Source organism: Streptomyces sp. NBC_00178, assembly GCF_036206005.1.
Classification (GTDB): Bacteria; Actinomycetota; Actinomycetes; order Streptomycetales; family Streptomycetaceae; genus Streptomyces.
Window position 1 is genome coordinate 7,061,839 of sequence record NZ_CP108143.1, and the last position, 57,671, is coordinate 7,119,509.

At 71.5% G+C, this 57,671-nt stretch carries 45 protein-coding genes (2 of these 45 only partly in view); 22 read left to right on the forward strand and 23 right to left on the reverse strand.

Annotated features, from left to right (window positions below):
* The 4 genes from OHT61_RS31105 to OHT61_RS31120 form a co-directional block, all read left to right on the forward strand.
* Positions 1–1,115 carry the 3' portion of a ricin-type beta-trefoil lectin domain protein gene (locus OHT61_RS31105; RefSeq protein WP_329042785.1) on the forward strand. The gene continues 277 nt to the left of window position 1, outside the view, so the window shows 1,115 of its 1,392 coding nt (coding positions 278–1,392); the start codon falls outside the window, past its left edge; the stop codon is at positions 1,113–1,115.
* A gap of 91 nt (positions 1,116–1,206) precedes the next feature.
* On the forward strand, positions 1,207–2,487 hold the full coding sequence (locus OHT61_RS31110; RefSeq protein ID WP_443049644.1) for a ThuA domain-containing protein: 1,281 nt from the start codon (positions 1,207–1,209) through the stop codon (positions 2,485–2,487).
* Positions 2,488–2,709: 222 nt separating this feature from the next.
* Positions 2,710–3,501 carry an oxidoreductase gene (locus OHT61_RS31115; protein ID WP_329042787.1) on the forward strand — a complete coding sequence of 264 codons (792 nt, stop codon included), beginning with the start codon at positions 2,710–2,712 and terminating at the stop codon, positions 3,499–3,501.
* A gap of 63 nt (positions 3,502–3,564) precedes the next feature.
* Positions 3,565–4,500 (forward strand): NADP-dependent oxidoreductase, encoded by a 936-nt coding sequence (locus tag OHT61_RS31120; protein WP_329042788.1) that lies wholly within the window; start codon positions 3,565–3,567, stop codon positions 4,498–4,500.
* 66 nt (positions 4,501–4,566) lie between these two features.
* Here OHT61_RS31120 and OHT61_RS31125 read toward each other — a convergent pair whose 3' ends face one another.
* Together OHT61_RS31125 and OHT61_RS31130 are read right to left on the reverse strand one after the other, a co-directional pair.
* Positions 4,567–5,430 (reverse strand): class I SAM-dependent methyltransferase, encoded by an 864-nt coding sequence (locus tag OHT61_RS31125; RefSeq protein ID WP_329042789.1) that lies wholly within the window; start codon positions 5,428–5,430, stop codon positions 4,567–4,569.
* A 160-nt stretch (positions 5,431–5,590) separates the two neighbouring features.
* Positions 5,591–6,178 carry a helix-turn-helix domain-containing protein gene (locus tag OHT61_RS31130; RefSeq protein ID WP_329042790.1) on the reverse strand — a complete coding sequence of 196 codons (588 nt, stop codon included), beginning with the start codon at positions 6,176–6,178 and terminating at the stop codon, positions 5,591–5,593.
* 233 nt (positions 6,179–6,411) lie between these two features.
* Here OHT61_RS31130 and OHT61_RS31135 point away from each other — a divergent pair, with 233 nt between their 5' ends.
* Positions 6,412–6,681, forward strand: coding sequence for a hypothetical protein (locus OHT61_RS31135; RefSeq protein WP_329042791.1), 270 nt, complete (start codon positions 6,412–6,414; stop codon positions 6,679–6,681).
* Positions 6,682–6,786: 105 nt separating this feature from the next.
* On the opposite strand, the gene OHT61_RS31140 is transcribed toward OHT61_RS31135, so the two are convergent.
* The 3 genes from OHT61_RS31140 to OHT61_RS31150 all read right to left on the reverse strand — a co-directional run bounded on the left by OHT61_RS31140 (position 6,787) and on the right by OHT61_RS31150 (position 9,362).
* A complete protein-coding gene (locus OHT61_RS31140; RefSeq protein WP_329042792.1) occupies positions 6,787–7,947 on the reverse strand; it encodes an oxygenase MpaB family protein in 1,161 nt (386 codons plus the stop codon).
* A 91-nt stretch (positions 7,948–8,038) separates the two neighbouring features.
* Positions 8,039–9,094, reverse strand: coding sequence for a polyprenyl synthetase family protein (locus OHT61_RS31145; protein WP_329042793.1), 1,056 nt, complete (start codon positions 9,092–9,094; stop codon positions 8,039–8,041).
* Positions 9,084–9,362 carry a polyprenyl synthetase gene (locus OHT61_RS31150; RefSeq protein ID WP_329042794.1) on the reverse strand — a complete coding sequence of 93 codons (279 nt, stop codon included), beginning with the start codon at positions 9,360–9,362 and terminating at the stop codon, positions 9,084–9,086. The genes OHT61_RS31145 and OHT61_RS31150 overlap by 11 nt, the downstream gene beginning before the upstream one ends.
* A 259-nt stretch (positions 9,363–9,621) precedes the next feature.
* Here OHT61_RS31150 and OHT61_RS31155 point away from each other — a divergent pair, with 259 nt between their 5' ends.
* Positions 9,622–10,314, forward strand: coding sequence for a TetR/AcrR family transcriptional regulator (locus tag OHT61_RS31155; protein ID WP_329042795.1), 693 nt, complete (start codon positions 9,622–9,624; stop codon positions 10,312–10,314).
* Positions 10,315–10,586: 272 nt separating this feature from the next.
* Positions 10,587–11,729, forward strand: coding sequence for an FAD-dependent oxidoreductase (locus OHT61_RS31160; protein WP_329042796.1), 1,143 nt, complete (start codon positions 10,587–10,589; stop codon positions 11,727–11,729).
* A 65-nt stretch (positions 11,730–11,794) separates the two neighbouring features.
* On the opposite strand, the gene OHT61_RS31165 is transcribed toward OHT61_RS31160, so the two are convergent.
* Positions 11,795–13,075, reverse strand: coding sequence for a hypothetical protein (locus OHT61_RS31165; protein WP_329042797.1), 1,281 nt, complete (start codon positions 13,073–13,075; stop codon positions 11,795–11,797).
* Positions 13,076–13,119: 44 nt separating this feature from the next.
* Positions 13,120–14,490, reverse strand: a complete 1,371-nt coding sequence (locus tag OHT61_RS31170) for a hypothetical protein (RefSeq protein WP_329042798.1) — start codon at positions 14,488–14,490, stop codon at positions 13,120–13,122.
* 227 nt (positions 14,491–14,717) lie between these two features.
* Between OHT61_RS31170 and OHT61_RS31175 the strand changes: the two genes are divergently transcribed.
* Positions 14,718–15,518 carry a M23 family metallopeptidase gene (locus OHT61_RS31175; protein ID WP_329042799.1) on the forward strand — a complete coding sequence of 267 codons (801 nt, stop codon included), beginning with the start codon at positions 14,718–14,720 and terminating at the stop codon, positions 15,516–15,518.
* 189 nt (positions 15,519–15,707) lie between these two features.
* Complete coding sequence (locus tag OHT61_RS31180) at positions 15,708–16,697, forward strand: helix-turn-helix domain-containing protein (RefSeq protein ID WP_329042801.1); 990 nt, start codon at positions 15,708–15,710, stop codon at positions 16,695–16,697.
* Between the two features lie 74 nt (positions 16,698–16,771).
* Here the strand turns inward: OHT61_RS31180 and OHT61_RS31185 are convergent, their stop codons facing one another.
* Positions 16,772–17,806, reverse strand: a complete 1,035-nt coding sequence (locus tag OHT61_RS31185; protein WP_329042802.1) for a zinc-binding alcohol dehydrogenase family protein — start codon at positions 17,804–17,806, stop codon at positions 16,772–16,774.
* A 213-nt stretch (positions 17,807–18,019) separates the two neighbouring features.
* On the opposite strand from OHT61_RS31185, the gene OHT61_RS31190 reads away from it, so the two are divergent.
* The gene (locus OHT61_RS31190) at positions 18,020–18,388 is read left to right on the forward strand and encodes a winged helix-turn-helix transcriptional regulator (protein ID WP_329042804.1); all 369 of its coding nucleotides are present in this window, start codon (positions 18,020–18,022) and stop codon (positions 18,386–18,388) included.
* A 31-nt stretch (positions 18,389–18,419) separates the two neighbouring features.
* Here OHT61_RS31190 and OHT61_RS31195 read toward each other — a convergent pair whose 3' ends face one another.
* On the reverse strand, positions 18,420–19,295 hold the full coding sequence (locus OHT61_RS31195) for a class I SAM-dependent methyltransferase (protein ID WP_329042807.1): 876 nt from the start codon (positions 19,293–19,295) through the stop codon (positions 18,420–18,422).
* A 402-nt stretch (positions 19,296–19,697) separates the two neighbouring features.
* On the opposite strand from OHT61_RS31195, the gene OHT61_RS31200 reads away from it, so the two are divergent.
* Complete coding sequence (locus tag OHT61_RS31200) at positions 19,698–19,874, forward strand: hypothetical protein (protein WP_329042809.1); 177 nt, start codon at positions 19,698–19,700, stop codon at positions 19,872–19,874.
* A 155-nt stretch (positions 19,875–20,029) separates the two neighbouring features.
* Here the strand turns inward: OHT61_RS31200 and OHT61_RS31205 are convergent, their stop codons facing one another.
* Entirely contained in the window at positions 20,030–20,788 is a 759-nt protein-coding gene (locus OHT61_RS31205; RefSeq protein ID WP_329042810.1) for an ATP-grasp domain-containing protein, read from the reverse strand.
* A gap of 466 nt (positions 20,789–21,254) precedes the next feature.
* Between OHT61_RS31205 and OHT61_RS31210 the strand changes: the two genes are divergently transcribed.
* Together OHT61_RS31210 and OHT61_RS31215 are read left to right on the forward strand one after the other, a co-directional pair.
* Positions 21,255–21,893, forward strand: coding sequence for an ATP-dependent Clp protease proteolytic subunit (locus OHT61_RS31210; protein WP_329042811.1), 639 nt, complete (start codon positions 21,255–21,257; stop codon positions 21,891–21,893).
* 1 nt (position 21,894) lies between these two features.
* Entirely contained in the window at positions 21,895–22,500 is a 606-nt protein-coding gene (locus tag OHT61_RS31215) for a ClpP family protease (RefSeq protein ID WP_329042812.1), read from the forward strand.
* A gap of 234 nt (positions 22,501–22,734) precedes the next feature.
* Here the strand turns inward: OHT61_RS31215 and OHT61_RS31220 are convergent, their stop codons facing one another.
* Positions 22,735–23,505 (reverse strand): ribonuclease BN, encoded by a 771-nt coding sequence (locus tag OHT61_RS31220; protein ID WP_329042814.1) that lies wholly within the window; start codon positions 23,503–23,505, stop codon positions 22,735–22,737.
* Between the two features lie 268 nt (positions 23,506–23,773).
* Between OHT61_RS31220 and OHT61_RS31225 the strand changes: the two genes are divergently transcribed.
* The 3 genes from OHT61_RS31225 (at position 23,774) to OHT61_RS31235 (ending at position 27,322) form a co-directional block, all read left to right on the forward strand.
* Positions 23,774–24,583 carry an enoyl-CoA hydratase/isomerase family protein gene (locus OHT61_RS31225; RefSeq protein ID WP_329042815.1) on the forward strand — a complete coding sequence of 270 codons (810 nt, stop codon included), beginning with the start codon at positions 23,774–23,776 and terminating at the stop codon, positions 24,581–24,583.
* 335 nt (positions 24,584–24,918) lie between these two features.
* The gene (locus tag OHT61_RS31230) at positions 24,919–25,998 is read left to right on the forward strand and encodes an FUSC family protein (protein WP_329042816.1); all 1,080 of its coding nucleotides are present in this window, start codon (positions 24,919–24,921) and stop codon (positions 25,996–25,998) included.
* A gap of 220 nt (positions 25,999–26,218) precedes the next feature.
* The gene (locus tag OHT61_RS31235; RefSeq protein WP_329042818.1) at positions 26,219–27,322 is read left to right on the forward strand and encodes an FAD-dependent monooxygenase; all 1,104 of its coding nucleotides are present in this window, start codon (positions 26,219–26,221) and stop codon (positions 27,320–27,322) included.
* Positions 27,323–27,350: 28 nt separating this feature from the next.
* Here OHT61_RS31235 and OHT61_RS31240 read toward each other — a convergent pair whose 3' ends face one another.
* Positions 27,351–28,199, reverse strand: coding sequence for an SDR family NAD(P)-dependent oxidoreductase (locus OHT61_RS31240; protein ID WP_329042819.1), 849 nt, complete (start codon positions 28,197–28,199; stop codon positions 27,351–27,353).
* 236 nt (positions 28,200–28,435) lie between these two features.
* On the opposite strand from OHT61_RS31240, the gene OHT61_RS31245 reads away from it, so the two are divergent.
* Positions 28,436–28,942, forward strand: coding sequence for a TspO/MBR family protein (locus OHT61_RS31245; protein WP_329042821.1), 507 nt, complete (start codon positions 28,436–28,438; stop codon positions 28,940–28,942).
* Positions 28,943–29,231: 289 nt separating this feature from the next.
* Here OHT61_RS31245 and OHT61_RS31250 read toward each other — a convergent pair whose 3' ends face one another.
* The 6 genes from OHT61_RS31250 to OHT61_RS31275 all read right to left on the reverse strand — a co-directional run bounded on the left by OHT61_RS31250 (position 29,232) and on the right by OHT61_RS31275 (position 40,094).
* Positions 29,232–30,131, reverse strand: a complete 900-nt coding sequence (locus tag OHT61_RS31250; RefSeq protein WP_329042822.1) for a hypothetical protein — start codon at positions 30,129–30,131, stop codon at positions 29,232–29,234.
* Between the two features lie 400 nt (positions 30,132–30,531).
* The gene (locus OHT61_RS31255) at positions 30,532–31,533 is read right to left on the reverse strand and encodes a helix-turn-helix domain-containing protein (RefSeq protein WP_329042823.1); all 1,002 of its coding nucleotides are present in this window, start codon (positions 31,531–31,533) and stop codon (positions 30,532–30,534) included.
* 1,497 nt (positions 31,534–33,030) lie between these two features.
* The gene (locus tag OHT61_RS31260; protein ID WP_329042824.1) at positions 33,031–33,381 is read right to left on the reverse strand and encodes a hypothetical protein; all 351 of its coding nucleotides are present in this window, start codon (positions 33,379–33,381) and stop codon (positions 33,031–33,033) included.
* A gap of 193 nt (positions 33,382–33,574) precedes the next feature.
* Positions 33,575–37,342, reverse strand: a complete 3,768-nt coding sequence (locus OHT61_RS31265; protein ID WP_329042825.1) for a S8 family serine peptidase — start codon at positions 37,340–37,342, stop codon at positions 33,575–33,577.
* Between the two features lie 446 nt (positions 37,343–37,788).
* A complete protein-coding gene (locus OHT61_RS31270; protein ID WP_329042827.1) occupies positions 37,789–38,688 on the reverse strand; it encodes an SGNH/GDSL hydrolase family protein in 900 nt (299 codons plus the stop codon).
* A gap of 419 nt (positions 38,689–39,107) precedes the next feature.
* On the reverse strand, positions 39,108–40,094 hold the full coding sequence (locus OHT61_RS31275; RefSeq protein ID WP_443049592.1) for a 2-hydroxyacid dehydrogenase: 987 nt from the start codon (positions 40,092–40,094) through the stop codon (positions 39,108–39,110).
* 385 nt (positions 40,095–40,479) lie between these two features.
* On the opposite strand from OHT61_RS31275, the gene OHT61_RS31280 reads away from it, so the two are divergent.
* Entirely contained in the window at positions 40,480–41,460 is a 981-nt protein-coding gene (locus tag OHT61_RS31280) for a hypothetical protein (RefSeq protein ID WP_329042829.1), read from the forward strand.
* A complete protein-coding gene (locus tag OHT61_RS31285) occupies positions 41,435–42,280 on the forward strand; it encodes a prephenate dehydratase (protein ID WP_329042830.1) in 846 nt (281 codons plus the stop codon). Before OHT61_RS31280 ends, OHT61_RS31285 begins: the two co-directional genes overlap by 26 nt.
* A 96-nt stretch (positions 42,281–42,376) precedes the next feature.
* On the opposite strand, the gene OHT61_RS31290 is transcribed toward OHT61_RS31285, so the two are convergent.
* The 3 genes from OHT61_RS31290 to OHT61_RS31300 all read right to left on the reverse strand — a co-directional run bounded on the left by OHT61_RS31290 (position 42,377) and on the right by OHT61_RS31300 (position 45,385).
* Positions 42,377–42,991, reverse strand: a complete 615-nt coding sequence (locus OHT61_RS31290) for an FMN reductase (RefSeq protein ID WP_329042832.1) — start codon at positions 42,989–42,991, stop codon at positions 42,377–42,379.
* A complete protein-coding gene (locus tag OHT61_RS31295) occupies positions 42,988–44,088 on the reverse strand; it encodes a CE1758 family FMN-dependent luciferase-like monooxygenase (protein WP_329042834.1) in 1,101 nt (366 codons plus the stop codon). The genes OHT61_RS31290 and OHT61_RS31295 overlap by 4 nt, the downstream gene beginning before the upstream one ends.
* Before the next feature lie 439 nt (positions 44,089–44,527).
* Positions 44,528–45,385, reverse strand: coding sequence for an arylamine N-acetyltransferase family protein (locus tag OHT61_RS31300; RefSeq protein WP_329042836.1), 858 nt, complete (start codon positions 45,383–45,385; stop codon positions 44,528–44,530).
* 555 nt (positions 45,386–45,940) lie between these two features.
* On the opposite strand from OHT61_RS31300, the gene OHT61_RS31305 reads away from it, so the two are divergent.
* The gene (locus OHT61_RS31305) at positions 45,941–46,870 is read left to right on the forward strand and encodes a VOC family protein (protein ID WP_329042838.1); all 930 of its coding nucleotides are present in this window, start codon (positions 45,941–45,943) and stop codon (positions 46,868–46,870) included.
* Positions 46,871–46,995: 125 nt separating this feature from the next.
* Here OHT61_RS31305 and OHT61_RS31310 read toward each other — a convergent pair whose 3' ends face one another.
* The gene (locus OHT61_RS31310; RefSeq protein WP_329042839.1) at positions 46,996–47,742 is read right to left on the reverse strand and encodes a hypothetical protein; all 747 of its coding nucleotides are present in this window, start codon (positions 47,740–47,742) and stop codon (positions 46,996–46,998) included.
* Positions 47,743–48,460: 718 nt separating this feature from the next.
* Here OHT61_RS31310 and OHT61_RS31315 point away from each other — a divergent pair.
* Both OHT61_RS31315 and OHT61_RS31320 read left to right on the forward strand, forming a co-directional pair.
* Positions 48,461–49,288, forward strand: coding sequence for an RICIN domain-containing protein (locus OHT61_RS31315; RefSeq protein ID WP_329042840.1), 828 nt, complete (start codon positions 48,461–48,463; stop codon positions 49,286–49,288).
* 145 nt (positions 49,289–49,433) lie between these two features.
* Positions 49,434–49,772, forward strand: a complete 339-nt coding sequence (locus OHT61_RS31320; protein WP_329042841.1) for a YbaB/EbfC family nucleoid-associated protein — start codon at positions 49,434–49,436, stop codon at positions 49,770–49,772.
* 80 nt (positions 49,773–49,852) lie between these two features.
* On the opposite strand, the gene OHT61_RS31325 is transcribed toward OHT61_RS31320, so the two are convergent.
* Positions 49,853–57,671: the 3' portion of a hypothetical protein gene (locus OHT61_RS31325; RefSeq protein ID WP_329042842.1), read on the reverse strand. 1,739 nt of this gene lie beyond the right edge of the window; 7,819 of the gene's 9,558 nt are visible here — the last part of the coding sequence; the start codon falls outside the window, past its right edge; its stop codon occupies positions 49,853–49,855.

Genomic DNA, 57,671 nt, shown 5'->3' on the forward strand with positions numbered 1-57,671 from the left:
TGGACATCGTCGACAGGTCCACCACGAACGGCGCCACCCTCCAGCTGTGGGACTGCACGGGCGGGGCGAACCAGAAGTGGACGGTCACCGCCGCGGGGGCCATCGTCAACCCGCAGTCGAACAAGTGCGTGGACGTCACCGGCAGTTCGTCGGCGAACGCCACCCGGCTCCAGATCTGGAGCTGTACCGGCGCGGCCAACCAGACGTGGAACACATCGGGCGGCGGCGAAGTCCCCGGCGGTGACGCGCCGATGGCCGTCGCGCCCTACCTGTACAACGGGTGGGGGAATCCGCCGAGCCCGACCACCGTCACCAACGCGACGGGCGTCAAGTGGTACACACTCGCCTTCGTCCTCAGCAACGGCTACTGCAACCCCCAGTGGGACGGTAGCCGCCCCCTGACCGGGGGCGTCGACCAGCAGACGGTGAACACCGTGCGGGCCAACGGAGGCGACGTCATCCCGTCCTTCGGGGGCTGGAGCGGCAACAAGCTGGAGAGCTCCTGCTCCAGCGCCGGTGAACTGGCGGCGGCGTACCAGAAGGTCATCAACGCCTACGGGCTCAAGGCCATCGACATCGACATCGAGGCAGCGGCCTACGACAGCCCCACGGTCCAGCAGCGCACGGTGGACGCGCTGAAGACGGTGAAGGCCAACAACCCCGGCATCAAGACCTACGTCACCTTCGGCACGGGACAGAACGGGCCGGACACCAGCCTGATCAACCGCGCGGCTTCGGCGGGCCTGACCGTGGACAGCTGGACCATCATGCCGTTCAACTTCGGCGGCAACGGCCAGAACATGGGAACCCTCACCACGCGCGCTGCCGAGGGCCTGAAGACCGCGGTGAAGAACGCGTACGGATACAGCGACGACCAGGCCTACCGGCACACGGGAATCTCGTCGATGAACGGGGTCACCGACGTGGGCGAGACCATCACCGTCGCCGACTTCCGCACCATCCTCGCCTACGCGCAGCAGCGCCACATCGCCCGGCTGACCTTCTGGTCCGTCAACCGCGACCGGCCCTGCACCGGGGGAGGAGCGGACACCTGCTCCGAGGTGAGCCAGCAGCCCTGGGACTTCACCCGGGTCCTGGCGCAGTACCGCGGCTGATCGCGTGTCGCGACCCCCGATCGCTCCCGAACCCGGACGTGCAGGAGACCTCGTGCCCACGACACCCGTACACCGCCCACCGCACCGCTTACTGCGGTCGCTGCTGACAGCCCTGACCCTGCTGGCCGCACTGCTCTCCCTGACGGCCACCCCTTCCACCGCCGGAACAGCCGGACGGCAGGCCGCCGCTGCGCCGTTCAAGGTGCTGGGGCTCTACAGCGGGACCTTCGACCAGGCCCACATCAGCTTCGCCCGTGAGGCCAACACCTGGTTCCCGCAGGCCGGCGCGTCCAACGGCTTCACCTACACCGCGAGCACCGACTGGAACCTGCTCGCCAACGGAGGTGTGGACGCCTACGACGTGGTCCTTTTCCTCGACGACGGTCCGCAGAGTGCCGCGCAGCGTTCGGGCTTCGAGCGGTACATGCGGGCGGGCGGCGGCTGGCTGGGCTTCCACGTGTCGGCCTTCACGACCGAGGCCCAGAACTGGCCCTGGTACTACAACCAGTTCCTCGGCAGCGGCAACTTCAAGTCCAACACCTGGGGGCCGACCACCGCCGTACTGCGGGTCGAGGACCGGGCCCACCCGTCGACGGCAGCCCTGCCGCAGACCTTCACCTCATCGGTCAGCGAGTGGTACAGCTGGTCCAACGACCTCCGCAACAACCCCGACATCGACATCCTCGCCTCGGTCGACCCCAGCAGCTTCCCCCTCGGGACGAACGCCGGTGAGATCTGGTACAGCGGCTACTACCCCATCCTCTGGACCAACCGCCAGTACAAGATGCTCTACGCCAACTTCGGCCACAACGCCATGAACTACGACACGAACACCCCGACGTCGTCCACGTTCGCCAGCGCCACCCAGAACCGGTTCCTCCTGGACGGACTCAAGTGGCTCGCGGGAGCCGGTTCCACCGAGCCGCCCGTCGAGGGCATCCCGGAGACGACGTGGTACGCGATGGTGTCCGGCGCCAACGGGAAGTGCGCTGACGCCAGGGCGGCGAGCACGGCCAACGGGACGGCCGTCCAGCAGTACACGTGCAACAACACCGTCGCCCAGCAGTTCCAGTTCAGGCCCACCGACGGCGGGTACGTACGCATCGCGGCCCGCGGCAACCCGCAGCAGACCGTGGACGTCACCGACCGGTCCACCGCACAGGGCGCGCCCCTGCAGTTGTGGTCCTACTCCGGCGGCCTCAACCAGCAGTGGCAGCCGGTTCGGGAATCCTCCGGCCGCTACCACTTCTCGGCCAGGCACAGCGGCCAGTGCCTCACGTCCTCCACGGCGGCGACCGACTCCGTGCAGCTGACCCAGCGTCCCTGCGACGGCTCCGCGGCACAGAGCTTCGCCCTCACCGCCCAGCCGTGAGCCGATCCCGTCACTGAAACCGGCCGTGCGGCCGGGTACGCACCGGACACCACCGGCGCGTACCCGGCCGTCGGCACGAAGGGCCGCGGCCGCCGAGGCGATAGGAACCCGTCACAGCGCGCCGGAGGCCGGCACGCCGCAGAATGGTCTGAGGACAGCGGGCTCCCGTGCGGGGGTCCCACGGCCGGGCGACAGCCGCCTCCTCTTCCGTCTGGAGCAGGAATGAACGACCAGCAGCCAGAACTCGACGGCCGGCTCGCCGTCGTCACAGGGGCCAGCAAAGGCATCGGCCTCGCGGTCACGACGGCCCTGGCCGAGGCCGGAGCGCATGTCCTGGCCGTGGCCCGGACCTCCACCCCCGAGCTGCGGGCGCTGGTCGAGCGTGGAGCCGTCACCTGGGTGCAGGCGGATCTGACCTCGCCCGACGGAGCGCAGCAGGTGGTCGCCGCGGCCGACGGCCGGCCGGTGGGCGTACTGGTCAACAACGTCGGATCCGCCCCGGCGCGCCCCGGCGGATTCCTCGGCGTCACCGATGCCCAGTGGCGGCAGACCATCGAGCTGAACCTGATGACGGCCGTGTCCGTCACCCGTGCCGTACTTCCCGGAATGATCGAGGCGGGGGACGGCTCGGTCATCAACATCGCCTCGGTCAACGCACGCCTGCCCGAGTCCGTGGTCGTCGACTACAGCGCGTCCAAGGCCGCCGTGGCCAGTCTGTCCAAGGCACTGTCGAAGGAGTTCGGCGGCCAGGGGATCCGGGTGAACAGTGTCAGTCCCGGTCCGGTCGAGACCGAGCTCTGGACGGGTGAGGGCGGTGTGGCCGCCACGGTGTCCCAGGCTGCCGGAGTGCCGGCGGACGACGTGAAGGCGCAGGCGGCCTCATCCACCGCGTCGGGGCGTTTCTCCCGGCCGTCGGAGATCGCCGACCTGGTCGTCTACCTCGCCGGGGACCGGGCCCGCAACATCATGGGCAGCGACTTCATCATCGACGGCGGGTACGTGCCGACGCTGTGAGCCCCACTCCTGTCCGCCCGTGGGACCGGCCGTCCGTCACACACCCCCCATGAAGGGCACGGCATGCGAGCCATCACCGTACGTGACCGCGAAGCCGGGACCGCCGGGCTGTCGCTCACGGAGATCCCCTATCCGCATGCCGCGGAGAACGACGTGATCGTGCAGGTGCACGCCGCCGGTTTCACACCGGGAGAGCTCGCCTGGCCGGCCACCTGGGCGGACCGGTCGGGCCGTGACCGCACACCCAGCGTGCCCGGGCACGAACTGTCGGGCGTCGTCGTGGAACTGGGCTACGGGACCACCGGCCTGAGTGTCGGTCAGCGCGTGTTCGGTATGGCGGACTGGGCGCGCGACGGATCCCTCGCGGAGTACACCGCCGTGGAGGCCCGCAACCTCGCTCCTCTGCCGGCCGGCATCGACCACACCACCGCCGCGGCCGTCCCCATCTCCGGACTGACGGCGTGGCAAGGCCTGTTCGACCACGGCCGCCTTGCCACGGGTGAGACGGTGCTGATCCACGGCTCGGCCGGTGGGGTCGGGTCGCTCGCCGTGCAGCTCGCCCGCGAAGTCGGAGCGCGGGTCATCGGAACAGGCCGCTCCGCGGACCGCGAGCGTGCTGCCGGCATCGGAGTCGACACCTTCGTGGACCTGGAGACCGAGGTGCTGGAGGACGTCGGCGAAGTCGACGTCGTCCTCGACGTGATCGGAGGCGAGATCCTCGACCGCTCGGCCGCCCTCGTACGGGACGGTGGCACGCTGGTCACCATCGCCCACCCCGTGAACGCCAGGCCGCGGAACGGGCGCGCGGTGTTCTTCGTCGTCGAACCCGACCGCGCCACGCTCGCCCGCCTCGCCGCACGGCTGAGGGACGGGCGGCTCGCACCGGTGGTGGGCTCGGTCCGCTCCCTGGACGAGGCGCCGGAGGCGTTCGCCCCGGGAGCGCGGCGTGTCCACGGGAAGACGGTCATCCGTGTCGACCACGGCGTGAGCCGGCCGTAGGCGCGGCCCCGCGCATCCGGCGACCACCGGCGGGCCGGGGCGGGCGGACTCCCGCCCCGGCAGGGTTCAGTTCCCGCGCCGTGCGGCCCAGACACTGCGCTCCGTACGGACCGAGAGGTCGCCGCGCCGCAGGATGCACTGAGGGCCGTCCACCTCCAGCAGCCGGTCGAGCGCGGCGAGGTCACCGGACGAGAGCGAGTCCACGGCACTGTGGCGCAGGCGCTGGAGGCTGCCGAGCGCGTAGCGGCCGATGGCCGGGTCCTGGGAACCCTCGATGTTCACCGTGATGGTGCGTTCGCCCTCGATCGCGAAACCGGCGGCGGTCAGCATGGGCCCCCAGTCGGCTCCGCGGTGCGACACGTGTGCGGCGTGGTGGCGCTCGCTCGCGGCGTGGCATCGGTCCTCCAGGCCGGGCTGCTCCTCCGGGGCGTTCTCCGGGAGGAAGCGGGGGAAGCCGGCCAGTTCGACGACGGCGAACAGGCCACCGGGTGCGAGGAGGCCGTGGACCGAGCGCAGTGTGCGTCCGGGCTCGTGCATGTGGTGCATCGACGCCGAGGCCCATACGAGGTCCGGAGTGCCCAGGTCGGGCCAGTCTGCGGCGTCGAGGTCGGCCTGGACCGTGTGCACACGGTCCCGTACGCCCGCGTCGCACGCCTTGTCCCGCAGACGCCGAAGGTGCTCGGCCGACATGTCGACGGCGGTGACGTGGGCTTCGGGGAAGCGCTCGAGAAGGGCGAAGGTGCCGGTCCCCGTACCGCAGCCCAGATCCACGATCTCGCGGGGCGCCCTCGCGACGGGGAGCCAGGCGGTGATCGCGGCGATGTGCTCGGCCAGCACTTCGGCGTCGAGGTCGAGAATCTCCGCCTGGCCGTCCGGGTCGGTGTCGTGCCGGGAGCTGTGTGGGGAAGCGTGCGGGTGTGCGTGAGTCATGTCGCCACGCTAACGGGGCCTTGCGCCTGAAGCGGATCCGCTTCCCGACCGCGCAAGAAGACGGCCCGCAACCATGCCGAGCGCGCAACGCCCCTCCCGTCGTCCCGGGCGAGGGCCCCGTGTCGTACCCCGCGTCACGGGGCCAGGCGGGGCAGCCCCTTCATACCTGGTCCGAACCGTCGCGGCGGCCGTCCGGCCGGTGGCCGCGACGGGCGTCGCGGTCGAAGATCCCCAGGATCTCGCAGGGGCCGCCGTCCGCGCCGATGGCATGGGGGAGCATGGTGGGGAACTCCGCGGCCTGGTTCGTCTCCACGCGCACACGGCGATGGCCGAGCATGAGCACCGCGGTGCCTGAGAGCACCACGAGCCACTCGTGGCCCGGGTGTGCGCGCATGCGGGAGGGGTTGTCGGGCGGTGGCTCGGTCAGGCGCTGACGCACGACGCTCAGGCCCGGCTCCGCCCGCACCGGCCAGCGCATCTGCCCACGGGTCCCGTCGATCACCGGATTGATCACGACGTCGTCCGCGGCCGTCTCGACGAGCTGGTCCAGCGACGTGTCCAGGGCCCTGGCGAGGGTGACCAGCTGATCGAGGGCGAGGCGACGCTGCCCGTTCTCGATGCGGGAGAGCGTGGACTGGCTGACGTGGGCCCGCCCCGCCAGCTCTTCCAGAGACAGGCCCTGTGCCAGCCGCAGCGCCCTGATGCGTGCCCGTACGAGGCTGTCCAGTTCGCCGTCCTCATGCGTCATGAGCAACAGTATATGCCTTCAGCGCAACACCGTAGGGAGGGACGGTGAGAGGCTCCCGAGCTGCCTCCGCGGGACGCACGCCGGTGAACCCACCCCAGGGGCATCCGTCACAGCCGCTGCGTGCCACTGGCGCGGAGGTCTCAAGTCGCTGCGTTCTCGGTGGACTTGTGGGTACCCGGGGGATGAGCCGATCCGTCTGGGCGGCTCCGGGAGATCGCCCGAAGGAGTGGCAGATGACGACTCAGTACGGCAACCAACCGACCGGGCAGCAGCCTCACGGCGCACCGCAGGGTGCGACGGCCGGCAACGTGCTCAGCATCATCGCGATGGTGCTGGGCGTGATCTCGCTCATCTTCCTGCCGATCGTGTTCGGTGTGATCGGTCTGGTGCTGGCCGTCATCGCGAAGACGGTCAGACACGAGCGGCTCGCGGTTCCCGCCATCGTGGTCAGCGCCGTCGGCCTGATCGGCGGGATGGTGCTCGGGGTCTTGCTGGCCGGCTGACCGGCCGAGCCGGAGGGACAACACCTCGGCCGGCTGCCGCGCCCCACGCCTGGACGGGGGTGCGGCAGCCGGCCGAGGTGCCCCGCGCGACGGGCTGCGCCGGGGTCAGGAGACCGTCGAGGGCGGAGGGCTCCACCTGCTGTTCCTGGGCAGCGCGTCCGACACGTCGTAGTCCTTGCGGAGCTGCTCAGGAATGGCGTAGTGCATGACCCGGCCGCGCGTCAGCGAGGACAGCTCCAGATGGGTGGTCAGATGGCCGAGGCGGTCCAGCGCCCAGGCGCCGAGCGGTGAGCTGTCCTCGATGGACTCCAGGACGCCGAGGACGTGGGGCATGGCCTTGACGACCGAATCCCACGAAGTCCTGGGCACCTCCAGCCAGTCGGCGCAGGTGTCGCCGACGAGGTAGCGGATGAGCGAGGACACGACCGGGTCGAACAAGGTGCCCGGCACGACCTCCTCGTAGAGGTCGATGAGCTGGCGCGTGAGGTGGGCGCCCTCCGCGGACGGTCCCATGTGCCGCACCATGTAGAGGTCGAGGAATCGGCGGGCCTCCAGCGTGTTCGCGGGTACGGCGTCCTGGTCGATGCCGAGCATCGCGCCGACCACGCGCCAGGCGTAGTAGTACGACTCGGCGCCCTCGGCGGACATGTGGACGCCCAGGCGGTGCAGGCTGTCCAGGACCAGCAGACTGAAGAACATCTGCCCGCCGATCATGTCCTCCTGGCAGATCGGAGTTCCGAGCGCACCGGTGTCCCACCGGCCTTCACGCGCCAGATGGTGCCGGATGGACGCGTGCAGGAGCCGGACCTTCTGCGCCGCCGGGATGAAGCGGCTGCCGGCCTCGAAGGCACCCGGCTGCATCAGGTAGACGGTGAACTGACCCGTCTCCGCCATCCGCTTGGAGGGGTACTTGAGGCCGTGGGTGGCCGACAGCAGTCGGGCGACGTGCGGGACCACGTAGCAGGCGGGCATGGAGGCGAAGGACAGGGCGGTCGAGATGTGCACGTTGTTGTCCATGAAGAACAGGCGCGCCTTCTCCATCTCCTCCCAGTCCACCCAGTCCGGCGGCGCGCTCGTGGCCGCGAGGTACTCCCGGGCGACGTCGGGCAGCCCGTCCGGCAGTGGGGCGCCGGTGGTGGAGACGTAACGCATGAGCGTGTTGAACTTCCCGACCTCCCCCCGTTCGAACAGCGTGGCGACGGTGGCGTCGGCGAGTTCGTCCCCCGCCAGGCGCAGCGAGTCCAGGGATTCTTCGGTACAGGTCATGGCCGAGCTCCTTGCGCGAGGGGTGCGCCCGCGACGGGCGAAGGTCCGGTGCCGGGCCGCAGGACTCCGGGGCGGCGCCGGTCCGTGGAGGTCAGGACAGGCGGGTCGTCACCGAGTGGGCCAGTGCGGTGAGGGCCGTGGCGGCGGGGCGTGGCACGTCGAGTTCGTGCAGGGCGGCGAGGGCTTGGCCGATCCGTACCCCGATCATCTCCTCGACGCGTTCGGGCGCGTCGAGGCGACGCATCAGGGCGCGTACCGTGTGCACCCCCTCCTCGTCGAGATCCCGCCGTCCCAGGAGTGAGCGGAGCTGCCGGCGCTCGTCCTCGCCGGCGGCCTTCCAGGTCTCCGCCAGCAGGGCCGTCGGCCGGTGACCGCGCAGGTCGTCGGCGCAGGCCTTGCCGGTGTGCGCGGGACTGCCGAACACACCGAGCAGGTCGTCCCGCAGCTGGAAGGCCTCGCCCAGGGGGAGCCCGTACGCCGAGTAGCCCTCGCGCAGTCGCTCGCCCGCTCCGGCCAGCACGCCGCCGATCAACAGGGGTTGTTCGACGGTGTACTTGGCGGTCTTGTACCGGATCACCTTGAGCGAGTCCCGGGTGTCCGGGTCCGAACCGGTGCGCAGGATCTCCAGGCACTCACCCGCGATCAGTTCCCGGGCCAGCGCCGACCACAGCGGACGGGCACGGCCGAGGTAGGCGGCGGGCAGGCCGCTGGTGGTGAACAACTGCCCGGCGAGCTCCATCAGCAGGTCTCCCACCAGCATCGCGAGCGACCTGGCTGCTGCGGCGGTACGCCGGCGGCCGCGTACGGCCCCGCGCAGGGCGATGTGCGCGGTCGGCCGGCCGTGGCGCAACGGGCTCTCGTCGATGAGGTCGTCGTGGACGACCGCCGCGGCGTGCACCAGCTCCATCGAAGCCGCCGCCCGCACCAGCGCGTCGTCGTCGGGCTGCCCCACCGCCCGCCAGCCCCAGTAGCAGAACGCCGCCCGCAGCCGCTTTCCCTGCGCCACGGTCGCCTCCAGCTGTTCGGCCACCGGGTGCAGGGCCGGATCGATCGAGGCGAACCTGTCCGCCTCGCCCGCGACGAACCGGTGCAGTACGTCGTCCACACGGACTTTGAACGCCGCCGGATCCCACAGGTCACCTGCCATCGGCGGCCTGCCGCGCCAGGGCTGCCCGGGCCAGGACCTCCAGGTGTGCCGGCGGTACGGCGGTGTGCCGCTCCAGCAGCAGCCGGCCCCGGGCCAGCAGTTCGTGCTCGGCCTCCCTGGCGAGTTCCGGGGCGTCCGAGCGGCGGAGCAGCCCTCTCACCGAGCCCAGGGCAGACCCCAGCGTGGTCACCGCCAGATCCGCCAGCCCCGCCACCAGAAGTACCGCCTGCCTGTCGGGTCCCAGGTGTCTTCTCGCGTCCTGTGTCATCGCCGTCTCCCCACGACCTGGCCGATGCGGTGCGGCGCCGGTCGTGCGCCGCCCTCACAGGGTCACGCCGGACGGGACGCCCGCGCGGGCGAACTCACCATCGAGTGAGCACCTCGCCCGGTCGTGCGGATCGGGGCCGTGGCCCTCCGCCGCTGGTCAAACGTCGCGCCGACGGATTCCGGGTTCGTTCCCACGGCGCGTGGAAGGGAGACGGATCCGCTCCGGCCGCCGGTACGAACGCGTTCGTTACGATCGCGGAGTGACTGTGAGAAGAGAGCCGATGAGCCGCCGGGAGCGCCCTGCCAAGCCCGCCCTGTCCCGCCCCGGCATCGTGGACACCGCCGTACGGATCATGCGTGCCGAGGGGCTGGACAAGGTCACCATGCGCCGGCTCGCGCAGGAGCTGGACACGGGCCCGGCATCGCTCTACGTCTACGTGTCCAACACCGCCGAACTCCACGCGGCCGTGCTCGACGCGTTGCTGGGCGAGGTCGACCTGGCCGCCGAGGGGGGCGAGGAGAACTGGCGCGAGCAGCTGATGGCCGTGCTGACCTCCTACACCATGGTGCTGTTCCAGCACCCGCAGCTCGCCCGCTCCGCGCTCGTGGCCCGGCCCAGCGGCGAGAACTACCTCCGGCTGCTGAACCGCATCCTGGACCTGCTCTCCCGCAGCGGGGCCGCCGTGGAACAGGTCGCGTGGGGGGTCGACAAGCTGCTCCAGACGGCCACCGCAACCGCCGCCGAGCACTCGGCCAGGAAGGGGGATCCCGCCGCCCAGGAGGACTGGGACGCGCTCACGGGCGTCCTGCACAGCGTGGACGAAAACACCCACCCGGCTGTGCGGGCCCACATGCCCGCTCTCATCGGCGGAGCCGGTGAGCGGTTGAGGTGGGGTTTCGAGGTCCTGATCAACGGCATCACCAGCACTCCCGTGCCCCGCGGCGACTCCTGACCGCGCCCCCGCGGAGCCCGCCCTGGACGGCTCCGCGGGGGCCCACCTCGGTCACCTCGGCCACCGTGGCTCCACCGACCCGGACCGTGTTCCGGAGGCGGGCGGGCCCGGCCGGACATGCGGCGAACTTGTTCGTGACGAACATGTTCGTTACGGTGGAGCGGTCCGACCCGGCGCGGGGGAGCGGCGGTGCCGTCCGCGGGGGAAGGGCGAGCGACCCCGCCGCCCGCCCGGTGGCATCGGCGCGCGGACACCGACAACAGGAGGTCCTGATGAACACCCACGTTCCCCTTGCGATCATCGGTGCGGGCCTGGGCGGGCTGACCGCCGCCCGGGTCCTGCACGCCAACGGCATCGAGGCGGCCGTCTTCGACCTGGAGGCGTCGGCCGATGCGCGCACCCAGGGCGGCATGCTCGACATCCACGAGGAGAACGGTCAGAAGGCACTGCGGGCCGCCGGACTCATCGAGGGCTTCCGCGAGATCATCCACGAGGGCGGCGAGGCGATGCGCGTCCTCGGCCCGGACGGCACCGTCCACATCGACGAGGGCGGTGAGGAGAGCCGCGGACGGCCCGAGGTGGACCGGGGGGATCTGCGTGAACTGCTGCTGAACTCCCTCCCGGACGGCATGATCCGCTGGGGCCGGAAGGTGACCGGAACCCGTGCCCTGGGCGGCGCCCGGCACGAGGTGACCTTCGCCGACGGCTCGTCCGTCACCACCGGCCTCCTCATCGGCGCCGACGGCGCCTGGTCGAAGGTCCGGCCGCTCCTCTCCGACGCCGAGCCCGCCTACGCCGGCATCTCCTTCGTGGAGACCGACCTCCTGGACGCGGATGCGCGCCACGCGCGCAGCGCCGAGGTCGTCGGCGCCGGATCCTTCTTCTGCCTCGGCGACAGGCGCGCCCTCCTCGCGCACCGGGAGACCGACGGCAGCCTGCACGTATACACCGCGCTGCGCGTCGCCGAGGACTGGCTGGACACCGTCGACTTCGGCGACACCGCCGCCGCCAAGGCATCGGTGCTCGCCCGGTTCGAGGGCTGGGACGACGGCCTGCGCGCTCTGGTCGCGGACGCCGACGGTGCGCTGACACCGCGGCGCATCCACGCCCTGCCGGTCGGACACCGCTGGGAGCGCGTCCCCGGGGTGACCCTGCTCGGTGACGCCGCTCACCTCATGTCCCCGTTCGCGGGGGAGGGCGCCAACCTGGCCATGTACGACGGAGCCGAACTCGGCCTGGCGATCGCCGCACACCCCGGCGACGTCGAAGCGGCGCTTGCGTCCTACGAGGAGGCGCTCTTCCCGCGCAGTGAGACATCGGCCACGGAATCCGCCACCAGCCTGGAGACCATGTTCGGCGACGACGGCCTGGAGCGCATGATCGCGTTCTTCACCGCCGGACCCGGCGGCGAGTAGGACCGCCCGCCAGGTCCGCGCAGCTCGTCACGTCTGCGACGCCGGGTGGAACGCCCCGGCGCCGGTCAGCAGGTGGGGACGCCCGGCAGCCATGCCTCGGCCACGTCGATGAATATGTTGGAGACGTATCCGCCGTAGTCCGGGAGGTAGGACCAGGCGTCGTTGCTGTGGCCGTCGGCCTGGACGAGCTGGCCGTGCACCTGGCACTGGACACGCACCGTCGTGGGGCCGGGGAGCTGTGCGACCCGGGTCGACGCGCTGGTCGGCTGCTGACGGATGTTCACGTCGGTGCCCCAGGTCGGGAAGGACTTGGTCGGCGCGCCGCCGCCGGTCCACAGATAGGTGACGGTGACCCAGCCGTTGTTGTTCAGGCCGACGTTGTAGAACGTGCCGTCCGCGAGGTCGATGCCCGCCGGATTGAGCACCCGGCGCCCGGACCCGTCCAGCCCGCCGTTGTACCCGCTCTGGTAGGCGGCCTGCGCCTCGGGCCTCCCCTGCGGCAGGTCCTTGAACGTCTCGCGGACCGAGGACGGGTTCCAGTAGTCGTCGCGGGTGTTCCACGGCCCGACGTCCCACACCGGAGCGGTTTCGCAGCGGACGGGTCCGCACACGCGGACCGAGTACTGGCCGCTGCCCTTCGGGGAGAGGCCCCGCCGGGAGGGAAGCGCCACGAAGTGGTCGTTGGCGACGATCACGTGCCCGTTGGCCGTGGTGCCGCCGACCAGCCCTTCCCGTGTCGCGTAGACGCTGGTCGTGAAGGCCTCGGCCGCCGCGGCTTCCTGGGGCGCGTCACCGAGTGCGGCGGTCAGGTCCAGGGCCCGGACGGCCGGCGCGGTGCCGTCCGGCGCGGAGACCAGGGTGATCCGCGCCTGTACACGGGTGACCGCCCGCGGCAGCCGGGCCGGGGTGCCGTCGCCTGCCTCGCGCCACTCGGTCCACCTGCCCAGCCCGTCCCGCCCCCGCACGTCGACGGCGACCTGGGCTCCGTGGGGGACGCCGGCGTCGAGGTCGGCGGTGATCAGGTTCACCGCGCGTCCCAGATCCCGCACGGGGGACAGGACCGTGCCCTGCCCGCGGGCGGAGCGGGAGGATGCCGGTCGCAGGCCGGCGTCCCGAAGGTGCAGCGCACCGCCGGTGCGGCTGATGTTGCTCTCGCCCCCGGTGGGTGCGGACAGGTCGGCCCGCCAGCGGACGGCCCCGAGCGGAGCGTCGGCCGCGGCCGCGTCACGGGCGGCGGCGGGGTCGGCGGTGAGGGTGAGCGCGACGACGGCCAGCACGGAGACCGCGATGGCCGGCCCGCGGCGGGCGGTTTGGGCGGGGGAGTTCGATCTCTGGGTGCGTCGCACGGAAGGTCTCCTGGTCGGTGGGGGGAGGGGGGAACTACGGGCAACTACGGGCAACGGGCCACGTTCGGGAGCGTGTTGCCGGGGGATTCGACGTAGATGTTCGTGATCCAGCCGCCGTACTGCGGCAGAAAGGCCCACCAGTCGTTGGTGTACGGCGGGACGGACACGAGGCCGCCCTGCTGCTGGCACCGCACGAGGACGTCCACTCCGGCGGGCAGGGTCGTGAGGGCGGCGGACGCGGTGGTGGGAGCGGAACGCACACGGACACCGCTTCCCCAGGTGGTGAACCGGGTGCCGGCGGGGCGTACGGCTCCGGGGACGTTCAGGGAGCCGGCGAGCGCAGTGACCTTGCTGTACGCGCTCCCGTACGGCGTGCCGTCGGGATGGAGGGTGAGGACGGCGACGATCGTCCGGTCGTCGGGTCCCACGGTCCCTGTCGTGTGCAGCGCCTCGGACGTCAGGTCGAGCGAGGGCGCGGCGGCAGGGGCAGGGGCAGGCGCGGAGGGTCCGACGGCTCCGGTGGGAGCCTCCGGTCCGCCCGAGCCTGAGCCCGAGCCGGAAGCCGTGCCCTTGTCCGCCGACGCGTGCGCGTCGACGGCCGCACCGGACGCAGGACCGTACCCTACGGCCGGGGCCGGCGCCGGGGTGCAACCGCCCGAAGTGAAGCCCGACCAGCCCTGCTTGACCGCGCCCGGCGCCTCGAAGGCGGAAGGCAGACCGAAGCCCTGGTCGAAGCCGTCCGTCGCGCAGCGGGTGGACCGGTGCAGTGCCCCGAGGACGAGTTCCCGTACGGGCGCCGGGGCGGTGTCGAGGAGGTAGCGGTACACGCGGACCGTGTCCGCGGCGGTCGTCGCCGTGTAGCCCCAGTAGCCGGGGTAGGCCGCCGGCGGCGGGACGGTGCCGGTGAGTGCCAGCCGGGGCACCATGCGGGCGATCACCGCGCTGCCGCCGCCGGTGGACCAGTAGTGGCTCGCGGCGGCGTCGTCACTGCTGCTCAGCATCACGGCGAGACGGTCCCGGTCCGCCTGGGGAGGGTCGTAGGCAGGGCCCCGGTTCCACAGGTAGTCCAGCGCCAGCAGCAGCTTGACCACCGACGCGGAGCGGAAGGCCCGGTCCGGATTGTGCGACTCGGTGAACCGTCCGGTGAGCCGGTCGAACACGGCCACACCCGCGACGACGTCCGCCGGAATGGTCACGCCCGTCCCGGCGCCGGGGCGGAGCGCGTGCCGCCCTGAACTGCCGGGATCCGTCACCTCCGACAGGCGTGACGCGAGGTGGGTGTCGCCGGCGGCGGACGACGGCGGTCCAGAGGGCGCGGCCGTCGCGTGCCCGGTGCACGCGACGATCAGCAGGCCGAGGGTCGTGAGAGCGGCAGCGAGAAGCGAGAGGCGGCGAGTCGGCTGTGGGGGCGGCATGGGAGTGGGGGCTCCTTGAGGCACGGGCGCACCGGGGCGGCGGCCCGGCGGCGCTGTGGCAGGTGGCCGCCACGGTGGTGCGACCCGCCCGGTGGCGCAAGCAATTCGTTCCTGGTCGAAGAAGACCGTCCCGTGCTTGTCAGCGAAGCGGGCCGCCGTTACGTTCCCGACGTCTCACCGCGCCTTCACCCGGATCCGGTCCGGGCCCTTCCCCCCTAGGAGCATTCGTGAGGTTCATCAGACGTCTTCCGGCTCTGCTCGCCGCGGCCGTCCTGGCGATGGCCGGGATGTCGGCCGTTCCGGCCCAGGCCGCCGGGTCGGGCGTGACGGCCGCGCCCGTCTTCAAGGCGCCCTTCCCGTGCGGCCAGCGCTGGACGTACAGCCACCACTCGGCCGAGGTGCGCCGGGCGCTGGACTTCGTGCGCTCCGACGGCGGCGCCACCGCCGGCACACCGGTGCTGGCCTCGGCCGCCGGGACCGCCACTCGGTACTCACAGCCGAGTGGAGCCGGGAACTACATAGCCATCAACCACGGCGGCGGCTGGACGACCTACTACTTCCACCTCTCCGCGTACTCCGTACCGAGCGGCGCGTCCGTCGCCCAGGGGCAGCAGATCGGCGTCACGGGCAGCACGGGCAACTCCTCGGGGGCGCACATCCACTACGAGCAGCTGCTGAACGGCGTGGGCCAGAACATCGTCATCAACGGTGCGGGCCTGTCCTACCCCGGCAGTTACAACCAGGCGTACCTGACCAGCGACAACGGCTGCGGTGGCAGCGGCTATCCGTTCAACACCTGGGGCAGCGGGGTCAACGTCCGGGCCGACGCCCGTGTGAGTGCTCCGGTCGTCACCACCCTCGCCGGACCCACCGCCGTGCGGGTCCTGTGCCAGAAGCAGGGTGACACCGTCAACGCCGAGGGGTACAGCAACAACTGGTGGAGCAAACTGCGTGACCAGAACGGTTTCATCAGCAACATCTACATCGACCACCCGGCCGCGCAACTGCCCGGCGTGCCGCTCTGCTGACTCCGCACGATGAACGGACGCGGCCCGGCCGGGGGTTTCCGGCCGGGCCGCCCTCGCATTCCGGCCGAACCCGTGGGGCGCCGACCCAGAATCCTGACATGCATGCGTCATGTCGGTGATGCGCGTAGAGTGCCGGATGGGCAGGCGCCGGTGAGCGTCTGTGACCACCGGGGGTGCGCAGTGCTGCGGGTGGAGTTCACGAGCCGGGAACTGACCGGCCTGCGCGTCGCGTCCCGCGTGGACCCCTTGTGGGAGACCGCGTTGAGCCTCCACCTCCTCCAGGACCGGCAGGCGCCCCTCACGTTCGGAGCCTGGCGCCGCGAGGTGGGGGCGGCCCTGCGGATGGCCGGTCTCGTGTCCGTGACCCGCGCGCTGACACGGCTGTGCCCGGACGGCTCCTACTTCCCCGACTTCCTGACACCCGGCCGCGGGGACACCGATCTCGACACCGGCCTCGACCGGCTGCTGTCCACGCCCCGGCGCAGGCTGCGCGCCGAACTCACCCGGCTGCACGCCCATTCCGGCCGCCCGGTCCCCGCCGACGTACGACCGCTCGCCGACGGGTGCCCGGAGGCGCTGCGGCGCCTCGGGTCGGCCCTGCGCGCCTATCACCGGGTCGCCGTCGAGCCCTATCTGCCCGCCATCGGCGCGCAGGCCGCGGCGGACCGGACCGTACGCGCCCAGGCCGTCCTCGCCCACGGGGCCGAAGGACTCCTCACCGGATACGACCAACTGCCCGGATGGCACTACCGCGACCGGCTGCTGCGCGCCCCTTACCCGGTGAACCGCGAACTCTCGCTGCACGGAAGGTCGTTGACGCTCGTCCCGGCCTTCTTCTGCGTACGCGCCCCGCTCGCACTCGTCGACGAGGAGCTGCCCCCGGTCCTCGTCCACCCGCTCTCGCCCGCACCCGGCTGGTTCGAACGCCGACGGGACGGCTCGGACGCCCCGGTGGCGCAGCTGATCGGTGCCTCGCGGGCCGAGCTCCTGCGCATGCTGGACCGTCCGATGACGACGATGGACATCGCCGCGGCCCTGCGGCTCGCACCGTCCACGGCCAGCCGGCACGCCACCGTGCTCCGCGAGGCGGGGCTCCTGCTCTCGCAACGCCAGGGCGTGCGCGTGCTGCACCACAGGACCCGGCTCGGGCGAGCCGTCCTGGACGGATCCCTGCGGTGAGCGCCCGGCACCGGGGGCCCGTCCGGTGCCGGGCGGTCGCCCCCGGTGGGGATGCGCTCAGCCGCGTCGCCTGCTCAGAAACCGGTGAGCGTGATCTTGCCGATCGCCTTTCCGGATTCGAGGACACCGTGGGCCTCCCGCAGGTGAGCGGCGTTGATGGTCCCCAGATCGGTCGTGGCCGTGGTGGTGAGGATGCCCGCGTCCACGAGCCGGGCGACCTGCGTGAGGATGTGGTGCTGTGTGACCTGGTCCCCGGTCCGGTACAGCGAGCGGGTGAACATCAGCTCCCAGTGGAAGGAGATGCTCTTCGACTTCAGCGCACCGATCTCCACGGCGCCGAAGTCGTCGATCGCGACGATCCGGCCGTGCGGGTTCAGCATCTCGGCGTAGGCGGCGAGGTTGCGGTCGGTGCCGGCCGTGCTGAAGACGTAGTCGACCCCCCCCGGGACCACCTCCGCCACCTGGCCGGGCAGCGGCCGGTGGTGGTCGACCACGTGGTCGACGCCCATCCGGCGGGCGAACTCGGCGCTCTCGGGACGCGAGGCGGTGCCGACGACCGTCAGGCTGGTGAGGGCCCGCGCCAGCTGCGCGACCATGGCGCCGACTCCGCCCGCCGCCGCGGTCACCAGGAGCGCGCCGTGCTGCTCCATGGCCCCCACGCGCAGGCCCAAGCGCTCGAACAGACCCTCCCAGGCGGTGAGCGAGGTCAGCGGCAGTGCCGCCGCCTCCGCGAAGGACAGGGTGGCGGGCTTGCGGCCCACGATCCGCTCGTCGACCGCCTGGTACTGGGCGTTCGAGCCGGGACGGTCGACCGCGCCCGCGTAGAACACGTCGTCGCCGACCCGGAAGCGCTCCACCGCCTCGCCCACCGCCACCACGGTGCCCGCCGCGTCCCAGCCCAGGATCTTTGCTTCCCCTCCGGGATCGTTGTTCTGCCGCACCTTGTAGTCCACCGGGTTGACCGCGACCGCCTCGACCTCGACCAGGAGGTCGTGCGGGCCGGGGCGCGGTACCGGCAGCTCGGCGTCCAGGAGGCTCTCGTGGTCCTGGACGGGCAGGCTCTTGCGGTACACGACCGCGCGCATCGTCGTGCCTTCTGCTGCGCTCATGGTTCTTCTGCTCCTTGTGGGGGCCGGAACGTGCGGTGGGCGGCTGCCCCGGGGTGACCCGGGACGGTCCGTGGTGCCGTGCGGTCACGGGAAGCGCCGGCCTGGTGGTGATCGACGGATTAACGCTATCGCCGAGGTGGCAGTAACCTGCAAGGGCACGTACTTCCCGATGGGTAGTACGGAGGGATCCGTACCGAGGACGAGGACCGCCCGATGTCCATGACCTGCAGCAACGACGCGCACGAGCATCATGATGTCTACGCGGCGCAATGCCCGTGCCGTGAGGTGCTCGACCTGCTGGCCAACAAGTGGTCCGCCCTGGCCATCGGGGCGATGGAGGGCGGCCCTCAACGGTTCGGCGCACTCCAGCGGCGTCTGCAGGGCGTCAGCCCCAAGGTGCTGACCAGCACGCTTCGACGCCTGGAGGAGAAGGGGCTCGTCACCCGGACCATCTATCCGGCGGTTCCCCTTCACGTCGAGTACAACCTGACCGCGCTCGGCGAGAGCGTGGCCGAACCCCTCGGGCAACTGCGGTCGTGGGTCGAGAACCACCTCGACGACATCCAGGCAGCGACCTCGTGACCGCCGTGGTCGCCGTCGGCAGCCCTCGGTGTCACTCCGCTCGGTCCTCGTCCGGGGACGGCTGAGGGAAGGCGCGGGGCCCGGAGGTGACGTGGTCGCTCTTCCGTCCCCAGGCGGTGAGCATGCCGGCCGACACCGCGGCGCACTCGTCGCTCCCCAGATAACGGACCGCCTCGTCGACCGCCTGGTCGTCGACGAGACCCGTGGCGGTCATCGCCGCTCTGCTGCGCTCCCACGTGTCCGCCCAGAAGCGGCTGATGGCGCTGCCCGGCAGCAGCGGCGGGACGTGGATCTCGGCGGCCACGGATCCGAGTCCCGCATCGCGCAGAAGCCGTGGGTACGACGGCCCCGAGGTGACGTCGGTGCCGATGGTGGCCCGCAGTCCCCGCCACATGGCCCGCATCGCCGTCGTGTACGGCGTGTGCGGCGCCCGGTCGCCCGTGAGGTCGACGGCATCGCTGAGGACCAGGACACCGCCGGGCGCGACGAGTTCGGCGAGCGCCGGAACCAAGCGGTCGCGTTGCGGCAGGTGCATAAGGACGAAGCGCGCGTGGACGAGCTGGAACCGCCCCCTGACGAAGCCCGGCGAGGTGACGTCGGCCTCCAGAACCTCGAGTCCCGGCACCGGCCGCGCACCGACGAACCGCACGTCGCGGTCCACCGCGAGCACACTCGCCACCCCCGCATCCCGCAGCAGCCGTCGGGAGACCGTTCCGGTCCCTGCGCCCACGTCGAGGCAGCGCCACCCGGGGCCCGCCCCGAGGGCGCGCAGCCGGGCCATGGTGACGTCGTCGTAGGCGAGGGCCCCGAAGTCGATGCGCTCTCCCTCTCCGGCCTGCTCCGGGCGGAAGACGGACTCGCCGTAGCGGCCGCCGTCCGCGCCACCGGTGCCCGTACCGGCGCTCATGGCGCGCCCGGCGCGTAGCGAGGGCCGCCGTCACCGGCGAGGCTTCGTGCCCGGTCGGCGGCGGACCGGAACAACAGGTCGTCTGTCAGTCGCATGTCAGAACCTTCCACCTCGTGGTGCGGTGCCGGGTGACACGCCTCTCGGGCGCTGCTCACCGATCCTCCACCGGTGCCCTGCCAGGCGGCAGAGGCGCGCCGTGCCCGCGCCCGGTCGGCAGCAGGTGCGCGCCACGCAGGCCCCGTCGGCAGACCGCGAGACCCGGGCCGCACGTGGTCCGTGATCCACCGAAACGGTAGAAACCGGACAGTCTGTGGCACGCTGGAGTGGGCGTCGGGCCCGCCGCGGACGAAGTGGACGGGCGCGACACCGGCACACACGCACACGTAGCACCGGGAGAGATCGATGAGCAGGACGGCGGCCATCGTCGCGCACAGGATCCGACAGCTGGTCGGGATGAAGAAGAGGGCCGACGGGATCGCTCTGGGCGACGACCGGCTGAGGAGCGAAGGAGACCGGACGCTCGCGCACGAGCGGGCGTGGGAGTCGCCCGCTCGGCCGGAGGGGCGATCGCGCTCGTGACCTGATCGTTTTCCCCTCGCGCGAAGGGATCGTCCACGGCAGTCCGGCCGCGCGCCACGCCGGGTACGGGGTGCCTGCGGCGAAGGGGGCCGGACCACGCCGGGTGCGGCGCCCCCGCGGCGACGCGGGTTCAGGGTCTGACGAAGCGGCGCGGGTCAGGCCACGCGTCTGACGAAGTGTCCGTCCCGTTCCGGCAGGGAGGCCGCCGGTCCGGCGGCCCTGAGGACCACGTCCAGTGCGCGGTCCGGATCGGCCGCGTAAAACCCGCTGGCCCAGGCAGCGTTGGCTTCGATGACCGCCCACCGGCCCGGGTCCACGACCCCGACGTCCACGACGATCGCGGACGGCAGGGTGTCCCCGACCGCGCCGAGCACCTCCGATGCGAAAGTACGCGCCGAGGCGGAGAGCGGGCCGAGGTCCAGACGTCCGGCCGTGGCATACCGGCTGCCCGTGTGAACCCGCCCGTCGAGCAGGTGGAGCCGGTACTCCGCCTCGAAGGCGACGATGTCGCTCACCAGCACCGTCGTCTCCGGATCGACGGCGTCGGGCCCCGGCAACCGGGACCCGTCCGTGTAGACCAGCGCCGGAATGCTCTTGTCGTTGGGCGACTTCACGAATGCCGGGCGCCGCAGGCCGTACGCCTCGCGGATGGGCATCGCCCGGATCTCACGCTGGACGAACGCCGCCGGCAACCGCGCCAGCCAGTCGGCCGGAGCTTCGAGCGGGGCTACCCCCAGAGCGGACGCAACGGCGTCGGCGAAGGCGGGGCCGGCGTGCAGGTGGGCCTCCGGGGCGCGCAGTCCCTCCGGTACCCCATGGTCCGGCAACTGCACGGTCGGCAGACCCCGCCGCCGGGCGGTGTCACGGAGCACACGGGCGGAGGCGGTGAGGCGGGGCGGGAGTATCAGGGGCACGGGCACCGATCCTTCCGCAGCGGCGACCGGCTTCCCACGGGTTTTCCCCGCGTGTGGTCCCGGCTCAGTGAGGGGTGTTCGACGACGAGTTGTCGTAGGTGCCGCTGTCGTGGCCGTCGTGACCGTGTGGTCGGCGCCGCCGGGCTTCTTGTACGAGCGGCGCCCAGGGGCACCTGCGCGCGACCGTGAAGGCGTCGACGACCGGGAGCCGGCGGTGGGCGTACCTCGGCTCGGCGACGACGAGAAAGTGGTCTCCACCGGTGACGCGGTGACGGTCGAACAGTCACTCCGCTGCCGGGCGGTGGGTCCGCCGGCAAGAGCCACCCGGTGCGACCGCCGCCCGATCCGTGGAACGCTCTGCCCGTGGCGAATCTGCCGCAGGCAGAGACCGGTGACTCCACGGGCCCGGACGGACAAGTGTGGAGGGACCGCGGCCGAGACGGCCGCCCACCACGAGGAGGCCCGCATGCCGTCCCATCCCGCCCACCGCCCACGCGCCGCCGACGAGGACACGCCCGCGACACGTTACGACGACCACCTCGCGGCACAGCTCCTCGCCCAGCGGATCGTCTTCCTCGGGACCCAGGTGGACGAGGTCTCCGCCAACAGGGTCTGCGCACAGCTGCTGCTCCTCTCGGCCGAGGACCCCCGCACCGACATCAGCCTCTACATCAACAGCCCCGGCGGGTCCGTGACGGCCGGGCTGGCCATCTACGACACGATGCAGCTCGTCCCGAACGACGTCTCCACCCTCGCCATGGGGTTCGCCGCGTCCATGGGCCAGTTCCTGCTCACCGTCGGTACGAAAGGCAAGCGCTTCGTCCTGCCGAACGCGAGGATCATGATGCACCAGCCGTCGGCCGGGATCGGCGGAACCGCCTCCGACATCGCGATCCAGGCGGAGAACCTGGAGTTCACGAAGCGGGCGGTCGAGCGCATCACCGCGGCGCACACGGGACAGTCCGCGGACACGATCTCCCGGGACGGCGACCGGGACCGGTGGTTCACGGCGGAGGAGGCCAAGGCCTACGGCATGGTCGACCACGTCGTCGTATCGCTCGACACCGTACGGCCGGCCGCCTCACGACGACGGATGGGACTCTGACATGGGCCAGTACACGATTCCGAGCGTCGTCGAGCGCACCCCCCAGGGGGAACGGTCCTACGACGTGTTCAGCCGCCTCCTGTCCGAGCGGATCATCTTCATCGGCACGGAGATCGACGACGGGGTCGCCAACGTCGTCATCGCCCAACTGCTCCACCTGGAGTCGGCGAACCCCGGCGCCGAGATCGCGATCTACCTCAACTCACCTGGCGGATCCTCTACTTCGCTGATGGCGATCTACGACACGATGTGCTTCGTGTCGGCCCCCATCGCGACGTTCTGCGTCGGTCAGGCCGCTTCGACCGCGGCGGTCCTGCTGGCAGGCGGGGACCCGGGCCGGCGGTTCGTCCTGGAGCACTCCCGTGTGCTGCTGGGCCAGCCGGCGAGCGGCGGTCAGCAGGGCACCGTCTCCGATCTGCGGCTCCACGCCGCGGAGATGCAGAGGGTCCGCTCGCAGGTCGAAGAGGTCCTGGCCCGGCACACGCCGCACGACGTCGCGACGCTCCGCGCGGACACGGACCGGGACAGGGTCCTCACCGCGCAGGAGGCGGTGGCCTACGGCCTGGCCGACGAGGTCCTCAGCCGCCGCCTGGTGACCGCGGCCTGAGGCGCGGCCCCTCGTGCGCCCGGACACAGGACGGGCGTGGCCCGGCGGGCGCTGTCCGCCGGGCCGGGTGCCGGCTCGGGTCCGGGGGCTGGACCACAGCCCCGAGCCCGAGCCCGAGCACCGGAACCCGAGGCCCGCAATCCGGCCTCCCTCGGAACCCGACCTCCCCGGAATTCGCCCCCCGCAACCCGGCCCCCCGGAACCCGGGCCCCGGAATCCGAGAGCGCCGCCGGGTCATCTCCGCCGCCGCACCACGTCGGACACGCGGGGAAGTTCCTCATGAAGGAGGCGGCCGACCAGTGCTCCTCCGAACACGACGACGCCGACCCCGACCAGCCAGGACTGGAGGATCAGGACTGTTCCCACCGGGCCGTAGCTGGCGGTACTGGAAGCGATCAGCGGAGTGAAGACGATCCTGGAGAAGACACGGAGACCGAGCAGCCCGACCACCGTGAGCACCGCTCCTGGCAGAAGCGCACTCCAGCGGACCCTGCCGCCCAGCAGCAGGCGCTGGGACCACCAGAAGAAGAGGACGGCGCTCGCCGACGCGAGCACCCCGCCCAGGGGCGGCTTGTGGAGCAGCCTGGTCGTGGCGGACACGAAGACGTATCCGGCGAACACACAGAGCCACGCCAGATGGCGCCATGTCGTCCACCACCTGGCCGGTACCAGGTCCCAGACCTTCTCGTAGCCGGTCTGTACCGCCGACCCGAAGCTCAGCCCGAACGCCGCGAGTGCGGCGAGGCCGAAGGCGGTCGTGGTCTGAAGCGCCTGACCGGGCAGTGCGAACAACTTCTCGACATACTTCCTGGAGGCCGCGGACACACCGAGTGCCTGGCCCAGCCACTGGGCGAACCCCTGCCCGTGCCGGTCCGCCGCGGAGACGATGATCAGGAGGGGAACGAGCGTCAGGAATCCGAGCGCGGCGAAGCCCAGGGCCCGCTGGCCCAGTTCGAGCTCACGCCCCCTCCGCCATCCGCGCCCCGCTGCGGAGTGGCCGATCATGCGGTGGAGCCGGCTGAAGCGCGACGGCCGGTTCGCGGCACTTGAGGGATTGATAGGCATCTCTGTCGATTACCACGGTCCGCGCTCCTGCCGTGTGAGGGCGCGGCGTGGACGCTCGTGGAGACGCATGCCGCCCGCCCGCTCGGTCCCGGTCCGCCACAGGGCCGGCCTCGCCGTCAGGACCGGAGCTTCGTCGGGCGGGCGACGTCGCAACACCGCGGAAGTATGTGATACAGAACGCGATGAAGGGGGCAAATGTGTGCATAGGATGCTGCGCATGGCTACGTCTTCCACGTTCAGGGTGGTGCAGCGGTCGGCGTCGTACTGGCGCGTGACCTTCGACAGTCCACCGATCAACCTGGTGACCTTCGACGCGTTCGCGGCGCTCGCCGATCTGGTCGACCGGATGGAAGCGGATGACGACCTGAAGGTCGTGGTCTTCGACAGCGCGAATCCCGATTTCTTCCTCGCGCACTTCGACCTCGTGCCCCCCAAGGAGCCTTACGCGGGACCGCCTTGGCTTGAAACCGCGGCGCGCATGGCTCGTTCCCGCGTCATCACCATCGCCTCGATCCGCGGCCGAGCACGCGGGGTCGGCAACGAGTTCACCCTGGCCTGCGACATGCGTTTCGCCAGCAGGGAGAAGGCCGTTCTGGGGCAGCCGGAGGTGGGAGCCGGGATCACTCCGGGCGGCGGATCCACGGAGCGGCTTCCCCTGCTGGTGGGCCGCGGGCGTGCGCTGGAGATCATCGCGGCGGCCGACGATTTCGACGCGGAGACGGCAGAGCGCTACGGCTGGATCAACCGTGCGCTGCCCGACGCCGAACTGGACGCCTACGTGGACCGGGTCGCCACGCGCATCGCGTCCTTCGACCGGAAGCCGCTGGCCGAGGTGAAGGGCCTCATCGACCGGACGACCCTGCCGGCCGATGCGGATCTGGTGGCGGGTCAGAACACGTTCCGCGCGTCGCTCACCTGGCCGGAAGCGGCCGAACGCATCCGTCGGCTGCTCGAGCGGGGTATGCAGCAGCCAGGCGAACTCGAACTGCGCCTGGGGGAACTCATCGCCGAACGCTGAGCCGGGCGCCGCCCGCGGAACTCCGGGCAGCCGGCCTCGCGCGCCGGATCCCGCCTGACGTCCGCAGGACCGTACCGGTCACATCCGGCGCACCCCCGCCCCACCGAACACACCGAGATCACCCGCACCGCGATCCCGCCGTCGTATCCGCACCGTGTGGCGGAAGTACGGCGAAGGCATGAAGGGTGCCTGACGGGTAACCAGCCCCCCTTGACAGGGCTGATGCGCCGACGGGTGATGTGCGGGAGCGGGCAGTGGTGCGCAGATGGGTGAGTGCCGTCCGGCGGCAGGCGGGATACGAGGCCGCAGCCGTGCGGCGGAGCACGAGCCGAGCCGTGCATCACTCCGGACCCGAACGAGCGACCGCCGTCCAGGCGCTCAAGGCGGCCGGAGCGGCCATGGCGGCCTGGGCACTGGCCGCTTTCTGGATCGAGAGCCCCATGGCCCTCATGGCCCCCTGGACGGCGCTGGTTCTCGTCGACACGACCGTCTACAGATCGCTGCGCGCCGGCGCACAGCAACTGGCGATCATCTCCGCAGGCGCGGTCTGGGCCTCCGCGGCGATGTATCTCAGCGGCGGGAGCACCCTGCCGGCGATGGCCGTCTCGCTGCCTCCGCTCATGCTCATCGCGGGCTACAGCAGGCTCGGCGCCCAGGGCGTCTACGGCGCCACCACAGCCCTCCTCGTGATCGCCTACGGATCCTACGAACCAGGACAGATAGGCCACCGTCTTCTGGAGACGCTGATCGGAGCGATCATCGGCCTCTCGGTCAACGCCTTCGTCCTGCCGCCCCTGCGACTCGACGATGTCCGCGCCAACCTGCACTCCCTGGCCCTGGAATGCGCGGATCTCCTGCACGCCGTCGCCGCCGGTCTGCGGGGGCCGTGGGACGCTGCCGACACGGACGCGTGGGAGGACAGGGCGGGCAGATTGCACAGCGGCGTCCGGGCCGTCGCCCGGGCGCGGTGGCGCTCCGCCGAGAGCACGCGCCTGAACCCCGGCCGCCGCCTGCGCAGGGGACACCGGACGTGCTGTCCCTCGCCGGACCTCGACCGTCGCTGGCAGGACACGGTCCACCACCTCGCCGCTCTCACCCGCACGCTGTCCGGTATCGCTGCCCGCTCCCAGCCCCTGTCCGCGCCTCCCGGGAGATTCGCGAGCGACTACGCCGACCTGGCCGACTCGTTGTCGCACCTGTGCGCGGAACAGGCCGAGCGGCTGGCCCGGAGCGAGGGCCACCACCCCGAGGCTCCCCGGCGGCACGCTGCCGAGGCGTCGGCGCTCTACCGGAAAATGCTCGGGGGACTGCGAGGCCAGGCGGACACCGCGACCATCGCGGTCAGTGGCGGACTGCTCGTCGAGATCCGGCAACTGCTGCTGGTGCTCGCGCCGGAAGAGGCGGAGGACGTCTGACGAGAGCCCTCGCTGCACCGGCGAAAAGTCGCGCGTTGAACTTTCGGCGTTCGCGGCTCGTGGTCTGTGTGGACCGATTCGTGGAGTAAGCGGTGGTACGAGCAAGCCGCCCGGCAGGCACGACCCGGGGGCCGCACGGCGCCGGTCGACCACCGCCACGCGTCCGCGCGGCTCCGGCCGCACCTAGCCGTTGTCGACCGCTGCTGAAGGATGACCCACTGTGAGCAGTCCTCGCATTCTGATCGCCGGAGCCGGAATCTCCGGCATGGCTCTGGCCAAGGCGCTCCTCGACCGGGGGTTCTCCGCCGACGTCGTCGAGCGGCGGGCGGAATCCGCCCAGACCCTCGGTGCGGGGATCTACCTCCCGGCGAACGCCGTCCGGGCGCTCCGGACCATCGGCGTGGGGGACGAGGTAGCGGCTCTGGCATCTCCTGTGGCCCGACAGAGCCTTCTCGATCACCGAGGCCGTCCGCTCGCCGCGTTCGACGTCGGGCGGATCTGGGGCGAGGTCGGTCCCTGTCTGGCCATCACCCGGGCCGAACTGCACCAGGTGCTGCGCAGAGCCGTCGACGGCGCGATCGTGCGTCACGACACGGCGGTGACGGAGGTGGACCGCGACGGGACCGTCACGTTCGCCGACGGAGCCACCCGCGCCTACGACCTGGTGGTCGGGGCGGACGGCATCAACTCCGCCGTACGCCGCTCCCGCTTCGGCGGCCCCGAGCCCCGGTTCCTCGGGCAGGTGTGCTGGCGGTTCATCGCCGACGACACCACGATCCCCGGCATCACGGACTGGACCGCGCGCCTGGGCGACCGGGGCAGGACGTTCCTCACGGTGCAGCTGGGGGCCGGCCGGGTCTACTGCTACGCCGACATCAACAGTGCGGCAGCGACCGCTCCGGCAGGTGACTGGCGCACGCTCTTCGCCGACTTCGGCGGCCCGGTCCCGCGCCTGCTGGAGCAGGGGGCGGACGCCCACTTCGCCGCGTTGCGCGAGAGCGACAACACGGTATGGACGCACCCGGGCGTCGCCCTGATCGGTGACGCGGCCCACACCTTCTCCCCGAGCATGGCCCAGGGCGGCGCCATGGCGATCGAGGACGCCGTGGTCCTCGCCGACTCGCTCGGGACGACGCAGGACGTCTCGGCGGCACTCGCGGCGTTCCAGGCCCGCAGGGGTGAGCGAGTCGCCTGGGTGGTCTCCCAGAACCACCGCCGCGACAAGGCCCGCAACCTTCCCACCTTCCTGCGGGACTTCACTCTCCGTCGTGCGGGGGAACGCATGTTCAAGGCCAATCACGCCCCGCTGCACGCGCTTCCGTAACCGGAGCGGAGCGGCTCCCGCCGGGCGGTCAGGCCACCCAGGTGCTGGTCATGCCGAGGACGCGGGAGCCGTCGGGGTCCGCCAGCTTCGGGGCGATGAACGTGCGCGCGGCGTCCGAGGTCTGGACCCGAACCGGCGGCTCCTGCGCGTCGAGCGCCTCGACGACCGCCGCCGCGGCGTCACCCGCCGACTGGGCGTGCGCGAACGCTCCGGCGGTACGGACCAGATAGGCGTCCAGGGCCGGGGTGTACGGCCCCATGCGCTCCAGCAGCTCGTTCCGGTCGTCGGGGATGCCCACGTTGGCGACGAACTCGCTGGCGACAGCGGCCGGCTCGACCAGCGTCACCCGCACGCCCACGGTGGCCGCGACGGGCGCCAGGGACTCCATGTACCCCTCGACCGCGAACTTGGCCGCGCAGTACGCCTCGTTGAAAGGCTGCCCCACGACTCCGCCGACACTCGTGACGGTGAGCACCCGGCCGCCGGAAGCACGAAGATGAGGCAGGGCGGCGGCGGTCGCGTTCAGCACGCCGAAGAAGTTCACCTCCATGACCCGCCTGGCCGCGTCGACCCCGTCGATCTCCAGCGTGCCCACGTGTCCGGAGCCCGCGTTGTTGACCAGCGCGTGCAGGGCTCCGTGAGCGGCGGCGACCGCCGCCAGGCACTCCGCCACCGAGCCGGGGTCGGTCACGTCCAGGCGCCGGACCTCGACCCGCTCGGTCACGCCCGCGGCGGCCGCCGCCTCCCGCAGCGCGTCCGCCTTGCCCAGATCGCGCATCGTGGCGACGACACGCCATCCGGAGCGAGCGGCGCGGACGGCGGTCTCCAGACCGATGCCGCTGGAGGTCCCGGTGATCACCACGGTCTTGTCTGTCATGAGGGCACTCGCAATCGTCAGCGCGGCCTGGGCCGCTCGGGAGGACCGCACCTCCGGCACGATGTCGGAGCAGCGATGTCCGATGGTGTCCCTTGGAGTGCACTCCAGCGCAAATCGGCGCGCCCGGCCGCCGCACCCGGCGGTGGACACAGCGCCGGGGGAGTACTCGTGCGTCCCGGGGCGGCGACCGGTTCGCCGAGGCTGTCACCCGGGCCGGAGCGGGTAGGGGTAGTTGCATGAGGCTCATGGGAGAAGGCGAGCGGCGGCCGTCGTCGGGCCGCTGGAAGGTCTATGTGCGCTCCGCGGCGGCGGTGACGGTGGCCGCTGCTGGCGGGAGCTGGGCGGTCGCCCCGGACACCCGTTGGTACCGGTCGTTGTCCAAGCCCTCGTGGCAGCCGCCCGCCTGGGCCTTCGGAGCGGTCTGGACCCCGCTCTACGCGAGTATCGCCTGGGCCGGTGGCCGAGCCCTTCTCGCGGCCCGGGCCGAGGACCGCAGGGCCCTGGCCGTCAGTCTCGGTGTCAACCTCACGCTCAACACGACGTGGGCCGTGCTGTTCTTCCGTCTGCGGAGCACGAAGGCGGGCCTGGTGGGGACCGCACTGCTCGACGTGAGCAACGCCGAGCTGATCGCCCGTACGGCACGCGCCGACCGTGCCGCCGGTCTGGCGCTGATCCCCTACGCCGCCTGGTGCGGCTTCGCCACGTGCCTCAACGCGTCCCTCACGCGGAGGAACGGGCGTTGACCGGGTCCCGGTCCAACCGCACGGCCGAGAAACTCCCACGGCACCGAGGAGGGGCCTGGGCCGGGGAGACCGCGCATCGGCCGTCGGCGAGTGGCAGGAGAGTGTCTCTTCGACCGGCTGATCAGCCGGTCGGGTGTGTCCGTCCGGTCACTGCTCACTGGAGGTCTCCGGGGCCGTGCGGGCGCTGATGCCCTCCGGTCCGCGTCGCGGGGCGCGGACCGGACCGCCCGCCCCTGTGAGAGGGGCGGACGGCCGGGTGTGCGGTACCTCGGCGCCGCGGTGTTCCCGGTCAGTCGCGGGTGAGGTGGACGGCGACGGTCTCGGTGGCGGAGACGGACTGGTCGTAGTCCGGGTCGACAGCCGTCGCGCGGGCTTCGACTTCGACATCACCACGCTGGAACGGGACGTCGCCCGTCGGCACCGCCTTGGCCGACCACGCGACCGGCGCGCCGGGTACGCAGTTCACGACGGTGGCGTACGAGCCCCGGATGAGCTTGCGCTTCTTCACCTGGGTGACATCTCCCGAGATGTCGGCCCGCACGGGCTTGTTGCAGCTGACCGAGCCGTGCAGCGTCGCCTTGCCGTTCAGAGTGCTCGCCGTGCCGTCCAGCGCCACGGCGAGGCCGAGGTCGAGGACGGCGGGAGGGGCCGGGTTGTCGATGTGCACCTCACCGCGGGCGGCGGCGGCATCTCCCTCGCAGTGCTGCTCGAAGGTCGCGTCGAGCGTCTTGACGTATCCCAGAGGACCGAACTCGACCTCTTCGATGGTGAAAGTGCCGGTGAGCGTGTTGCAGCCACGGCCGTTTCCGTCCAGCGACAGCCCCGGTCCGGACGGCTCGTTGAACGGGTGGCGGGTCGCGCCGGTGTAGGTCCCCGGAGCCAGAGCACGGCCGGCGGGCGCGGCGAGACTCAGGGACCACCAGTCGCCGCCGGCGCCGTCGACGGACAACGACACCACGCTGTTGTCGGCGTTCGCGTAGACATCGAGGTGGTCCAGCGAGGCCGTGTCGTAGGCGTAGGACTCTCCCTGGCTTATGTAGTCGCCCTCGTCCCCGCTGAAGCCGAAGGTTCCCTCGGCCACCGGAGCGGCGTGAGCCTCCCCGACCGGCAGCAGGCCGGTCGAGCCGGTGGCCAGGGCGGCGGCGAGCGCGACGACGGCGGCGACACGCGACAGACTGCCTCTGAGCACGCTGGATTCCATGTGGTCCCCCCTGGATGTCTGCAGACCCACCGGGTGATCGCCCCGATGGCGGGGTGAGTCTCGCAAAGTCCACCAATGTCCACAACTGTGTTTCTGTATACGGCAGTTGTCCGGAGGGATCAGGCCATGTGGTGTCGTAGGGCTGCCCTGGGGCGGGTTGTCGGCAGGAGGGGCAGGCTCCGGTCCACATGCCGGGCAGGTGTGGGAGCGGGGCCAGGGATGGTGGAGGTCCAGGACCCCGGCAGGAGCTTCTGGGAAGCCCTTTGCCCGGTCAGGGGACCTGGGGGGGGCGGTCACGAGGTGACATGGCCGTATCTACGCATCAGCCCAGGATGACCGTGACCCGTCAGAGGGGGATCGAGGGCTGATCACACGGTGGCGACAGGTCCTAGAGCCAGCCGCGACGTGCGGCCTGCCAGGCGAGCTGCATCCGGGTGGTGGCGCCCGCGACGGTCATGAGGTGCTGGATGTGGCGCTGGACCGTGCGGCGGCTCAGTCCCATCTGGCTCGCGATGGCCTTGTCCGTGATGCCCGCTATCAGCAGTGACAGCAGCCGCCGGTCGGTCTCACGCAGAGGTGCCGCTCCGGGGGAGTCGTCGGTGCCGCTGACCGTGCCCGAGTCGCTGACGTGCAGGGGTACGGCGTCCTCCCAGTAGCGCTCGAACAGGGCGGTGAGGGCTTCCAGGAGGCTGCTGTCGCGGAGCAACGCCGCCGTGGGTTCGACAGGGCTCCCCGCCGGTCCGCCCGGCACCAGCGGGCAGATGGCGATGGTCCGGTCGGCTACGGCGAGCCGCAGGGGAAGGTGTGGTACCGACCGGGCGACCTCGCCGGCGCCGACGGAGCTAACAACGTTGTCAACGGCGCCGTCGTCGTCGAAGAACGCACGTTCGTACAGGACGCGGTAGCGGACTCCGCGCGCCAGGGCCTCGTATTCGGCCGTGTTACTGCCCGACGGCATGGCGACGTACTGGGCCTTGCAGAACCAGAGCATCTCGTGGCGGGCGTTGTCCTGGAGCTGGCGCAGGTGCTGGCGCAGGGCCTCGGCGCCGGTGATGACCTCGATGAGCTGGCCGGCGTCCTGGCGCCGCCGGGTGCCGCGGTAACTCTCCAGCAGGTCCGTGACCGCGGCCCGCGCCTGGTCCAGGGCGTCCGCGTTGCGCTGCAGACGCGGCAGTAGTGCGACATCGGGCGGCGATGCGGTGAAATGGAGCGGCTGCCGGTCGGTGGTACTGGCGAGGCCCATGGTCGCGAGAGCGGCGAGGACGCCCTCGGCCTGCTCGTACGTGAGGCCGGTCTGCGCAGCGATCTCGTCGGCCGATGCCGTCGGAGTCGCTATCAGAAGCCGGTAGACGGTCTCCTCGACCGCGGTGAGACCAGCTGCCTCCAGCACGCAGCCTCCCTTTGGGATCCGGCCGACACGCTCGCGTCGCGCCGGCCACACATATCATTGAATATCGGACTGTACATGACCGATGCCCACACCTGCGGGGGCACGGGCACTCAGGGGCGCCCCTGGTGTGTGCCGGAGTTTGTGACGCGGCTTGCCTTCTGCCGGCCGGTCGAGTGGCGAAACGCGTCGTACGCAGGATCCGTCGGCGCCGTACGCCGTGTCACCGGTCCACAGGTGTCGCAGATGTGACATGTCGCAGATGTGACATGTCACGACTGTGCCAAGGGTGCTGCCGGGGAGCTCGCCGGCCCGTGCGCACTGGCTCCGGTGGATCACTGAGGGGGCGCCGGGTGTTCTTCGAGCCGTGAGGTCGAGCAAGAACCCTGTTCTCGGCGGTGCGTCACAGGGCCTTTATTGCACCGGTAACCGTTTGGCGGTTGCCGAAGAATCAGACGGTCCCGGTCGAACCGATTCGGGGAATCGACGAGGTGGTCGAATTCCGCCCCACCGCGCTCGCAGAAGTCTTTCCGTCTCTCTTTCGAAGAAGACCGCTGAATGCGGACTGCCGGTACGGGGCGGTCGGCGGATTCCGCCGGCCGCACCCAGCCCTTCCGGGTGGAATCGTCACCCCGCCCCCCACGGAGGGGTGACGCCCACACCACCCGGAGCCATCGGCTGTCCGGGCCGGAGGCCCGTGCCGACCGCACTTCAGAGTGCGGTACCGGTGGTGATCAGTCACCGGTCCGGCCTGTCCAGAGTGCGTCACGTCGCTGTTGCGCCACGCCGCGAGCGAACGAGGAGAGCGCGCGTACCGGTCGGTGCTCGCCCCGTCACGCAGGTGCCGGACGGGTGAACGCGCCGCGGCCCGGGACCCTTCGAGGTGATGTGCGGAGGTTTACGCCCGCATTTCCCGGGCTGCGGTGCGGCGACGCCGTTTCGCCCGATTGTGCAGGGTGGTCCGGTGTGCGGGCGAGGATGAGATTTCCTGTGCGTGTACACCCGTCCCGCTCTCGCAGGAAAAACCCGACCCCGTACTCGCTGGCGGGACGTGACGGCGTTTCGCGAAGTTCGTCGACAACGCATCACGGAGAGGTACAGCAGCCCGCTGCTGTGGATTGCGTGTCATCGCGTCGGAAGTCGTTGTCACGTCACTGAGTGGTGTGCTCCCGTTCGTGACCCGTACGCCGAACACGAGACACACGGCATCGGGTTTCAGCGCAATCTGGCGGATGTGCCCGCGCTCGCCCCCGCCGCCGGCGACAAGGCGACCTCGCATCGGCCGGCGGGCACCCTGCCCGTCCCGCATCGGCGTCGTTCGTACCACTGAGGCCGTGGCCCGGACGACAGTTGAGGGATGATCTCCCAGCTCCTCATCCGGGCCGGCGGCAGATGCGGGACGGGGCCGGGTGCCGCAGTCCGAGTGCGGCACCCGGCCCCGGGGTGCGGGCTTCCGGCGCGCAGGCCGGACGGTGACGGGGATCCCCTCGTCACCGATGTTCACGCTGCGGCGCTGTAGGCCGTGTCGATGGCGACGTCGACCCGCGGGTGCACGACGAGTGCCGCCCCCCGGGAGCCGGCGTTGTCCTCCAGCAGCCGTCGGACGGACGCGTTGTGCGTGGCGGCCGAGAAGAGCACGTCCAGGTCGGCGCAGAGCCGGTGGGCCCGAAGGACGGCGCTGGCCGTCGCGGGAGTGGCAGCGGCGTCGTCGATGACGAGGAGCACCGGCGCCGGCTGGAAGGCCCGCACGAAGTCCATGATGGTGTCGGCCAGTTCCGCCCGGCCACTGATCCCCGGGTCCTCGTGCACGGTGAGGACGAGCACATCGTGTTCACGTCTGTGGGACAGCATCCGCGACCTCCGCTTTCAGGCCCGCCGCCGGGCTCGTGTGCCCTGCGTCTGCCCCTCCCGGACCCTGTCATGCCGTGCGTTTCCTCATGCGGCCGCTTCCCCGTCCGGAGCCCTCCCCGGGCGGGGAAGGGGCGGGACCGCCGGCCGCGGTCCCGCCCCTGGCCGGATCAGCGGATGGCTGATCCGTGCGTGTCTACTTCAGGCCGAAGGCCCGGCTGATCTTCTGCGTGACGGTGTTGTCCTGGCTGTCGGCGGCGGTTGTGCGCAGGGTCACGAACTGCGCCTTGGCGGGGGCGTTGAGGTGGGTGCTCCAGCCCGCCGCGGTGCGGGTCAGCGCGGCGTGCTGCCAGGTGGTGCCGTCGTCGTAGGAGATGTCGAGGCCCACCTTGCCGATGGTGTCGGAGCGGGGAGCGCCGTCCAGGTGCGAGGGGGTGACGGTGATGGCGGCGCGGCGTGCCGTCCTGCCCGAGTCATCCATGCCCTCGACCGCGTAGTCGAGCTGGATCAGCGGCAGTACGGAGTAGGTGCCGGCAGCGGGCTGTGCCGAGGTGAATCCCCACTCGGTCCTCGTCGTGACCGAGTAGTCGTTCTCCCAGAAGGCCCGGGCATTGGCGGAGACCAGCCGGTAGGGCTGCTTCTCGGCGCTGTCCAGCGTGAGCGGGTACCGGATGCTGCCGATGGTGTCCGTGACGGAGTCCCTCAGCAGGAGCGAGTTGCCGTCGGGGAGTGTCTGGTACATCTGCACACTGTTCCGGACGTTCTGGTTGTTCAGGGTCCTGCCCACATGCCCGGGGCCGGAGTCCCCCCATCCCGGAATCACTGCCAGCACCTGATCGCCGACCCGCACCGGCACGTAGTCGTTGCTCAGCCTGGGGCGCTGGATCGGGCCGAAGTACTCCAGGTGCGAGGTCTTGCCGCTCGGATAGCGCTTCACGGAGTCGCTGCTGATCTGCAACTGCTGGTTGATGTCGGCCATCTCCACCCAGTCCGTGTCGCGCGACACCCAGTCGGTGCGCTCGGTCCGGGCCGGCGTGGGCATCACGTTGAGCGAGTAGTAGCCCTGCCACACGGCGGAACGGGACTCCATCGCCCTCGCGGGCCGGTTGCTGCGGAAGGAGACGTCCACCCGGTTGAGGTCCTTGCTCACCGGCCGGTAGGTCGGGTCCGCCGGCACCGCCGCCCAGTGCCGGCTGATGTCGTAGACGTAGTCCGTGGTGACATCCGTGGTCACCCGGAGCTGCGCACTCCGGCCGGGCTTGATCCCGGCGATCAGTTCGTTGCCCTCGTCCCTGGTCAGCGAGGCCACCGTCAGCGGAGGGGGGTTCCCCTCCTCGGTGTAGGGGCTGTCCAGGTCGGAGTCCCACGGGTTCAGGCGGCCCTCACCGTCGTTGACGACCAGGAGCAGCCGTGCGCCCGCCTTGGCGGCGTTCGCCGCCTGCTCGGCCGGGCCCACCGCATCGCTGCGCCGGACCACGGCGGCCTTGCCCAGGGCGCCCAGCTTGGAGTAGGCCTTCGCGCCGCCCTCACCGGCGTAGACCACTCTGGTCGGCCACGTCCCGGCCTTGAGCTGGGTCCGCCCGCGGGCGACGATCATGTCGTCGAAGTCGCGCGTGCCGTACGACACCGCCAGAGACGGCTCGACCAGGCGCCAGTTGCCACCGAACCCGAAGGTGCCCGTGGTCACCTGCTTGTTGGGCAGGGCCCAGACGCTGTCGAAGCCCTCGGGCTGCCACCGCTGCATGAACAGCGAGGTGCCGTTGTCGAAGGCGCGGCTCACGTCGAGCCGGATGTCTGCCGGAGTGCTCGCCTGCGGGGTCCGCACCGAGACCGGCTTCGCCTTGGAAGCGTCCAGCAGTACCGAGGTGGCCTTGGTGACCTCGACCTCGGGAACGGTCAGGAGCGCCTTGCCCTTCGAGTGCGCCCCGTGGGTGCCCTGGACATCGGCCTCCAGGCTCACGAAGTACTTGCCGGCGGGCACCTCGACCTTGCCGGTGCCCGACTCGTCCAGCAGGAGGGGGCCCATGAAGGCCTTCTCACCGATCAGGTACACCTCACCGCCCAACGGGTGCCCGCTGCGGTCCTTGCCGCCGATCGTGAGGGTGAAGCGCGGAGCCCGCACGTAGGCGCCGATCACCGTGTGGGCCAGCAGAGCGCCCGAGGGGCCGGTGGCGAGGATCTGACCCGAGGTCATGGTGTCCCGCTTCACCAGGTCGAAGGCGGTGGTGAGGGTGACCTCGGCGCTGCCGTGGGCAGGCACGGTCACCTGGCGGGCGGACAGCGTGAACGCTCCCTCGCGCGCGCCGGGCACCTCGGTCGCCAGGTCCAGGGTGACCGGAGCGTCCGCGGTGTTCGTGTAGGTCACCTTCTTCTCGGACCTGTCGCCGGCCGGCGCCGACGGGTCCCTGTAGCCGCCGTACACGGTGCCGGTGGCGAACACCGTGTTCTTCACCGCGGCGGCGACGTCGAGTCGACCGCTGCCGCCCTCGTAAGGGGTGTACCGGGGCGTCCTCTTCGTGCTGCTGACAAGAGCGTGCTTGAGCTGCTGCCCGGTCCAGTCGGGGTGCGCGTGGGCGAGCAGCGCCGCGGCTCCGGCCACGTGCGGTGTGGCCATGGAGGTCCCGCTCAGGGTCTGGTAATAGCCCGAGCCGTCCTCGGCGTACTGCGAGCGGGCCGCCAGCACATCGACGCCGGGAGCCGTGAGTTCGGGCTTCAGACCGGCGTCACCCTGGCGGGGGCCCGTGCTGGAGAAGTCGGCGAGGGTGTCGGAGGTGTCCACGGCACCGACGGTCAGGGCGGCGTCGGCGACGCCGGGTGTCAGGACGGAGTGCGGGCCCGCGTTGCCCGCCGCGATGGTGAAGAGCGCACCCGTCTCGGCACTGAGCGCTTCCACGGCTTCGCTCAGCGGGTCGCCGCCGGCGCCGGGTTCGGCGCCGAGGCTCATGCTGATGACCTTGGCGTGCTGCTCGCGGGCGGCCCACTCCATACCGGCCAGGACCCAGGAGTCCTGACCGCTGCCGTCGTCGTCCAGCACCTTGCCGACGTGCAGGCGGGCACCGGGCGCGACGCCCTTCTCCTTGCCGTCGGAGGCGGCCCCGCTGCCCGCGATGGTCGAGGCGACGTGGGTGCCGTGGCCGTTGTGGTCCTCCACGCTCCGGCCCGGCACGAAGCTCGTGCTCGCGGCCAGCTGCCCCGCGAGGTCGGGGTGCTGCGTGTCCACACCGGTGTCCAGTACGGCGACGTCGACACCCTGGCCGGTGTCACCGCCCGACCACACCTGAGGTGCGCCGATCTGCGCCGTGGTGTCGGCCAGAGCGGCCTTGACCTTCCCGTCGAGCCACACCTTGGCGATGCCGGCGCGCAGTTCGGGCTCGGAGCCCTTGCGGCGGCCGTTCGCCGCTCCCGTCCCGCCGGTGAGGGACTTCCAGAAGGTGGCGGCCTTCGACCGCGACGCCGAGAGCGCCGCGCCCTGGATGCTGCTCAGGGAGAGCGTCCTGCTGGCGCCGGCGGGCACGGCTTGGGTGCGCGCGCGGGCGGCGGCGTCGGTGTAGGTGACGATCAGCGGAAGGCTGTCACGCCGGTCGTCCCCGTAGCCGTCCGCCAGCAGGCGGGTGATGTTGAAGAGCTCGCGGTCGAGCTTTCCGGCCGCGACGTACCGGAGGGCGTCCGCCGGGTACATGTAGGTGTTTCCGGCGGTCGTGTAGGCCGTCACGCCCGTCGGCCGGCCGTCCGGGCCCTGCACGGAGCGGGTGACCTTGCCGTCGGCGCCGGTGCTGACCGTCACCTTGTCACCCGTGACCAGGGTGACGGTGTGTGAGGACGGCTGGTGGACGGTGCGGGCGGGCAGCCGCGGAGCGGCCTGGCCGGCGGGCGTCACGGCGCCGGCCGGTACGACACCCATCGTCAGGGCGGCGATCGCGGCGAGCGCGACCGGACCTGGTCTGGATATGGGAACGCTGGGCACATCTCCTCCTGAGAAAGACCGTGGAACGCTCCTGATGATCGGACAGAGAAGGTGTGAGATGGCTGTCCACGCATGTCGCCTTGCGGCCATGACCCATCTGCGTCATCGCCGGCAGTTCACGTAAGGGACATCTCAGGTGTGTGCGGGGTACCCCGGATGCGGCGATCAGGGTCCGGGGCGGTCCTCAGGACTCCGGCACCACACGTGTGCCGACCGCTCCCGAGAGGGTCGGAGAGGGTTCTCCGGACATGTGGCCGGACGCAAGCACGCGGAGGGGCGGGCCCGCCGCGGCGGCGCGGAGTCCCGAGACACGGCGTCCGCCGCCGGGGCGGAAGGGTGGGGCCCGGCCGATGACGCGGCCGGGCCCCGGAGTTGCTATCGGAGTGTACGGTCAGCCAGACGCTCGCTCGCGGGCGTCACGGCACCCTCCATGGACCTCAGTGGTGCTAGAAGTGGCGGGCGAGCCCGCGCTGGACCGCACCCGCCATCGCGCTCTCGCCGGCGGCGTTGGGGTGCACGGGCGCGGCCGGGGTCTCCGGCGCGAACGTCTCGATCCACCGGTTGGCGACCGGCTGGCAGAGGTCGTGGCCGATGGTGGGCTTGTAGGTGTCCACGTACTGCGCCCCGTTCCGGTGCGCCTGACGGGCGAGCATCTTGTTGAGCTCCTTCTCCTTGTCCCGAAGGTAGGAGAAGTCGCCGGCCGCCAGGGGCACCTTGGCGCTCGTGCAGCCGACGCCGTCCTCGGGGAAGAGGTCGGGGTAGCCGACGACCACGACGCGGGCGTGCGGAGCGCGGCGGTGGATTCCGCGGAGCACCTTGGCGACCTTCGGGGCCGCCTGCTCGATCGAGCCGGTGACCGCGTCGGTGCCGCTCGCCGTGAAGTACGCCCGGCAGGGGGCACCGGCCGGGTCGGCGGCGGTGACGTGCGCGCAGGTACCGAGGATGGTCGAGAAGCCGATGTCGTTGCCGCCGACGGTGACGGTCACGAGGTCGGTGCCCCGGTTCAGCGCCTCGAACTGAGCGGGCACCGCACCCTGTACGGATGCCATGTTCGCGGTGGTCGCTCCCGAGCAGGTGACGTCGGTCAGCCGCGCGGACTTCGACCGGGCCACCAGCGACGGGTAGTTGTTGTCGGACCGGAGACAGGTCGGGTCGACCTGGCCGGGGACCATCGGGGCGGAGGCGTACGAGTCGCCGAGGGCGACGTAGTCCACGTGGTGCCGGCTGTCCGTAGCGGCGCCGGCCGAGGTCGCCCCGGCCGTGACCAGTGCCGCCCCGGCGGAGAGCAGCGCGGCGCCCACGGTCACGGCACGCGCGGTGCGGGAGGCGGTAGACAGTCTCTGCAAAGCTTGTCCTCTCATGGTCGGGCCGCCTGGGCGGCCCTGGAATGCCGGCCACGGGCCGGTCCGCCGCATGGACGGTCCGGTGAAATGGCCCGGGCTGTGTCCGCCTCGACGGGCACGCGACCGCTGACGCATGTGTGCAGGGGCCACGCGCAGGAGGCGTTCACCCTTCACACGTATGGACTCATGAGTAGGTGTCAGGTCTTTTTTATAACGACTTGGTGCCTGTCGGCCGCCCTGCCCGATCCGCCCTCCGGCCGACAACCGGTGAGCCCGGGCCGGTCAGACGCCCGCGAGTACACGGCTGCCCGAACACGCACGTTCGGCCCGGGCACGCGTCGGGGCCTGCCCCTGATCTCCCGGAATCCCCACCGCCATATGGGGCGGAGAAGAGGGCTGCTGCCGCCGGATGAGGGGACCGTTCAGCTCGCGGCGGGGAGAGCGGTGACGGTGTTGCGCGGTTCCCGCCCGTCGGCGAGACGGTGCAACTGGTCGCTGAGCAGCCGCTTGACCTGGGGCACGAACGCGGTCGTGAACGCGCCCGCGTGCGGGCTGATGAGGACGCCCGGCGCGGTCCACAACGGATGCCCCGCGGGCAGCGGTTCGGGATCGGTCACGTCGAGGGCGGCCCGCAGCCTCCCCGTCCGGACTTCGGTGAGCAGGGCTTCGGTGTCCACCACCGCACCACGTGCCATGTTGACGAGGAGGGCGTCGTCCTTCATCACGGCCAGGAATCCGGCGTCGACCAGGTGGTGCGTTCCCGCGGTCAGCGGCACCGAGAGGATCACCACGTCCGCCTTCGGCAGCAGGTCACCCAGGGCGGAGGGCGAGTGGACCGGACCGCGCTCGGACCAGCGCGCCCGGCCGGCCACGCGTTCCACCGCGCATCCGAAGGGGAGCAGCCGTTCCTCGATCGCCGTACCGATCGATCCGTACCCCACGATGAGGACCGTGGCGCCGAAGAGGGAGGGGCGGACGCCTTCCTGCCAGCGGCCCTCGGCCTGGTTGCGGACGAAGTCCGGCACCCCGCGCAGCGCTGCCAGCGTCAACGTCAGCGCCATCTCGGCCGTGCTGCCGTCGTGCACACCGCGGGCGTTGCACAGCACGACGTCCGGCCCGAGGTGGGGGAGCAGGTAGTCGACGCCCGCGCTGAGCGCCTGCAGGACGCGCAGTCGGGGCATGTGCGGCAGCGGCGCCAGGATCACGGCGCTGTCCTTGGTGATCGGGGGTGCGTAGAAGGAGACCAGGGCCGGATCGGTGGGGTACTCGCCGCGGCCGTCCCAGTGCGCGTAGTCCAGGCTGTCCGGGAGATCCTCGAACTCCGCCTCGGGTACGGGAAGCCAGGCGAGCGCCCGTTCGCCGCCGTGGCGGCCGGTGGAGGCGCTGTTCAAGGGCGTGACTGGGCTCACAGTTCTTCCATTCCTCGGATGCTTGGCGCGGCCGGACTCCGGCGGACGGCATCGGCCGGCGGGAGTCGCGGCTCCCGGCGCGGGCCGTCGCGGCTGCGACGCGTGAGGCGTACGCAGGATCCTGCGGATGTCCAATATAATATGGTTGGTCGTCTTGGATGGGAGCGGTCCGGCATGTGGTCGCTCACACGTGTCCGTCTCTCGTGGAACACGCATCTGCCGGTAGGCCGGGCTGCACGACAGTGCGGCGCGCGGCCACGCGGGGCCCTGTGGCGGGACTCACGTGAACGCTTGTCCACTTCGACCCCGTGAACGGTGTGGGTGATCGGATACCGGTGGCGGCGAGCCGGACGACACCCCGTGAAGGGCGACAGGTGGTGAAGCGGTGAGCGAGCGGACTCGGGATGCGACGGCTGGTGTGCCGGGCGACTGTCTCCCCGGCCTGGCGGGCCCGGACGCGGGACTGCCGCGCGTGCTCGCATGCTTCGAGCACGCGGGCCACCAGGACCCGACCGCGGCCTGGGACGCCTTCACCCGGACCTGGAACTGGGCGGCGCCGCTCGCGGCCGCCTTCCCCGTCACCGTCGACGGAGCGGGCCCGGTCGCCCGCGCCGTGCCCGGCGGGTTCGCCCTCTCGGGCCGATGGCGTCCGCCCACGGGCGACCGGACCGACTGGGTCGCCGTGCCAGTCCCCACGGTGCGCCGGCAGCGGCGTACGGGCGTGGGGGAGGACGGCCGGGATCTCTTCGTCCTTCCGGAGAGGACGCTGCCGCGCGCCCTGCCCGGCGGAAGCGGTGAGCCGGAACACGCGGCCACGTTCGAACTGACCGACGCCTTCGTGCCCGCAGGCCTCGCCACGCGTGCCGCGGGTACCGCCCTGCGGGTCGAGGACACGCTCTTCCTCCGTACCGCGGTCACGGCGATGGCCCTCGGCGCGGCCCGCCGGGTGACCGACGCCCTGGCAGGCCTCGCGCCGGACGTCCCGGCCGATGCGGGCCCGGCGGCCTTGTCACCGCCCGCCTCGGCGGCCGAACTGGCCGCCGTGCTGCACGACGAGCGAACGGCTCTGGCGGCGGCGCTGCGAGGCCTGCCGGACAGCGGGGAGGTGGACTCCTCGGCCGCCGAGGAGTCCGCGGTGACTCATCTGACTCGGGTCGGCCCCATGGTCCGCCACGTCGTCGTGGCCGCGTACGAAAGGGCACTCCCGTCGGCCGGGCACCACGAGGGACAGTCACTGGTGCACATGGTCGAGGGCACCTCACCGATACTTCAGTGCATGCGGTTCGCAGTGGAGACACTGCCGCCGCTCGGCAAGACCACCACGCGGAAGGCGCAACACGGTGACGAACGTCGCATATCAGGGTGAACCAGGATCGAATTCCTCGACCGTCGCCAGAACGCTGTACCCGACGGGCAGCGAACTCCCCTTCACGGCGTTCGACCAGGCCCTCGACGCCGTCACGCTGGGTGCTGCCGACGTCGCGGTGATCCCGGTGGACAACTCCGCCGCGGGACGCGTCGCCGACGTGCACCACCTCCTGCCGGAGTCCGGGCTCTTCATCGTCGCCGAGCACTTCCTGCCCATCCGCTTCGACCTCATGGCCGTGCCGGGCACATCGCTCGACCAGGTGGAGGTCGTACGCAGCCATGTGCACGCGCTGGGCCAGTGCCGCAAGGTGCTGCGCGAGGGCGGTTGGCGCACGCTCGTCTGCGACGACACGGCCGGGGCGGCGCGCGAGGTGGCGGAGCTCGGCGATCCGCGGCACGCGGCCCTCGCCCCGCCCGCGGCGGCAGCGCTGTTCGACCTGGTGACGCTCCGCGCCGGGGTCGAGGACGACCCCGACAACACCACGCGTTTCGTCGTGCTCTCCCGGGAATCCGCCACGCCCCCGTTCACGGGCGAGCCGACGATGACGAGCCTGTTCTTCTGCGTGCGGAACATCCCGAGCGCCCTCTACAAGGCGCTCGGTGGATTCGCCAGCAGCGCCGTCAACCTCACCAAGATCGAGAGCTACCAGATGGGCGCCGGCCTCAACGCCAGCCGGTTCTACGCGGAGATCGAGGGCCACCCCGACGAGCCGAGGGTCGAACTCGCCCTCCAGGAGCTGGGCTTCTTCTCGACCGAGGTACGCGTCCTCGGCGTGTACCCCGCGCACCCGCACCGTTTGAACGGACGTGCCGGCTGAGCGGCGCGGGGGGCGACGTGCGGCGTGCGGCCGGCCGGGTACGGAGCCGGTCCGCCGCTCAGCGGCGCGAACCGGCCTGCCCGGCCGCACCACCCTTCATTCGCCGAGGAGCATCTCGCTGAACGGCGTCGGGTCGGCGTACGGATCCACGATGACCGGCGCTTCCCTGCGGTGCACCTCACGCGCGAGTTCGCGGCCCGCTCGCGCGACCCGGTCCGTCAGCGACGCCTGCGAGTCGTCCCCGCTGCCCCAGTCCTCGGGCGCGGCGAACACACCGGTGGGCATCACGACCGCGTGCAGGTACGTGAACATGGGGCGCAGCGCGTGGTCGAGGACCAGGGAGTGCCTGCCGGTCCCCCCGGTGGCCGCGATCAGGACGGGCTTGTCCACGAGCACCTGGTCGTCGATGCTGTCGAAGAACATCTTGAACAGGCCGTTGTACGAAGCGGTGAACGTCGGTGTCACCGTGATCAGGCCGTCCGCGCGCGCGATGGTGTCGAAGACCGACGCCAGCTCGGTCGACGGCTGACCGGTCAGGAGGTGGTTCACCAGGTCGTGGGCGTGGGAGCGCACCTCGACGAATTCGAGCTCGACCTGGTCGCCGAGGAGTCCGAGCTCGGTGCGGGCCGCGTCGGCGATCCTGTCGGCCAGCATCCGGGTCGACGACGGCAGCCGCAGTCCGGCGGAGACGATGACGAGCGTGCGCTTCATCGGGCGGTCTCCTCGGTGCGCGTGTCCTGTGCCGCCGCCTTCAGGGAGGCGTGGGTCGGGGCGTCCGGGACGTGGGCCGGGCGGTCTGCGGCGAACTCCTTCCGGAGCACCGGCAGGACCTCTCCCAGCAGCTCGATCTGCCGGAGCACGGTCGCGCGGGGCACCCCGATGCCGTCGACGTTGAAGAGCTGCCGCTGGTAGGCACCGCCCGCGAGCTCCTTGTACGCGAGTACGCGCTCGATGACCTCCTGCGGGCTTCCGACCACGACGGCGGTCCGCTCCTTCGTCTCCTCCAGCGAGGGTCCGCCGCCGTACGCCTGGGAGTTGTCGAAGAAGGGACGGAACTCGTTCATCGCGTCCTGCGACGTCTTCCCGATGTAGAGCTGGGCCGCCAGGCCGACGGTCGCCTGATCGGCGGGGCCGTGGCCGTAGTGCTCGAAGCGTCGGCGGTAGAGGCCGACCAGCTGCTGGACGTGCTCCTTGGGCCAGAAGATGTTGTTGTGGAAGAAGCCGTCGCCGTAGTAGGCGGCCTGTTCGGCGATCTCGGGGGAGCGGATGGACGCGTGCCAGACGAACGGCGGGATGCCGTCCAGGGGGCGCGGGGTCGAGGTGAAGGACTGCAGGGGGGTGCGGAACTTGCCTTCCCAGTCGACGACGTCCTCGCGCCACAGCTTGTGCAGGAGGGCGTAGTTCTCGACCGCGAGCGGGATGCCGTCGCGGATGTCCTTGCCGAACCAGGGGTAGACCGGTCCGGTGTTGCCGCGGCCCATCATCAGGTCGACGCGGCCGTCCGCCAGGTGCTGGAGCATGGCGTAGTCCTCCGCGATCTTCACCGGGTCGTTGGTGGTGATCAGCGTGGTGGACGTCGACAGCAGGATGCGGCTCGTCCGCGCGGCGATGTACCCGAGGAGCGTCGTGGGGGACGAGGGGACGAACGGCCGGTTGTGGTGCTCACCGATCGCGAAGACGTCCAGGCCCACCTCCTCGGCGAGCTGTGCGTACTCCGTCAGCGCCTTGATCCGCTCGTGCTCCGAGGGGGTGTGCCCGGACAGCGGGTCACGGGCGATGTCCCCGACGCCGAAGATTCCGAAGTGCATGGTGATCAACCTGCCTAATCAATCCGATGGTGGGTCTTGCTGTCGAAGGACGGCGTTGTGCTGCCGGCCCAGGCCGTGCCAGGTGGGGCGGGATCCTGAAGCGGCGTGTTCCGCGCCGCACAGGATCGCGATACCGCGCGGGTGGAGGGCCGACCGCTCGTGGCCTCCCGGGGGTCCACGCGGCTGGGAGGCCTGACATGTCGGTCGTCGCTGCTCATCCGCCCGTGAGCAACTTCGGGTGTGCCTCGCTCTTCCGTCCGGCGGATCAAGCTCGACAGAGGACCAAACTCATTGCCGTGCAAAGCAATGGTATCCAACAATGCTTTACCGTGCAAGTAAATGGGGCGCGAGGCCGGTACCTCGTCCGCGCACCGGGCCGGCAGCCCCCGTGGCCGGCCCGGTACGGGCTGCCGCCGTGCACTTCCGGCGGCCGGAGGTCCTATGCCTCGCCGTCCAGCCGTGACAAGATCGGCTCGGGCGCGCGGTCCAGGGTGATGCCGAAGTGGTCGCGATACGCCGCGACGACGGAGTCCTCCGGCAGGTCCACCTGCTTGTGGCCCTCCGCGTCCGTGACCAGCAGCTTCCGCCCGCTCAGGGTAACGCGGCCGGACTCGGTCGGAAGTGAGCAGACCAGCGACCGGGTGAAGTGCGCCTCGGGTGAGGTCGTGTGCCACCAGCACGCGGACGTGAAGTCCGAGAGCGTGCGAGGGCGGGATTCGACGCGGTACTGCAGGGCGCCGTCCCGGTACACGTCCAGGTCGCCGTCGGGTGCGTCCTCGATGCGGAAGATGCCGCCGGGCCCTCGCTGCTCACCCCGGTCGTCCAGGCGCAGCGGGAACTCGATCTGGCGTCCGAAGCCCACGTCCACGAGCCAGGGCTCCGGGGTGTCCACGCGCAGAGCGAGGTGATCGAAGGGCGGACCGAAGGCCTCGCCCATGAAGACGCGCGCGGAGAGCAGGCTGACGCGGTATCCCAGGCTGGACAGCAGAGCCGCGAAGGCGCCGTTCGACTCGTAGCAGATTCCGCCACGTCGCCCGGCCGAGATCTTGTCCACCAGGGACTGCGGGTCGAGGGTGATCTGCTCGCCGAGGTGGATGCCCAGGTTCTCGAACGGCACCGTGCGCACATGACGGAACTGCAGTTCGCGCAGGTGTCCGGCGTCCGGCTGCGCGGGGCGCGCGGCGCCGATGCGCTCGAGGTAGGCGGCGACGCGGTGCTGGTCGATGTGCAGTTCGGCCGGGGAGCCGGCACCGGCCGTCTCCGGCGCAGGCCGGTCGTCGACCTGTGGATCGCTCACGCTTCGTTCTCCTTCAGAGGTGCGGTGTGTGACAACGGGGCGGGGTGGCCGTGCGGGTGAGCCGGGCGGGCCGCCGGCGCCCGCGAGGAGCCGGAGCTGCCGCCGTGACCTGCCGAAAGCGGTACCCGGCGCCCAGGGTGCGGTGAAGCGGTCCATGTCCCTTTCGGGGGTGCGGCCTTGGTGGAGCTGCGTCCGGCCCTCCAGAAATGATTGACTAAACAAGCATCCTACTATAATTTGCTGGCTGAGTCCGCTGCTCGTGGCGAGCGGAACTGCCCCTGTCGGCCAGACCTGACGGGCGCGGCGCCGGGCCGTCGAGATTCAGGCGCGATCGGCCGAGTGGCTTTCCACGTTGCCGCAGCTGTCCCATGCCGAAGGGTCGGCGCAGCGAAGCGGGTGCCACCGCGCCGACCGTGGTGCTCCGGGGGCCTCTCGCGACTCCGCGTCGTGCTCACGCGCGGCGGCCCGTGCTGCCAGCTGCCGAAGGGCGACCAACAGGTGTGGAACGCGCCTGTCGTCCGTCGGCCCCATTCGCTCAGATCCGGAGATTGACCCATGGCCCTGCACCGCCTCACCGACATCACCCTCGGGGTGCCGAACATCGAGGAAACCGTCGAGTACTACACGGCGTTCGGACTCATCCCCGAGCAGTCGGACAACGAGTCGGAACACTGGTTCGGCACGGTCGACGGTGGCCCGCGTCAGCTGCGTATCGTCCATGCGCCGATCCGGCGGCTGCTGTCCCTCGGCGTCGGCGCAGACGACCGCGACGACCTCGGCCGTATCGAGAGCTCGCTCCGGCGCAGCGACACCGCCGTCACCGTCGAGGGCGATCGGCTGCGGACCACGGAGCCGGTCACGGGCCTCTCCGTCGTCGTGACCGTCGCACCGCACATCGAGCAGCAGCCCACGCCTGCGGGACCGTTCAACACGCCGGGCACCATCGGGCGTCCCAACGCCCGCGCGGCCTCCCTCCTGAGGTCGGGCCCGGTGCGTCCGCGCAAGCTCGGGCACATCTCTCTCGGGTCGACGGACGTCGCCACCACGCAGCGGTTCTTCACGGAGGACATCGGCTTCAAGGTGAGCGACGAGGTCAAGGACTTCGGGGCGTTCATGCGTTGCTCCACCGACCACCACAACCTCGCCGTCCAGGCGGCTCCGGTGCCCTTCATGCACCACAGTTCGTGGGAGGTCGACGACGTCGACGAGATCGGCCGCGGCGCCGAGTCCCTGCTCGCGGACCACCCGGAGCGTCACACCTGGGGCCTCGGACGGCACTGGGTGGGGGCCAACTACTTCTACTACTTCCGTGACCCGGCCGGAAACCTCAGCGAGTACTACTCCGACATGGACCAGATCACCGAGGACGAACTCTGGAACCCCGGTGTCTTCGACCTCCAGGCCGGCAACTTCTGGGGCCCGCCGCTCCCGCCGTCGATGATCGAGCCGGAGGACCTGGCCGAGCTGATGGCCGGACTCCACTGACCGCGGGCTGCCCCGGAGGCGGTCGGTTCGTCCAGCTGGCGCGAGCCGGCTGCCCGAGGCCCTGCGGGTGCCGGCCGGGCCGACCGCCCGCAGGAGTCCTGTGGCCCGGGCGGGGGACCTGGCCGTCAGCGGGGACGGCGTCCGGTCAGGCCCTGCCAGGTGTCCTTCGCGTCTTCGAGTGCCGCTCTGGCCTTCGGCAGTTCAGGGCGGTTCTCGTGGCGCACCCTGGTCTCCTCGCGTGCCGCCCGTGCCGCCTCCACGGGCCCGGTGGCGGTCCTGGCCCGCAGCAGCTCGGCTTCGAGCCTGCGGATGGCGCCGCCGCGCCTGTCGAGGCGCCGGCCGGCCTTCACGGAAGCGTTCTGCAACCGGGTTCCGAAGCTGCGGACCGTGTCCTCGGGGTACTCCTTGGCGCCGAAGCGCTCCATGAGTTCGTGCCCGTCCGGCTCGGCCAGGTACACGTACCACGTCTTGCCCGACCGGGCGGGTTCGAGGCGGACCTTCAGTCCGGCCAGGGGCAATTCGGCGGGGCCGACGAGCACCGCGTGTTCATGCAGGACGATCCGGCCCAACTGCTCCACGCGGCGCCCGCGCTTCGGTGTGCGCAGCTGTCGCAGCTCGGCCTCGACCCGGACTATGCGTCGTCGGTAGGCCCGCTCGGCCCGCTCCGCCGTGAGCCAGGCCCGTCCCCTCTCGCGCAGGGCCGCACTTCTCAGGCCCCGTACGTGCCCGCGTGCTCCGGCCAGATCCCTGCGCTCGCTCCGGTACTTCCGCTGAAAGGCGTACGCGGGAGCGCCCGGGTACCGGAGAGCGCGCCAGGCCGCCCACCCCGCGCCCACGGCCAGAACCGCGACGGCCCACCAGATCCCCGCCATCCGTACCCCGCCCTTCGTCCAGCAGGTGCATGCCCCGATGTCGCCAAGATCAGCCCTGCGGCGAAGCCGCGGTGGCCGGACCGGCGGTCCCGGGGCGTGGCGGCCCGGGGGCGGCACCTCCCTCGGTCACGGCGGCCCGGTGCGCGTGCAGCGCCCGCTCCGGGTGGTCGACGCGACATATGACGAGCGGGGGAGACACGTGTTCACCGCGCCCTGGCCGCGCATCCGCGGGGCCGGCGGAGAAGCGCGAGACCGGCCCGCACGGCAGCGCGTCGCCGTCAGGTGTCTCGGGCATGCGGATCCGGCTCCGTACGTGTGGCCCGCGCCTGGTACCGTGCCGAACGCCGACGCGGAACGCGCGTCATGCGCGCGGGCATGCAATAGCCGCCGCGTGCTGATCGACACATGCTCCCGACCGATGTCTCCTCCATGGAACCCGGTCGGCGAGGGTGGCGATCTCCAGGACATTGCTTGATTGGCATAATTTCTTCGGTAGGGGAAGCCTGCAGGCGCGCTTCCCCGTCCGTCCATGGTTTACGAACTCACGGGAGTCGAAGTGCCGCCCCAACCAAAGCCGCAGGACCCGGCGCTGCTTGACGGAGCATCGTCACGGTTTGCGGACGCCTTCACCCGGCGCACCACGCAGTTGCGTGGAGGTGGTAACCCCGGTCCGAAACCGTGGACGTGGGCTGCCGGTGCGGCCGCGCTGACGGTCTGCGTGATCCTGATCGTGTTCGCGGTGGCGAAGATCCCCTCCGGCGACAGCAAGAAGGACGAGGCCGCCGCGGCCGCGTCCGCCTCGCCGGCCGCCGCCGGTTCCTCCCCCTCTGTCGCCCCGCACGGCTCCACGCCCGCCGCGGGCGGGTTCGGTGGTGTCCAGGCCGCCGGGCCCGGCCCCGTGCCGCCGGGAAGCCCGAAGCTGGTCGCCGGGACGGCAGGTGGCGCGGGTGCATCGGGCAAGCCCGGTGCGTCGCCCGAGTCCAAGGCCCCCGGCACATCGGGTGGCTCCGGCACGTCGGGCGGCTCGGGAAGCCACGCTCCGGCCGCTCCCGCAGCCGGTGCGGGGACCAGCTCCCAGTCCGGCAGTGCGTCCGGCGGATCCGGCGGCAGCGGGCAGTCGTCAGGCTCCTCCCAGTCGAAGGCCGTCACCTACTCCGGCGTTCCCGTCTTCAGTCACGACAGCGGTCGCTGCATCGCTGCCACGGGAGCCAGCAACGGCACGGCCCGCGACGGCACCCGGCTGGAGATCTGGGACTGCGGCGGTGGATCCTGGCAGAAGATCGACTTCCGCTCGGACGGCACCGCAAGGATGTTCGGTCTCTGCATGGACCTCGCAGGTGCGAACCAGGGCAACGGCACTCCCATCCAGCTTGCCACGTGCAACGGCGGCTGGGCCCAGAAGTTCAAGCTCAACAGTGCGCACGACCTGGTGAACACGGCGGTCGGCAAGTGTGTCGACGTCACCGACGAGAACACCTCCAACGGAACGAAGCTCCAGCTGTGGGACTGCTTCGGCACCGACAACCAGAAGTGGAGCAAGCGCTGAGCGAGGCCGGGTGAGGGGGCGCCGGCGACGCCGGCGCCCCCGTCCCGACTTCCCGGTGAATCCGCCCGGCCGCCCGAGCGGCCGCGACGGCTCCACGAACGACGGTCTCCCGTACCGCGTAGCCCCCACGGATCGGAACACGTACATGGATCTCGACGACGACGGCTTCAGCCTCGGCAAACTGCTCGACAGCACCCGGAAACTGCAGGAGGACCTGGCGCGCGCTCAGGAAGAGCTGCGCCTGCTCAGGGTGGACGGGACCGCCGGCGGCGGCGCGGTGAGGGCGACGCTCGACGGCAAGGGCGTGCTGGCGAACCTGGTGATCTCACCGGCGGTGGCCGACCCGGGCAATGCCCGGGGACTTGCCGACCTCGTCGTCTCCGCCGTCCGGGACGCCCAGCAGACGCTGGCCGACCGTCACGAGGCGCGGCTCGTTCCCGCTCTCGACTCCCTCCGCACGGGACTGCGGGACATCTCCGGCTGACGGGCTTCCGGCAGCAAGGGGCCCGGTGGAACGGTCGCCCGACCGTCCCACCGGGCCCCTCACGTCTTCCCGCGGCGCCGTCACATGACGTGCGTGAGGTCGCTGCCGAGTGTGAGCCCGCAGAACTGGGCCCCTGTGCCGGCTTCCGACGCAGAACCGATCAAGCGGGACCGGGGGTCCAGGTCGATCGACTCCACCCGGCCCACCGCGGACTGCGGAGTCCGGGTCAGCCGGCCGGTGCTGTGCTCCATCCAGCGGACCGTTCGAGCGGTGTTGACGGCCCACAGCGGTTCGTCCGGCAGCACGCCCAGTACGAGCGACCTGGCACCCGGACCGGCGTCCAGCAGCCGCTGCTCCAGCTGTTGTGCCTGCTCCGCCACCGGCCCCTGCCAGACGCGCTTGGCCCGCGCGATGCGATCCCGCTCACTCTCCGTCCCGACGAGAGGACCGACGGACGCACCGTCGGCCACCCCGGCGGCCTCCTCGGTCGCGACGGCCGCACCCGGCGCCGAGACCCGGGCCCGTAGTTCCGCGGCCATGGCTCCGGCCTGCTCCGCCAACTGCACGACGACTTCGCGACGTTGCTCGTTCTTCGTCGTGGCCGCGTAGATCCGGGCACGGTCGGCCAGGGTGTCCAGCAGCTCGACGCGCCGCTCCCCTTCGTGATCGCCCGTACCCCGGTACTCGTTCAACAGCCTGTCCAGGCCGGCCACTCGGGAGAGGGACCGCAGCTCCGGCCCCGCGCTGCCGGAGCGTTCCAGGAAGACGGCCGGGTCCAGGAGGTCGACCTGCGCGGGCACGACGGGTCCGGTCTCCTCCGCGAGCACCGGGGCGGGAGGAACGGTGGCCGGCGCCCCCGACGCGTTCTTGAACAGGACCGGCGTGACGGGCACGCCGACCTGCTCGGCGATGCGCCGCGCGGTGTTGGCCAGCCACCGCAGCCCGTCCTCGGGGGACAGGCTCGGCCGGATCTTGTTGCTCATGTAGCGGCCGGACTTGTCGGTGAGCTGCCAGCTCCGCGCCACGGGGTCGTACGAGAGCTCGCCGCTGATGCGTGCGGGGCGGACGACGGTGCTCCCGTCGGTACGGAATCCGGCGGCGACGGTGGGATGGCCCTGGTTGTCGATCGCGGCCCGCAACTGTTCCCGAGTCAGGTCCGGGTCGGCCCGCCGCATCGCGGACCAGAGCTCGTCGAGCTCGTCCTCCGCCATGATGCTCAGCACCTGGTCACTGCCGATGCTGATCTCACCCTCCTCGTCGACGGCGTAGTGCCACACACCATCGGTCCGGTCCAACAGGGCGGGCTTGAACTCCTCCAGGCGGTACCAGAGGGGGTTGAGGCGCACCTGGGCGGAGTCCTGGGCGTCGCGCTCGCGGTCCTTGACCTTCTTCGGCCCGGCCAGGGGGCCGTAGGCGTGGTCCAGCTCCTGCGTCCCCGTACCCGCCACGAACGCGCCGTGCGCGATGGTCGGCCGCTCCGCGTCCTTGGCGAGGACGGTGATCCCCAGGGCCGAGCTCAGCACCTCCGCCGCATTGCGTACCCAGCGGGTGACGTCGGCCGCTTCCACGCCCGGCCGGACGGCAGGACCCACGTACCGGCTGGACGCGTCGATCGTCCACCGGCCGGTCAGGGGGTCGCGGAACAGTTCACCGCCGACACGGGCGGGACCGACGACCGTCGCCCCCGCCTCGTCGAAGCCGGCGGCGACCGTCGGCACACCCTGATCGTTGAGGACGCCCCGGAGTTCCTGCATCGTCAGTCCGGGCCGGGTGGTCCGCATCGCGGCGAGGAGCCGCTGCCGCTCCTCCTCTCCGGCGATGGACCAGACGTCCTCGCTCCCGAGGAAGAACCGTCCGTCCTGGTCGATCGCGTACAGCCACACGCCGCCGCGGTCCAGGAGCGCGGGCCGGAAGTCCTCCAGCGGGTACCACAGCGGGTTCAGCCGCACCTGGGGGCTCACCGCGTCGTCCTGCTCACTGCGCTTCACCGTCTTCGGCGCGACGGCGGGCCCGAACATCACGTCCAGTGAGACCTCCGGCCCGGTCCGCTCGTCGTCGAGAGCGAGAGGCCGGGTGCCGGACCCCGACGCCTCGACGGTCCGCTCCTGCTGCTGGGCGCGTCCCCGCGTCTCCGGGGCGGCCCCCGTTCCGGCCGGTTCCCTCATCCCGGTCCCGGCGGCCTCCGTCTCCGCGCGCTCCGGTCGTTTGCCCTCGCGGATCTCCCTCCGCCGCGCGTCGGCGGCCGACTCGGCCGGCCCGGACGTCGTCCCGTGGTGAGGAGCGACCACACCCGCCTCATGCACGGCCTCGTGAACCCGCTGAGGGGTCTCGTGCACCTCCGGTGCCGCCGCGTGGGACGCGGCCTCACCGAGTGCGGGGTGGACCGTCTCCGGGCGCGCGTACGTCCCGGACTCCGCCGGCGCCGTCAGGGGGGCGTCCTGCCGCGGGACGGCCGCCAGGTAGGAACCCGCCCGCCGGTACACGGTCACCTGGCGGCGTGCGACGGGGGGTTCGGACGCGGCACCCGGGTGGAGCCGGTGGGAACCGTCCTCCTGGACGACGGTCAGGTCGACACCCAGGGCGCGCGCGGTCAGGGAAGCGGCCAGATCGGCTGTGTCCGCGTCCCACCTGCGCGCCGTACGCAGGTTCAGTCCGACGAGCCGGTGCCGCTGCTCGGGAGTGAGTCCGGTCCGCACGCTCTCGGGCAGCCGGCCTCCGTTCGCGGTGATCTCGCGGGTCAGGACCTCCCTGTCCTGTGGCCGCGTGCCGAGCAGGGGTTCCACTTCGTGCGGGTGGAAGACGGCCAGCGGATCGAGCGTGGCGTGCACCGGCACGTCCGCGCTCCGCGAGACCGCCGATGCCAGTTGTCCGGCGGTGATGCCGAGCCTGCCGTCCCCGGCCCGTTCGACCGCGGCGTAGAAGCCGTTGCCGTCCCCGGCCGGCCGGTGCAGGTCGAGGACCCAGCTCCGGCCGCCCGGGTCGACGGCCGTCAGAGTGCGGTGGTCGGTGGCCGCGTCGTAGTGCCGCAGACGTCGGTCGGGTCCGTCCTCGCGCTGCTGCCACGGCGGCAGGGCGTGTGCGGGCCGGACACCGGCACCGTGCTCCGCCCGCGCCGTGTCCGACGCCTCGGGCCTGGCCGTTTCGCTCTTCGCCGCCCCGCTCTTCGCGGTCCCGGTCCTGGGCGCCTCGGACCTCGACGCCCCGGACTCGGTCCCGGCGTTCGTCGTCTTCGCGGCCGGCGCAACCGTGGCCGCGGTCGCGGTGTCCGCGGTGCGCGCACCGGTCGCCGCCGTCTGCGCCGTCGAGGACTCGGCACTGGCCGAGTGTGGCGCCCTGAAGGTGACCGCGGCCGGCCGCGGTGTGTCACCGAGCAGTCGCCGTCCCTCCTCCGTGGCCGCCAGTTCATGCCAGCGAGTGAGCCGGTCAGCGCCCTCGCGGACGCGGGCGTACTCCTCGGCGACCGCCTCCGCGAAGGCGAGCCGGTCCTGCAGGGTGTCGCGGAACGACTCCAGCCGCGTGAGAGCCGCAGCGTGTTCGGAGCCGCCGCTGTCGAGAGCCGCGGCCTCCCGCACGCTTGCTTCCAGGCGCCGGCCCTCGCCGCGGCGCAGGTCCCAGTAGACCGTGTCGGCCGTGGTCCACGCCTTGTCCGCCTTGGTCACCGCGTCCCAGGCCCCGGCCACCTCCGGCGGGAAACGGACGTCGTCGATCAGGCCGAGATCGCGTGCCACGTCCTCGCGCACCCAGGCCAGCACGGTGGCGTCGGTCTCCAGAGCCTGCGGCGTCCGATCAGTGTTGCCGAACACGCTCCGGAAGGCACTGCCCACCGTGCTGTCCTTCACGTGGTGACGCACGGCGGCGAGACTGAGCCAGGTCGTGGGGACGGCGAACAGGAAGGCCCGGTCCTTCTCCGGCTTCACGTTGACCGAGCCCAGCCGCTCTCCGGACACACCCATCACCACCCAGTCGCCCTCCTGGGCGCCCGACCCCGTGCCGGACTGAGTCGTTCCGGTGCTCACCGCGGACGTGGTCGGTCCCGCGGCGAGCAATTGTTCCGACACACCCTGCTGGGAGGCGGACGAACCTCCGCCGTGGATCTCCCGCTCGGGTGCCTCGAACTTCATCCCGTCCGCCACGGTGAGCAGCCGCGCGGCCCGGAGGTCGGGCCTGGAGTACACCGTGAGGCTGCCGTCGGCACCTCCGAAGAGGCCCCGGTCGGTGAGACCCGCCACCGCGTAACCGTCCGGTGTCAGGGTGCGGCCGTAGAACGCGGTGAGGGCACCGTTCGACGTGCCGTCCTCCAGACTCTGCGCCGAACCGGTCCCCGACCGGGTGAGAGGGGTGTCCTTCGCCCGCCTCAGCACGTCGTCGCCGAGGTCGGCGCCCTTCGGTACGAGCAGTGACGCGTCGTACGCCGCGCCCAGCGCCACCGTGGTGGCGGTGTGCAGTTGGTCCAGGCCCATGATCCGCCGGACGGCGAAGCCCTCACCGGGCAGCTCGAACGGCTTCAGTTCGCCGCCCGCACCGGGGTGCCTGACGTCGTGCCAGCCGCCCGTCCCCAGCGACTGCGGAACGTCGACCCGACGCGGCCCCGCGTCCACCATCGGCACGGCCGGCGCCAGGGGGTCGTATGCCAGGGGCTCCGACGGATCGGGCCGCATCAGGCTCATCGGGAAGTGCTCGATCAGCCGCCCCGCGTCGGCCTCGGCGGAGACCGTCAGCTGCCGGCGGCCGATCAGTTTGCGCCACGACCGGTCGAACTGCTCGCCGACGAGGCCCGCCCGCTTCTGCGGAGCGCGCGACGGATCGGCCTGCCCGGTGTCGGTGACATCCAGCGTCAGACGGATCCTGTAACGCGTCGCGTACTCACCGTGCGCCTGCGTGGTCGTCGCGGTCGAGATCCGGACCGTGCCCTCATGCGTGGACTGGGTGACCGACCGCAGCGCGGAACCCGACTGCGAGTACGTCGGTCCCGCGTTCCTGACGGTGCCGTCGCCGACATGGGCGCCCTCGGAGACACCGATCCCGAGCGTGGCGCCCGATGTCCGGCCCCGGCCCTGCTGAACGCCCTCCAGGGCCTGACGGTGCTCCTCCAGTTCCACGCTGTGGCCCATGCCGCGGAACCCGTCCGTCCGCTCCTCGACGGGGATCAGCTCGGCGCGCAGCCGGACCTGGCGTTCCCCGATCCACACCTGAGCCGTCTGGGAACCCCACCGGCCGATTCGGGCCGGCACCGAGGAGCCCGCCCCCGTCATCTCCTTGCCGATCGCGCGCACCACCCGGTCCGACACCAGCCGGCGGAGCTGGTCGCGGTCCGCCGAGGACAGCCCGAGCGGACGCAGCTCCTCCTCGAACTGCCGCAACGCCGCTGATGTGTCCAGGGAGTTGACGGCCCAGCTGCCGAAAGGATGGTCGCGCAGCCACGGCAGAGGCGACCACGAACGCCCCGTGTACAGCGGTACGTCGCCGAAGCCGTCCTTCAGCAGCCCGAGCCGGTAGGCACTCTTCTCGGGGACATGGCCCACCCAGCCCCGGTCGAGCTCGATCCGGCGGCCCGCCGCCCCCGCCAGGGACGCCGGCACGCTCCGTGAACCGGTCGCCCGCTCACCGATCCTGCTGGAGACCGCCGCTACCTCGTGGGCCACGGAAGCGGTCACCACGACCTGCCGTCCCGTGTCCTTGCGGTTGATCTCGGCCACCGCGGACCGGGACACCGACACCGACCTGGACGTGTCCAGCCGGAAGGGGCTGGCCACCAGCGCGTAGCTGCCGGTGACCCCGCTTCCCACGCGGTGGGAGTTCAGATAGGCGACCTGCCCGCCGAGGAACAGCGTGGACGTCCTGTTGGCCCGTCCGGCCGCCTCGGTGAGACCGCCCAGCGTGGTCTCCGTCTCGATCTTCACCGCGCCGGTCACCGCGGCCATGTCGGCCCCGAGCGTGGTCCGGTGGGCCAGAGCCGTCGTCCGGTCGAGGTAAGGGGCCTGGGACCACAAGGAGGTGGCCCGCCAGCCCGCAGGTGCGGAGCTCTGGTCGAAGTTGGCGGTGAGGGACCTTCCTTCGAAGACCCGCGCCGCGGCGTCGTAGGCGGGGGCGCCCTTCAGCGTCACCAGCCAGGAGCCGCCCGAGGCCTCCTCCAGTGCCCGCTCCGCCGCTGCCGTCAGCATCTCGTGTGCGGTGACGGAGACCGTCTGGTGGGGATGCTCCGACAGCGGGGACGCGCCCCGCCCGGTGAGCCCGGCCAGGAACTCCGGGGTCGCCAGGACCAGGTCACGGGCCTCCGCGAACGGGATCGCCTGTGCGGGTTCCGGGGCCACCGATGACGCCGGAGCGGCCTCCGGCGTGTGCTCGACGGGAAGGCTCAGCAGCACCCTCCCGACACCCGGCGCCGCCGACCGCTCCGCGCCGGCACCCGGCGGTTCGATGAGCGCGGTCGGTCTGTCCGTGAACACGAATGGCTGGGTTCCCAGTACGTTCATGGACAGCAGGCCGCGCATCCATCTGCGGGGCCTCCAGAAGCCGCCCGCCTCGGCCGTGAGGGTGAGTTCGTAACTGTGCAGGTGCGAGCCGCCGGTACCGACGGACATGGCCTCGTGCGTGGCGCCGTGACCGTAGCCGCTCTCGGACTCCGTGCGCCGCCCCACCCTGACACCCACGGACGCCGTGGCGCTGCTCCGCGGCCGGCCGACCCGGTCCCTGTCCGTGTCCCGCCCCGAGAGCAGACCCTCGACACCTGCCTGCACCCCGCGCGTGCCGCCCTGCCGGCCGCCCAGGTTCTCGCTGCCCGGCGCGCTGTGACGCAGCCGCAGGTCCTCCTGCTTCCCCTCGTAGCGGCGTCCGGTCAAGGACGCGTCCACCCACACGTAGCGGTGCCCGCGCGTCAGGGCGCCCGAGTCGACCAGCCCGAACCGCATCCCGGTGGAGGCCATCGTCTCCAGACCGGAGGCCATGCCCTGGTGCGACAACGTGTTGAGCACCTCCAGCGTGTTCGACACCACGGTCTCGAAGTGACCTGCGTGCCGCCAGCGGGGGTTGCGGGGGTTGAGTTCGTCCAACGGAGCGACGAGATCGGGGTACACCGTGCCGATCCGCCTCAGGACGGCATCGGCGAAGTGCTCGGCGAACGTGACAGGGCGTCCGTCGATCTCCCGGGTGAGACTTCCGTCGGCGAAGGTGAACTCCTCCACCCGGCTCATACCGAGCGTCGGCGGCTCGTCGGCTGCGAGCCACGGCGGCGGCACGGGCTCCGCACCGCCCGGCACGACGCCGGTGCCGAGCCCGTCGAGGCGGAGTGCCTCGGTCCGGGTCAGCCGCTCCACCGCCCAGGTCTGGAACGTCTCGGTACGCGGCGCCTCGCTCCACTTCTGCGGGGAGTTCTTCCGCAGCCTGCCCCGCTGCACGGCCCCGTGCCCGCGCGCTTCGGGCAGTGCCGCCCTGGTGTCGGGCGGTGCGGTGACGGTGACGGTCTTCTGCACCAGGTACAGGCCGGTGGCAGCACCCTTGGCCTGTGCGGCGGACTTGACCGCGCCCGATCCGCCGAAGACCGACCCCCGCGAGCGCGAGGCACCGTAGCGGAGGCTGACTCCGGCGAGCAGGCGCAGGTCGAACGCCCCGTCCTCCAGGCCGAAGAGCTGGAACCCAGGTCCTGCCGAACCCCCCACCTCGGCACCGAGGGTGCTCCGGATCAGCCGCTCGTTGCGGACCGTCGACTGCGCGATGTCCCGCAGTTCGGCCGCGGTGGTCTCGTTGATCAGGACCGCGTCACCGGACTGGACGCGCACGGAGAACACACCCGCCGGATCGCCCCCGGCCTGGCCGCGGGACAGCATCGGGGTGTAGGCGGGACCGTTGTTCAGCGCACGGCCCATGCGCTGGAAGGAGTCACTGGAGAAGAAGTCGTCGAGC

What these genes read in the sequence shown, in the direction of transcription:
- OHT61_RS31115 (WP_329042787.1), top strand. Translation starts at nt 2,710, where the DNA reads ATGAACGACCAGCAGCCAGAACTCGACGGCCGGCTCGCCGTCGTCACA.
- OHT61_RS31120 (WP_329042788.1), top strand. Translation starts at nt 3,565, where the DNA reads ATGCGAGCCATCACCGTACGTGACCGCGAAGCCGGGACCGCCGGGCTG.
- OHT61_RS31125 (WP_329042789.1), bottom strand. Translation starts at nt 5,430, where the DNA reads ATGACTCACGCACACCCGCACGCTTCCCCACACAGCTCCCGGCACGAC.
- OHT61_RS31130 (WP_329042790.1), bottom strand. Translation starts at nt 6,178, where the DNA reads ATGACGCATGAGGACGGCGAACTGGACAGCCTCGTACGGGCACGCATC.
- OHT61_RS31135 (WP_329042791.1), top strand. Translation starts at nt 6,412, where the DNA reads ATGACGACTCAGTACGGCAACCAACCGACCGGGCAGCAGCCTCACGGC.
- OHT61_RS31140 (WP_329042792.1), bottom strand. Translation starts at nt 7,947, where the DNA reads ATGACCTGTACCGAAGAATCCCTGGACTCGCTGCGCCTGGCGGGGGAC.
- OHT61_RS31145 (WP_329042793.1), bottom strand. Translation starts at nt 9,094, where the DNA reads ATGGCAGGTGACCTGTGGGATCCGGCGGCGTTCAAAGTCCGTGTGGAC.
- OHT61_RS31150 (WP_329042794.1), bottom strand. Translation starts at nt 9,362, where the DNA reads ATGACACAGGACGCGAGAAGACACCTGGGACCCGACAGGCAGGCGGTA.
- OHT61_RS31160 (WP_329042796.1), top strand. Translation starts at nt 10,587, where the DNA reads ATGAACACCCACGTTCCCCTTGCGATCATCGGTGCGGGCCTGGGCGGG.
- OHT61_RS31170 (WP_329042798.1), bottom strand. Translation starts at nt 14,490, where the DNA reads ATGCCGCCCCCACAGCCGACTCGCCGCCTCTCGCTTCTCGCTGCCGCT.
- OHT61_RS31185 (WP_329042802.1), bottom strand. Translation starts at nt 17,806, where the DNA reads ATGAGCGCAGCAGAAGGCACGACGATGCGCGCGGTCGTGTACCGCAAG.
- OHT61_RS31190 (WP_329042804.1), top strand. Translation starts at nt 18,020, where the DNA reads ATGTCCATGACCTGCAGCAACGACGCGCACGAGCATCATGATGTCTAC.
- OHT61_RS31195 (WP_329042807.1), bottom strand. Translation starts at nt 19,295, where the DNA reads ATGAGCGCCGGTACGGGCACCGGTGGCGCGGACGGCGGCCGCTACGGC.
- OHT61_RS31200 (WP_329042809.1), top strand. Translation starts at nt 19,698, where the DNA reads ATGAGCAGGACGGCGGCCATCGTCGCGCACAGGATCCGACAGCTGGTC.
- OHT61_RS31210 (WP_329042811.1), top strand. Translation starts at nt 21,255, where the DNA reads ATGCCGTCCCATCCCGCCCACCGCCCACGCGCCGCCGACGAGGACACG.
- OHT61_RS31215 (WP_329042812.1), top strand. Translation starts at nt 21,895, where the DNA reads ATGGGCCAGTACACGATTCCGAGCGTCGTCGAGCGCACCCCCCAGGGG.
- OHT61_RS31220 (WP_329042814.1), bottom strand. Translation starts at nt 23,505, where the DNA reads ATGATCGGCCACTCCGCAGCGGGGCGCGGATGGCGGAGGGGGCGTGAG.
- OHT61_RS31225 (WP_329042815.1), top strand. Translation starts at nt 23,774, where the DNA reads ATGCTGCGCATGGCTACGTCTTCCACGTTCAGGGTGGTGCAGCGGTCG.
- OHT61_RS31240 (WP_329042819.1), bottom strand. Translation starts at nt 28,199, where the DNA reads ATGACAGACAAGACCGTGGTGATCACCGGGACCTCCAGCGGCATCGGT.
- OHT61_RS31245 (WP_329042821.1), top strand. Translation starts at nt 28,436, where the DNA reads ATGAGGCTCATGGGAGAAGGCGAGCGGCGGCCGTCGTCGGGCCGCTGG.
- OHT61_RS31260 (WP_329042824.1), bottom strand. Translation starts at nt 33,381, where the DNA reads ATGCTGTCCCACAGACGTGAACACGATGTGCTCGTCCTCACCGTGCAC.
- OHT61_RS31290 (WP_329042832.1), bottom strand. Translation starts at nt 42,991, where the DNA reads ATGAAGCGCACGCTCGTCATCGTCTCCGCCGGACTGCGGCTGCCGTCG.
- OHT61_RS31295 (WP_329042834.1), bottom strand. Translation starts at nt 44,088, where the DNA reads ATGCACTTCGGAATCTTCGGCGTCGGGGACATCGCCCGTGACCCGCTG.
- OHT61_RS31305 (WP_329042838.1), top strand. Translation starts at nt 45,941, where the DNA reads ATGGCCCTGCACCGCCTCACCGACATCACCCTCGGGGTGCCGAACATC.
- OHT61_RS31310 (WP_329042839.1), bottom strand. Translation starts at nt 47,742, where the DNA reads ATGGCGGGGATCTGGTGGGCCGTCGCGGTTCTGGCCGTGGGCGCGGGG.
- OHT61_RS31320 (WP_329042841.1), top strand. Translation starts at nt 49,434, where the DNA reads ATGGATCTCGACGACGACGGCTTCAGCCTCGGCAAACTGCTCGACAGC.